Source organism: Pseudomonas sp. NBB (assembly GCF_032701105.1).
Classification (GTDB): domain Bacteria; phylum Pseudomonadota; class Gammaproteobacteria; order Pseudomonadales; family Pseudomonadaceae; genus Aquipseudomonas; species Aquipseudomonas asiatica.
The window spans coordinates 2,105,192-2,161,445 of the sequence record NZ_CP103994.1 but is presented as its reverse complement, the minus strand read 5'-3'; the positions used below and the strand labels follow the sequence as shown (position 1 = coordinate 2,161,445).

Sequence of the window (56,254 nt, the reverse complement as noted above, 5' to 3'; positions counted from 1 at the left end):
ATGCCCCACCACACATCGCCGGCCTGCATGCCGTAGATATGGCGCATGGCGAAGCACAGCGCGACGGCATTGCCGCCGTTTTCCCGCACGATGCCCTTGGGTTTGCCGGTGGTGCCAGAGGTGTACATGATGTAAAGCGGATCACCCGCATCCAGTTCCACCGGTGGCACCGGCTCGGCTTTGGCCAATGCCGCCTGCCAGTCCAGGTCGCGGCCTGGCTGCAGCTGGGCACGCGCCTGCGGGCGCTGCAGCACCAGCACGTTGCGCGGCTGGTGGCGGGCCAGTTGCAGGGCACGATCGACCAGCGGCTTGTATTCGATTACCCGGTCGAACTCCAGCCCGCAGGACGCCGTCAGCAGCAGCGTCGGCCGGGCATCGTCGATGCGCAAGGCCAGCTCGTTGGCGGCAAAGCCACCGAACACCACCGAGTGCACTGCGCCAATCCGCGCACAGGCCAGCATGGCCATGGCCGCCTGCGGCACCATGGGCATGTAGATGATCACGCCATCGCCCTTGTTCACCCCCAACTGGCGTAACAAACCGGCCAGGCGCGCCACCTCGTCACGCAGTTGGTGGTAGGTGTAGGCCTGTTGCACACCGGTCACCGGCGAGTCGTAAATCAGCGCCAGCTGCTCGCCACGGCCCTGCTCGATCTGGTGATCGAGGGCCAGGTAGCAGCTGTTCAGGCGGCCATCGGCAAACCAGCGGTGGGTACCGTCGGCATTTTCTTGCAGCGTGAGGGCCGGCTTGCGGTGCCAGGCCAGGTGCGCGGCCTGCTCCGCCCAGAAAGCGGCAGGGTCGGAAATGGAATGGGCGTAGCTGTGCTGGTAGCTCATATCGAAAGAAACCCGGTACTTGTTGTTATTGAAGGGCGAAACTTGAGTATGGACCGCTACACCCGCGCCGCCATGGGACTAAAGTCACAACCGACCTGCAAATTTGCAGACAACGCAGAAACGCCCCATAACGGTGCAAAGCCTCTAGAATAGGCCACCCCTTCAGCCACCGAGCAGCTCATGGACATCGATCAGGCCCGTACCTTTCTGGAAATCGTGCGTTGCGGCAGCCTGGTCGCCGCCGCCGAACGCCTGTTCGTGTCACAGACGGCGATCACCGCGCGGGTGCAGCGCCTGGAGCAGCAACTGGGCTGCCAGCTGTTCGTGCGCAGCCGCAACGGCGCCAGCCTGACCAGCGACGGCGAGGCATTCGTCAGTTATGCCAACCAGATGGTGCAAACCTGGGAAGCGGCGCGCCGCGACCTCCCGCTGCCCCAAGGCTGCCAGCAAGTGCTGCACGTGGGCGCTGAGGTGAGCCTGGGCAACCCGATGCTGCTCGACTGGGTCAGTGCCCTGCACCGCGAGCTGCCCAGCCATGCCATCCGCAGCGAGGTGAGCGACGGCGAATCGCTGCTGCGCAAGGTCGAGATGGGCCTGCTGGATGCCGCGCTGGTCTACCAGCCGACCTACGGCCCGGGCCTGCAGGTGGAGCAGTTGATGGAGGAGAAGCTGATCCGTGTGCGCCGGGTCGCCCAGCCAGACCCGTACATCTATATCGACTGGGGAGAAGCCTTCCGTCGCCAGCACGATGCCGCCCTGCCCGACTGCGCGCGCCCGGCGCTGAGCTTCAACCTGGGCCCGCTGGCCTTGCAGTTCATACTCGACCAGGGCGGCAGTGGTTACTTCCGCACGCGGGTAGTGCAGGCCTATCTGGACAGCGGGGTGTTCGAGCGGGTACCGCAGGCGCCGGAATTCACCTACCCGACCTTCCTGGTGTACCCGCGCAAACGCGACAGCGAAGCCCTGCAACAGGCCTTCGCCATCCTGCGCCGGCTGGTGGCCGCCGGCGCCAGCGACTGGTCACAACGCTGGGACCCGCTTATCTGAAGCCTCGGCCTCGCTAAGCAACTGGCGCTTGAGGCCGGCGATCAGGTCGGTCTGGGTGATCACCCCCACCAACTGGTCGGCATCGAGCACCGGCAGGCAATGCAGGCCCTGTTCGCACAGCAGTGGCAGCAAGCGCTCCAGAGGGTGCTGGCTGCTGACACTGATTACCCGGCGGCTCATCACCTGCTCCATGCGCACCGTCTTGCGGCCGAACAACCCACGCCAACTGAAGCGGCCACGCTGCATGGCCGGGCCGACCAGATCGCTGAGGCTGACTACTCCCACCAGCTTGCCCTGCTGCAGCACCGGCAGGGTTTTGAGGTGGTGGCTGGCCAGCAGTTTCCAGGCCTGCTCCAGGGTGGTGTCGGGCGTGGCGAACTGCACGTCGCGGGACATCACCGAGGCCGCGGTGATGCCGCCGAGGCTGCGCTGCAGGGCGTGTTGCTCGGTGGCCAGGATGATGCGCTCCAGTTCGTCACGGGTGACATCGACGAACTCGCCCAGTTCTTCCAGAGCCTGGTCCAGGTCTTCCCCACGGATGCCGACCCGCTCGCTGGGCAGCGGGTCATGGGTGTGGTGCAGGTCCTTGCGCGGCACCGCGCCTTTCGGGTAGCGCACGCCGGTGACGCGGTTGTAGAGGATCGCCACCGCTACCAGGATCAGCGCGTTGAGCAGCACCGGCTCCAGCAGGTGGTCGCCCATGGCGGTAAGCCCTGGATCGGCCAGCACCGCGCTCACCGCCACCCCGCCGCCTGGCGGGTGCAGGCAGCGCAGCAGGCACATCACCAGAATCGAGATACCCAGGGCGGCAGCGGCAACCCACAGCTGCGGGCCGAAGCCCTGGCGCATGGCCAGGCCGACCGCGCCGGCCAGGGCGTAGCTGCCCAGCACCGGCCAGGGCTGGGCCAACGGGCCGGAGTGCACGGCGAACACCAGCACGGCCGAAGCCGCCAGCGGGCCGAGCAGGTGCAAGGCAATGCTGGGGCCGTACGCCATGCTGGTCAGCCAGCCGGCGAGGAAAAGGCCGAACAACGCGCCGATACCGGCACGCAACCATTCTTTGGGGGGAATATTCAGGGGCGCTGGCAACAGCCGCTGCAAACGACTTTCGAAACGCGAGGCAGGCATGTAGGTAATCGGAATCTGTAGTTTTTCTGGTTAAAAAGAAAGCCCAGCCGAGGTGGCCTGGGCCTCGTATTGCGGTTGCAATAGCACAAGGGGCTCCGTCCGTGGAGAGATGGAAACCACAGGGTTTCGTGGGGGAATTTTGCCGGGTGGGGTGAGATTGGGCTAATTCAAAAAAATGCGGCTGTACTGCAATTTTTTTGCAGTGGTGATATGGCCAGCAAATTCCCCAAGCGCGCCGCGCAACTTGTGGGAGCGGGTTCACCCGCGAAGAATGCGACACGGTGCATGGCACCGGCTTCGCCGGTGTTCGCGGGTAAACCCGCTCCCACAGGGCCCTGGTATTACCGAGCCTTGCGCGGCAAGTCTATGCTCACCCGCAGCCCGCCCAACGGGCTATCCAGCAGCGCCAGGCGCCCGCCCCAGGCCTCGACGATATCGCGCACGATGCCCAACCCCAGCCCGTGCCCGTCTACCTGCTCGTCCAGCCGCGAACCGCGCTCCAGCACCTGCTGCCGCTGGCCCTCGGGGATACCGGGGCCATCATCATCGACCCACACCTGGTAGCCATCGGCACTCGGCGCGATACCCAGCCGCACCTCGCTGTCGGCCCACTTGCAGGCGTTGTCCAGCAGGTTGCCGAGCAGTTCCAGGAAGTCCTCGCGGTCCCACGGCAGCAGCAGCCCGGGCGGCACATCCCTGGCCAGCAGCAGGCCCTCGCCATGGATCATGCCCAGCGTCCCCAGCAACCCCGGCAGTTCGACGTCGCAGTCGAACTGCGCGCCAGGCAGCGCATCCCCCGCCAGGCGCGCACGGTTCAGCTCACGCGCCAGGCGCTGCTGAATCTGCTCCAGTTGCTCGCGCATCTGCGCGCGAACATCCGGCAGGTCTTTCAGGCGCTCGCTGGAGGCCAGGCTCAGCAACACCGCCAGCGGCGTCTTCAATGCATGGCCCAGGTTGCCCAGGGCATTGCGCGAGCGGCGCAGGCTGTCTTCGGTATGGCTCAGCAGGTGGTTGATCTGCCCCACCAGCGGCGCCAGTTCGCTGGGCACTTCGGCATCCAGCTGCGAGCGCTGGCCCTGCTGCAACTGGGCGATCTGCTGGCGCGCCCGCTCCAGTGGCCGCAGCGAGCGGGTCACGGTGATGCGCTGCAACACCAGCACCAGGATCAGCGCCACCAGGCCCATGCCCAGGCCGATCTGCTGCAGGCGCCGGAAACCTTCGCGTACCGGTGAATAATCCTGTGCCACGCTGATCGAGATGTCCTGGCCCAGGCGCCGGTAGTCAGCACGCAGGGCAAGCAGTTGCTGGCCTTCCGGGCCGAGTTCGTGGCTGTCGGAAAGGCCCGGCGCGGCGGGCTTGGGCATGTCCAGATCCCACAGCGACCGGGAACGCCAGGTGCCTTTATCGAAATCGATGCGGAAGTAATAGCCGGAAAACGGCCGCTGGTAGGCGGCCGAGATACGCCGCTCATCCAGCTGCAGACCCGAAGGCCCGCGCACCAGGGCCACCAACAGGTTTTCGCTTTCCTTGCGCAGGCCATTCTCCAGGTAGCGCTGCAGGCCGACCTCGAACAACCACAGGGTCAGCTGCGCCAGCACCAGGCCGACCACCACCAGCACCGCCACCAGGCCCAGGCTCAGGCGCGCCTGGATCGACTTCACGCGGCGCTCCCGGCGTAGATGTAGCCCTGCCCGCGGCGGGTCTCGATGACGCTGCGGCCCAGCTTGCGTCGCAAGTGGTTGACGTGCACTTCCAGCACGTTGGAGTCGCGCTCGGTTTCACCGTCGTAGAGGTGCTCGGCCAGGTGGCTCTTGGACAGGATCTGCTGCGGATGCAGCATGAAGTAGCGCAGCAGGCGGAACTCGGCGGCGGTCAGCTGGATATCCACGCCGTCACGGTTCACGCACTGCCGGCTTTCGTCCAGGTGCAGGCCGGCCGCTTCCAGCGTTGGCTGGTTGGCCAGGCCACGGGCACGGCGCAACAACGCCTGGATGCGCAGCTGCAGTTCTTCGGGGTGGAAGGGTTTGCTCAGGTAGTCATCCGCCCCGGCCTTCAGCCCTTCGATACGCTCGGCCCACGAGCCACGGGCAGTAAGGATCAACACCGGCGTGGCCAGGCCGGCGGCACGCCACTGGGCCAGCACTTCCAGGCCCGGCAGGCCCGGCAGGCCAAGGTCCAGGATGATCAGGTCGTAGGGTTCGCTCTGGCCCTGATACACCGCGTCGCGGCCATCGGCCAGCCAATCCACGGCGTAGCCCTGGCGCTGCAGGCCTGCGGTAAGTTCATCGGCCAACGGTACATTGTCCTCGACAAGCAACAGGCGCATTCAGTCGTCTTCCTCGTCTTTTAGCAGGGCACCGCTGCTGGCATCGAGTTTGATCTCGCGCACCACGCCTTCAGCTGTCAGCAACTCGACTTCGTATTCGTAGCGATTGTCGTCTTCTTCCAGCTCGGCCTCCAGCAGGCGCGCCCCGGGGTGACGCCCCAGGGCGGTCTCCAACAGATGCTCGAGCGGCAGGATGATGCCCTTCTGGCGCAGTTCCAGGGCTTCGTCCTGATCAAGGTCACGGGCAACGGCCAGGGAACAGACGGCCAGCAGCGCCAGCGCGAAGTAGCGCGCCGGCCGCAGTAGGTGGATCATCAGTTGTCCCGCTCGTCCTTCAGCACTTCACCGGTCTTGGCGTCCAGCGCCACGTCCCATTCGACGTTCTGCGTGTCGCGCAGCTCGACCTTGTAGACGTAGCGACCGTACTCATCTTCAAGTTCCGAGTCGGTGACGGTGGCACCCGGGTGCTTGGCCACGGCGGCGGCCTTGAGTTCGTCCAGCGACTTGACGGTCTTGGCATTGACCAGCTTGACCACTTCGTCGGGCTGCACATCCTTGGCGATGGCGGAATGGGCGCCCAGGGCAAGGGCGGCGGCTACGGTGAACAGGGCAGTCATGCGTTTCATCGTTCTTCTCTCCTGAGAACTGTGCAAGTTGTCTACGGGGTTAAGATTAACCACCGGTCCTTAATTCAACCTGAAAACAACTGGCGCCATGATAGCGCAGGTCAGGCTGCTGTCTCGCGATCACCGAATCCTGCGCGGTCCCTGTGGGAGCGGGCTTGCCCGCGAACACCGGCGCAGCCGGTGCCATACACCATGTTGCATGCTTCGCGGGTGAACCCGCTCCCACAGGGTATTCGCATGAAGCCTTATAATGACCGCCTGCTGCCCAAGAGATCCGCCATGAACGCCATTCACATCAAATACCCCGCCCTCACCTTCAAGGCCGGCCAACGCGCCCTGCGGCAGGTCCGCGAGCGCGGCCTGCAGGCGGCCGATGTCGGTGTGCTGCCGGGTGCGGCTGGCGGGCCGAAGCCGCTGGGCATCCAGGGCCTGGACCTGGCGCTGTTCGGTGAGTGGCTGCCGTCGGCACCACGCCAACGTGCGCTGATCGGCGCCTCGATCGGCGCCTGGCGCTTTGCCAGTGCCTGCCTCGACGACCCGGTCGCAGGCATCCGTCGCCTGGGCGAACTGTACACCGAGCAGGATTTCGCCAAGGGCGTCACCCCGGCCGAAATCAGCCGCAGCTGCCAACACATGCTCGATGACCTGCTGCAAGGCCGCGACAGCCAGCTGCTGGCCAACCCGCACTATCGCCTGAACATCCTGGTGGTGAAGAGCCATGGCCAGCTCGCCCACGACCATCGGGGCCGCCTGGGCCTCGGCCTGGGTTCGGTGATCGCCAGCAACCTGCTCGGCCGCTCGCACCTGGCACGGCACTTCGAGCGCGTCATCCTGCACGACGGCCGCGCCACGCCGCCGCTCGACGCACTGACCGACTTCCCCTCGCGCTGCCTGCCGCTGGACCTGGCCAACCTGCGCCATGCCCTGCTTGCCTCGGGCTCCATCCCCATGGTCATGGAAGGCGTGAAAGACATCCCCGGTGCAGGTGCAGGCACCTACCGCGACGGCGGCCTGCTCGACTACCACCTCGACCTGCCCTACCGCGGCGACGACCTGGTGCTGTACCCGCACTTCACCGACAAGGTCGTACCCGGCTGGTTCGACAAGGCCCTGCCCTGGCGCAAGGGCGATGCCACGCGCCTGCAGAACGTGCTGCTGATGACGCCCTCGCCGCAGTACCTGGCGGCCCTGCCCTACGGCAAGCTGCCCGACCGCAATGACTTCAAGCGTTTCATGGGCGATGCGCCTGGCCGCAAGCGCTACTGGTACAAGGCCATTGCCGAGAGCCAGCGGCTGGGCGACGAGCTGCTGGAACTGATTGCCACCGGGCGGTTGCATGAACGCCTGCAAGCCTTGTAGCGGCCATGCTGGTAGACTGCGCGCATTCTTGATTCACATAGAGTTATGACAGCGTGGAAATCTTCAAGGAATTCACATTCGAATCGGCCCACCGCCTGCCGCACGTCCCTGCCGGGCACAAATGCGGTCGCCTGCACGGCCACTCGTTCAAGGTCGGCCTGCACCTGACCGGCCCGCTCGACCCGCACACCGGCTGGATCCGCGACTTCGCCGAGATCAAGGCGATCTTCAAGCCGATCTACGAGCAACTGGACCATAACTACCTGAACGACATCCCGGGCCTGGAAAACCCCACCAGCGAAGTGATCGCCAAGTGGATCTGGGACCAGGTCAAGCCGCTGCTGCCGGAACTGTCGAAGGTGCGCATCCACGAAACCTGCACCAGCGGTTGCGAATATACCGGCGACTGATTTGGTAAACGCACCAGCCCATTCGCGGGCATGCCCGCTCCCACAGGATGCCCACCGTTCTCGAGGTCTGTGATACACCTGTGGGAGCGGGCGTGCCCGCGAAGAGGCCGGCAGCTTCACCAATAAAGCTTCAGCCCTGCCCCGCCTCCAAGGCATCGCGCAGGAAACCGGGGGCGATGTAGCGCTGGTAATGCGCCTCGGACAGCAGGAAGAACTCGCGGTCGATGGCGTCGCGCAACTGCGGCAGCTCCCAGTCGCGAAATTCCGGCAACAGCACCATGCCGTAGGCTTCCAGGTCACGGATCATCCGCGCCCCGCGGGCAATCAGCTGGTACGCCCAGCAATATTCCGACTGCTGCTCGACAAAGCGGATGGAACGCTGCTCCAGTTGCTGGCGCAGCAGGCCTTTGTCGAACACCTCCAGCTTGGCCATCATCACCTGCACCAGCAGCTGCTCCAGGCGCAGCCACACGGCGCGCTTCTGCGCATCGTCGTAGCCGTTCCAGCTGATCACTTCGTGGTGAAACCGCTTGCAGCCACGGCAAACCGTGTCTCCGTAAACCGTGGAGCACAGGCCGACACAAGGGGTCTTGATGGACTTGTTGGACATGAAAAACAACAGCTTGGCGATGGAACACGAACCCATGTTAGCCCTTTGTCTAACCAGGGTCACTCGTTAAAGTCATCTTCGCCGCCTTACCTTCGGGCTTTTTTTGCCGTAGAATCATCCCGCCTTTTCAAAGGCAACAATGTCCGTTGGAAGCTGTTTTCAAAGCGTCACGAGCACAGTTCATCCGGTAGAACGGTGTTGGCCCGGGCCATGCATCCCTCGCATGCCCGTGCCAGCCCTCATCAGCTCCCCGTTCTGCAGGCGTAAAACTTTGAAAGCAGCTTCTGTAAGGATTCTTTGCGACTCTGGCTGGGCGGCCCACAAAGCCGTGGCAGCGCATGGGTGCATTGAATGCTGGATGAGCGTCCCGGACCCCCTTTAGGGACCACTGATGAGGGAAATAACTGTGCTTGAAGCCTACCGCAAACACATCGAAGAGCGTGCCGCCCTGGGTATCGTGCCCCAGCCGCTGAACGCCGAACAAACTGCAGGCCTGGTCGAGCTGCTGAAAAACCCGCCGGCCGGCGAAGAAGCCTTCCTCGTAGACCTGATCACCCACCGCGTACCGCCAGGGGTCGACGAAGCTGCCTATGTCAAGGCCGCTTTCCTCTCCGCCGTCGCCAAAGGCGAAGCCAAGTCGCCTCTGATCGACCGCAAGCACGCCACCGAACTGCTGGGCACCATGCAGGGCGGCTACAACATCGAAACGCTGGTCGCACTGCTGGATGACGCCGAACTGGGCGCCGTCGCGGCCGAACAGCTCAAGCACACCCTGCTGATGTTCGATGCCTTCCACGACGTGGCCGAAAAAGCCAAGGCCGGCAACGTTCACGCCAAGGCCGTGCTGGAATCCTGGGCTGCCGGCGAGTGGTTCACCTCGCGTCCGGCCATCGCCGACAAGTACACCCTGACCGTGTTCAAGGTCCCTGGCGAAACCAACACCGACGACCTGTCCCCTGCCCCGGACGCCTGGTCGCGCCCTGACATCCCGCTGCACGCACTGGCCATGCTGAAGATGGCCCGCGACGGCATCGAGCCGCAGCAGCCTGGTTCGGTCGGCCCGCTGGCCCAGATCGAAGCGGTCAAGGCCAAGGGTTACCCGGTTGCCTACGTCGGTGACGTGGTCGGTACCGGTTCTTCGCGCAAATCCGCCACCAACTCGGTGCTGTGGTTCTTCGGCGACGACATTCCGTACGTACCGAACAAGCGCGCCGGTGGTTTCTGCTTCGGTACCAAGATCGCCCCGATCTTTTACAACACCATGGAAGACGCCGGCGCCCTGCCGATCGAATTCGACTGCACCAACCTGGCCATGGGCGACGTCATCGACGTTTACCCGTTCAAGGGCGAAGTGCGCCGTAACGGCAGCGACGAACTGGTCACCACCTTCGAGCTGAAAACCGAAGTGCTGCTGGATGAAGTCCGCGCTGGCGGCCGTATCCCGCTGATCGTCGGCCGTGGCCTGACCGAGAAGGCCCGTGCCGAACTGGGCCTGGGCGCCTCCGACCTGTTCAAGAAGCCGGAGCAGCCTGCCGATTCGGGCAAGGGCTTCACCCTGGCACAGAAAATGGTCGGCCGTGCCTGCGGCCTGCCGGAAGGCCAGGGCGTGCGCCCAGGTGCCTACTGCGAGCCGAAGATGACCACCGTCGGTTCCCAGGACACCACTGGCCCGATGACCCGCGACGAGCTGAAGGACCTGGCGTGCCTGGGCTTCTCCGCTGACCTGGTGATGCAGTCGTTCTGCCACACCGCGGCCTATCCGAAGCCGATCGACGTCACCACCCACCACACCCTGCCAGACTTCATCCGCACCCGTGGCGGCGTGTCGCTGCGCCCGGGCGACGGCATCATCCACAGCTGGCTGAACCGCATGCTGATGCCTGACACCGTGGGTACCGGTGGCGACTCGCACACCCGCTTCCCGATCGGCATCTCGTTCCCGGCCGGTTCCGGCCTGGTGGCCTTCGCCGCCGCCACCGGCGTCATGCCGCTGGACATGCCAGAATCCGTGCTGGTGCGCTTCAAGGGCAAACTGCAGCCAGGCATCACCCTGCGTGACCTGGTCCACGCCATCCCTTACTACGCCATCCAGAAGGGCCTGCTGACCGTCGAGAAGAAGGGCAAGAAGAACATCTTCTCCGGCCGCATCCTCGAGATCGAAGGCCTGAACGAGCTGACCGTCGAGCAAGCCTTCGAGCTGTCCGACGCCTCGGCCGAGCGTTCCGCTGCCGGTTGCACCATCAAGCTGCCAGAGAAGGCCATCGCCGAGTACCTGCAGTCCAACATCACCCTGCTGCGCTGGATGATCGGCGAAGGCTACGGCGATGCCCGCACCCTGGAGCGCCGCGCCCAGGCCATGGAAGCCTGGCTGGCCAAGCCTGAGCTGCTGTCGGCCGACGCTGATGCCGAGTACGCCGAGATCATCGAAATCGACCTGGCCGAAGTGAAAGAGCCTGTGCTCTGTGCACCGAACGACCCGGACGATGCCCGCCTGCTGTCTTCGGTACAGGGCGAGAAGATCGACGAAGTGTTCATCGGCTCGTGCATGACCAACATCGGCCACTTCCGCGCTGCCGGCAAGCTGCTGGACAAGGTCAAGGGCGGTATCCCGACCCGTCTGTGGCTGGCTCCGCCAACCAAGATGGACGCTCACCAGCTGACCGAAGAAGGCTACTACGGCATCTACGGCAAGGCTGGCGCGCGCATGGAAATGCCAGGCTGCTCGCTGTGCATGGGTAACCAGGCACGTGTGCAGACCGGTTCGACCGTGGTCTCCACCTCGACCCGTAACTTCCCGAACCGTCTGGGCGACGCCACCAACGTGTACCTGGCATCGGCCGAGCTGGCTGCTGTCGCTTCGATCATCGGCAAGCTGCCGACCGTCGAAGAGTACATGCAGTACGCGAAGGACATCGACAGCATGGCTGCCGACGTTTACCGCTACCTGAGCTTCGACCAGATCGCCGAGTTCCGCGAAGCGGCAGCCAACGCCAAGATCCCGGTGGTTCAGGCATAAGCTGAGTTGTAAGACGTAAAAGAAAGCCCCGGCAGAAATGTCGGGGCTTTCTTGTTTCCACCTGTACCGGCCTCTTCGCGGCTAAAGCCGCTCCCACATGGCCCCCACAGTTTTCGAGGGCTGCGCAAGACCTTGTGGGAGCGGCTTTAGCCGCGAAGAGGCCAGCACAGGCAACCTCAGATCACGAACAGGTCGACAAACCTGTGCACCGCCATCTGCTCCAGCTTCTGCTGGTCCTTGCACACATCCACGATCTCCCCACACCGCTGCCGCGCAAAGCGCGTCGCCAGGTTGTCCCTGAACTTGGCCTCCAGCAACGGTATGCCCTCCCCTCGCCGCCGGCGATGCCCGATCGGGTACTCCACCACCACCTGCTCGGTACTGCTGCCATCCTTGAAGAACACTTGCAGCGCATTGGCGATCGAGCGCTTGTCCGGCTCCAGGTACTCACGGCTGAAGCGCGGGTCTTCCACCACCTCCATCTTTTCACGCAGGCGGTCGATGCTTGGGTGGTTGGCATGGAAGGCGTCTTCGTAATGCTCGGCCACCAGATGCCCGAAAATCAGTGGCACTGCCACCATGTACTGCAGGCAGTGGTCGCGGTCGGCGGCATTGGCCAGCGAGCCGCTCTTGGAAATGATGCGGATCGCCGACTCCTGAGTGGTAATGACGATACGGTCGATCTCGTGCAGGCGGTTACGTACCAGCGGATGCAATGTTACCGCAGCCTCACAGGCGGTCTGGGCGTGGAACTCGGCAGGGAAACTGACCTTGAACAGCACGTTTTCCATCACGTAGCTACCCAGGGCTTGCGGCAGGCGCAGCTCTTGCTGCTCGGACGGCTTGAGCGCCAGGTCCTTGTTGGTGTGGCTGAACAGCACATCGTAGAAGCCCCACTGCGGCGCGGTGAGCACGCCAGGCACGCCCATCTCGCCACGCAGGGCAATGTCGGCCAAGCGCACGCCACGGCTGGAAGCATCCCCGGCGGCCCACGATTTGCGCGAACCAGCGTTGGGCGCATGGCGGTAGGTACGCAGCGCCTGGCCATCGACGAACGCGTGGGACAAGGCGCTCAGCATCTGCTCACGGTTGGCCCCCATCAGCCTGGCGCACACGGCGGTGGAGGCTACCTTGACCAGAATCACATGGTCGAGGCCAACGCGGTTGAAGGCGTTTTCCAGCGCCAGCACGCCCTGGATCTCGTGAGCCATGACCATGGCTTCGAGCACATCGCGCATCAGCAGTGGCGCTTCACCTGCGGCCACGCGCTTCTGCGACAGGTGATCGGCAACGGCCAGGATGCCGCCGAGGTTGTCCGACGGGTGGGCCCATTCGGCGGCCAGCCAGGTATCGTTATAGTCCAGCCAGCGAACCGTGCAGCCGATGTCCCAGGCAGCCTTGACCGGGTCGAGGCGGTAGGCGGTGCCGGGCACGCGGGCGCCGTTGGGCACCAGGGTGCCTTCCACCTGGGGGCCTAGCAACTTGGTGCATTCGGGGAAGCGCAGAGCCAGCAGGCCGCAGCCGAGGGTATCCATCAGGCAGTTGCGCGCGGTATCCAGGGCTTCGGCGGATTCGACCCGATACGTGAGGGCGTAATCGGCGAGGGTTTGCAGCACCCGGTCGTAGTCCGGGCGGGCGTTGAGGTCTACGTTGGCGCTCATATCCAGCTCCCTTCAGAATTGCCGGGGCTGCTTTGCAGCCCTTCGCGACACAAGGCCGCTCCTACAGGTACCGCGCAAACCGTGTAGGAGCGGGCTTGCCCGCGAAGGGGCGCAAAGCGGCCCCAACGAACTAAAGCCGAGCGCCAGTGGTGCGTTAGAAGCTATCGCCAGGCACGCGAACCCAGCCCTCCATCAGCACGCGAGCACTGCGGCTCATGATTGCCTTGGTCACTGTCCATTCACCATTCACCTGGCGCGCCTCGGCCCCCACCCGCAGGGTGCCCGAGGGGTGGCCGAAACGCACGGCGCTGCGCTCGCCCCCGCCTGCGGCGAGGTTGACCAACGTGCCCGGAATGGCCGCCGCGGTACCGATGGCCACCGCGGCCGTCCCCATCATTGCATGGTGCAGCTTGCCCATCGACAAGGCCCGTACCAGCAGGTCGATATCACCTGCCTGCACCGCTTTGCCACTGGACGCAGTGTAGGTGCTCGGCGGCGCGACGAAAGCCACTTTCGGCGTGTGCTGACGCCCGGCAGCCTGGTCGACGTTGTCGATCAGGCCCATTCGCACGGCGCCATGGGCGCGAATCGTCTCGAAGCGCAGCAGCGCCTGCGAGTCACCGTTGATGGCGTCCTGCAGTTCGGTGCCGGTGTAGCCGATATCCGCCGCATTGACGAAGATGGTCGGGATGCCGGCATTGATCAGGGTCGCCTTGAACGTACCGACACCCGGCACCTCGAGGTCATCGACCAGGTTGCCGGTGGGGAACATCGCCCCGCCGTCGCCATCTTCGTCGGCCGCCGGATCGAGGAATTCCAGCTGCACCTCGGCGGCCGGGAAGGTCACCCCGTCCAGCTCGAAGTCGCCGGTTTCCTGTACTTCACCTTCGGTGATCGGCACATGGGCGATGATGGTCTTGCCGATGTTGGCCTGCCAGATGCGCACGGTGGCGATGCCATTGCGCGGAATGCGTGCCGGGTCGACCAGGCCGCTGCTGATGGCGAACGAACCGACCGCGGCGGAGAGGTTGCCGCAGTTACCGCTCCAGTCGACGAAGGCCTTGTCGATGCTGACCTGGCCGAACAGATAGTCGACGTCGTGCTCAGGCTTGATGCTCTGCGACAGAATCACGGTCTTGCTGGTGCTCGAAGTGGCACCGCCCATGCCGTCGATCTGCTTGCCGTAAGGGTCGGGGCTGCCGATCACCCGCAGCAGCAGTGCGTCGCGGGCCGGGCCGGGGATCTGCGCCTGCTCGGGCAGGTCTTGCAGGCGGAAGAACACGCCTTTGCTGGTGCCGCCACGGATGTAGGTGGCGGGGATTTTTACTTGCGGTACATGAGCCATGTTCAATTCCTGTCTTGCGCACCCCCTGTGGGAGCGGGCTCACCCGCGAAAGCGTCCGATCAGAAAACAATGTTGTATCTGCTGACGCATTCGCGGGTAAACCCGCTCCCACAGAGGACCGCGCTGCTCTTGATTAGGCGGTCGCTTCGAGGAAGTCCTGGGCGAAGCGCTGCAGCACCCCGCCGGCCTCGTAGATCGACACTTCCTCGGCGGTGTCCAGGCGGCAGGTCACCGGTACCTCCAGACGCTCGCCGTTGGCGCGGGTAACCACCAGGGTCAGCGTCGCCCGCGGCGTGCGCGCGCCCAGCACGTCATAGGTTTCGCTGCCATCCAGGCCGAGGGTCTTGCGGTCGGTGCCCGGCTTGAACTCCAGCGGCAGTACGCCCATGCCCACCAGGTTGGTACGGTGAATACGCTCGAAGCCTTCAGCGACGATCGCCTCGACACCGGCCAGGCGCACACCCTTGGCCGCCCAGTCACGGGACGAACCCTGGCCGTAGTCGGCACCGGCGACGATGATCAGCGGCTGCTTGCGCTCCATGTAGGTCTCGATCGCCTCCCACATGCGGGTGACCTTGCCTTCCGGCTCGATACGCGCCAGCGAGCCCTGCTTCACGCTGCCGTCTTCCTTGCGCACCATTTCGTTGAACAGCTTGGGGTTGGCAAAGGTGGCGCGCTGGGCGGTCAGGTGGTCGCCACGGTGGGTAGCGTAAGAGTTGAAGTCCTCCTCCGGCAGGCCCATCTTCGCCAGGTACTCGCCGGCAGCGCTGTCGAGCATGATGGCGTTGGACGGCGACAGGTGGTCGGTGGTGATGTTGTCCGGCAGCACTGCCAGCGGGCGCATGCCGCGCAGGGTCCGTTCACCGGCCAAGGCCCCCTCCCAGTACGGTGGGCGGCGGATGTAGGTGCTCATCGGGCGCCAGTCATACAACGGCGCCACCTTCGGCCCACGGTCTTCCTCGATGGCGAACATCGGGATGTACACCTTGCGGAACTGCTCCGGCTTGACCGCGGCACGTACCACGGCGTCGATTTCTTCGTCGCTGGGCCAGATATCCTTGAGGCGGATTTCCTTGCCATCGACCACGCCCAGCACATCTTTCTCGATGTCGAAGCGGATGGTACCGGCGATGGCGTAAGCCACCACCAGTGGCGGCGAAGCGAGGAACGCCTGCTTGGCATACGGGTGGATGCGCCCGTCGAAGTTGCGGTTGCCCGACAGCACGGCGGTGGCGTACAGGTCACGGTCGATGATTTCTTGCTGGATCACCGGGTCCAGGGCACCGGACATGCCGTTGCAGGTGGTGCAGGCGAAGGCGACGATACCAAAGCCGAGCTGTTCCAGCTCCTTCTCCAGCCCGGCCTCTTCCAGGTACAGCTGCACGGCCTTGGAACCAGGCGCCAGCGACGACTTGACCCACGGCTTGCGGGCCAGCCCCAGTTTGTTGGCATTGCGCGCCAGCAGGCCTGCGGCAATCACGTTGCGCGGGTTGCTGGTGTTGGTGCAGCTGGTGATGGCGGCAATGATCACCGCGCCATCTGGCATCTGCCCTGGCACTTCTTCCCAGCTGCCGGCGATGCCTTTGGCCGCCAGGTCGCTGGTGGCGACGCGGGCATGCGGGTTGGACGGGCCGGCCATGTTGCGCACCACGCTCGACAGGTCGAAGCTCAGGGTGCGCTCGTAGACTGCACCGCCCAGGCTGTCGGCCCACAGGCCGGTGGCCTTGGCATAGGTTTCCACCAGTTTGACCTGTTGCTCTTCGCGGCCGGTCAGGCGCAGGTAGTCGATGGTCTGCTGGTCGATGGCGAACATCGCCGCAGTGGCGCCATATTCCGGGGCCATGTTGGAAATGGTGGCGCGGTCGCCCAGGGTCAGGGCACGTGCACCCTCGCCGTGGAACTCCAGGTAGGCGCCGACGACTTTCTGCTTGCGCAGGAATTCGGTCAGGGCCAGCACCAGGTCGGTGGCGGTGATGTTCGGCGCCAGCTTGCCGGTCAGCTCGACGCCGACGATTTCCGGCAGGCGCATCCACGAGGCACGGCCGAGCATCACGTTCTCGGCCTCCAGGCCACCCACGCCGATGGCGATCACGCCCAGGGCGTCGACATGCGGGGTGTGGCTGTCGGTGCCGACGCAGGTGTCCGGGTAGGCCACGCCACGGTCGTTGTGGATCACCGGCGACATCTTCTCCAGGTTGATCTGGTGCATGATGCCGTTGCCCGGCTGGATCACGTCGACGTTCTTGAACGCCTTCTTGGTCCAGTTGATGAAGTGGAAGCGGTCTTCGTTGCGGCGGTCTTCGATGGCGCGGTTCTTTTCGAAGGCCTGCGGGTCGAAACCACCGCACTCGACGGCCAGCGAGTGGTCGACGATCAGCTGCACCGGCACCACAGGGTTGACCTGGGCCGGGTCGCCGCCTTTGTCGGCAATGGCGTCACGCAGGCCGGCGAGGTCGACCAGTGCAGTCTGGCCGAGAATGTCGTGGCACACCACGCGGGCCGGGAACCACGGGAAGTCGAGGTCGCGCTTGCGCTCGATCAGCTGGCCCAGCGAGGCGTCGAGAGTAGCCGGGTCGCAGCGGCGCACCAGGTTCTCGGCGAGTACGCGAGAGGTGTAAGGCAGGCCATCGTAGGCGCCGGGCTTGATGGCCTCGACCGCCGCGCGGGCATCGAAGTAGTCCAGGTCGGTGCCTGGCAGGTGCTTGCGGAATGCAGTGTTCATATCGTTATCAGGCTCGGTCACGGTATTCGGGGGCAGGTGCGGCTCAGGCCTTGGGGGCGCTACGCGCCCCTTTCGCGACACAAGGCCGCTCCCACAGGTACTGCGCCGTCCCTGTGGGAGCGGCCTTGTGTCGCGAAAGGGCTGCGCAGCAGCCCCAGCGATCTATGACTCAGCGCTGCTCGATCGGCACGAACTGGCGCTGCTCGACGCCTACATACTCGGCGCTCGGGCGGATGATGCGGTTGTTGGCGCGCTGTTCGAAGACGTGCGCCGCCCAGCCGGTCAGGCGCGAGCAGACGAAGATCGGGGTGAACAGCTTGGTCGGGATGCCCATGAAGTGGTACGCCGAGGCGTGGTAGAAGTCGGCGTTGGGGAACAGGCGCTTCTGCTCCCACATGGTCTTGTCGATGGCTTCGGAGACCGGGTACAGCACCTTGTCACCGACTTCGTCGGCGAGCTGTTTCGACCAGCCCTTGATCACCTCGTTGCGCGGGTCGGACTCTTTGTAGATGGCATGGCCAAAGCCCATGATCTTGTCCTTGCGCTCGAGCATGCGCAGCAGCTCGGCAGTGGCTTCCTGCGGGCTCTGGAAGCGCTCGATCAATTCCATCGCCGCCTCGTTGGCACCGCCGTGCAGCGGGCCGCGCAGCGAGCCGATGGCAGCGGTGACGCAGGAGTACAGGTCGGACAGGGTCGAGGCACAGACGCGAGCGGTGAAGGTCGAGGCGTTGAACTCGTGCTCGGCGTAGAGGATCAGAGACACGTTCATGACCTTGACGTGCAGCTCGCTCGGCTTCTTGCCGTGCAGCAGGTGCAGGAAGTGGCCACCGAGGGTGTCTTCGTCGCTGGTGCAGTCGATACGCACGCCATCGTGGGTGAAGCGATACCAGTAGCACATCACCGCAGGGAACAGTGCCAGCAGGCGGTCGGTCTTGTCACGCTGGGCCTCGAAGGTCAGTTCGGGCTCCAGGGTACCCAGCACCGAGCAACCTGTGCGCATCACGTCCATCGGGTGGGCGTCACGCGGGATGCGCTCGAGCACTTCCTTCAGGGCTTGCGGCAGGTCACGCAGGCCCTTGAGCTTGCGCTTGTAGTCGGCCAGTTCGGCTTTGCTCGGCAGCTCGCCGTACAGCAGCAGGTAGGCGACTTCCTCGAATTCGGCACCGGCTGCCAGGTCACGCACATCGTAACCGCGGTAGGTCAGCCCGGCACCGGCCTGGCCCACGGTCGACAGCGCGGTCTGGCCGGCCACCTGGCCGCGCAGGCCTGCGCCACTGAGTACTTTTGCTTCGGCCATGGTGTTTCTCCTTTCTTGAACTTGTTATGGAAATCTAGCTGGCTAGTCAGTTTTGCCTGTGCCGGCCTCTTCGCGGGCAAGCCCGCTCCTACAGGGACGGTGTGGCACTCTATGCCTGTGGAGTCCCTGTGGGAGCGGGTGCCCCGCGAAGAGGCCAGCCGCTCTAACGCAAATCTTTGACCTTCAGCCCTTCTTCTGGGCAAACAGCGCATCGAGGCTCTGCTCGAAGGCGTGGTAACCAATGGCATCGTAGAGCTCCATGCGGGTCTGCATGGTGTCGATCACGTTCTTCTGCGTGCCGTCGCGGCGCAGCGCGGTGTACACGTTCTCGGCTGCCTTGTTCATGGCGCGGAACGCCGACAGCGGGTACAGCACCAGCGACACGTCGACCGAGGCCAGCTCCTCGGTGGTGTACAGCGGCGTGGCGCCAAACTCGGTGATATTGGCCAGGATCGGTGCCTTCACCCGGTCGGCGAAGGTCTTGTACATCTGCAGTTCGGTGATGGCTTCCGGGAAGATCATGTCGGCACCGGCCTCGACGCAGGCGGCGGCGCGGTCCAGGGCGGCGTTCAGGCCCTCGACGGCCAGGGCGTCGGTACGCGCCATGATCACGAAGCTGTCATCGGTACGGGCATCGACTGCGGCCTTGATGCGGTCGACCATTTCCTGCTGGCTGACGATTTCCTTGTTCGGGCGGTGGCCGCAGCGCTTGGCGCCAACCTGGTCCTCGATATGGATGGCGGCAGCGCCGAACTTGCTCATCGAGCGCACGGTACGGGCGACGTTGAAGGCAGAGGCACCGAAACCGGTGTCGACATCCACCAGCAGCGGCAGGTCGCACACGTCGGTGATGCGGCGCACATCGGTGAGTACATCGTCCAGGCCGCTGATGCCCAGGTCCGGCAGGCCCAGCGAACCGGCGGCGACGCCGCCACCGGACAGGTAGATGGCCTTGAAGCCGGCGCGCTTGGCCAGCAGGGCATGGTTGGCGTTGATGGCGCCAACCACCTGCAGCGGATGTTCAGCGGCAACGGCGTCGCGGAAACGCTGACCGGGGGTGCTCTTCACAGTCATTTCTCACCTCGTGGGCTGTTGTTGTGGGCGTCCAGATAGTGACGCTCGATATTGCGCTTGGACGCGCCGATGTGGCGGCGCATCAGGAGTTCGGCCAGCTCGCCGTCACGGTCGGCGATGGCATCGAGAATGCGGTGGTGTTCGGCAAAGGCCTGGCGCGGCCGGTTGGGCGTGGCGGAGAACTGGATGCGGTACATGCGCACCAGCTGGTACAGCTCGCCGCAGAGCATCTTGACCAGGGTCTGGTTACCGCTGCCCTGGATGATCCGGTAATGAAAGTCGTAGTCGCCTTCCTGCTGGTAATAGCCCAGGCCGGCCTGGAACGCGGCATCGCGCTCGTGGGTGTCGAGCACCCGGCGCAGTTCGTCGATGTCGGCCTGGCTCATGCGTTCGGCGGCCAGGCGGCAAGCCATGCCTTCCAGCGATTCGCGAATTTCGTACAGCTCGATCAGTTCGGCATGATTGAGCGACACCACCCGCGCCCCCACATGCGGCACGCGCACCAGCAGGCGCTGGCCTTCGAGGCGGTGGATGGCCTCGCGCAGCGGCCCGCGGCTGATGCCATAGGTACGCGCCAGCTCCGGCTCGGAAATCTTGCTGCCGGGGGCGATATCGCCCTTGACGATGGCCGCCTGGATGCGCCGGAAGACGTTTTCGGACAAGGTTTCCGTTTCGTCTGTCAGCACCGGGCTGGGGGTGGATAGGTCCTGCATATTGTCGACACCTTGAAAATCTCTTTGCCAGAAATTAGCGAATTAGACCGAAGCAGTCAAAGACAAAATCAATATTGTCGACAATCGTCTAAGAACGAACTAATGCCAACCCGGTGCTGTCAGATCGCGCACCGCTGGCGTCAAGGCGCCGGCGTGATAGAATGCCGCGCCTCCGATGGAGTATGGATAGCCTGTCTGTCATCCATTCATGCTGTTGACAGATTAACGAGGAAGCTTGCGCAGTCGCTGCCAGTCGCCTTGCCCTGAACACGGCTCTGAACATGGCTTTGAAAACAGCCCCGAACCTTGCACTGCACCGCGCCAGGAATATGAGACTTACACCCGCATCATTGCTGCTCTGCCTCACCCTGCTGCCGGCCCTTGGCCAGGCCGCAGGCAAGACCGTGTACGGTCTCAACGAATATGCACGCCTGGGCGACCTGGACCTGGAAGTGGCCGCCAAGCTCGACACCGGCGCCAAGACCGCGTCGCTCAGCGCCCGCGATATCAAGCGCTTCAAGCGCAACGGCGAAAGCTGGGTGCGCTTCTACCTGGCCATCGACGCCGCCCATTCGCACCCCATCGAACGCCCGCTGGCACGCGTAAGCAAGATCAAGCGCCGGGCCGGTGACTATGATGCCGAATCGGGCAAGGCCTACACCGCGCGCCCGGTCATCGAACTTGAAATCTGCATGGGCCAGGCCATGCGCACCATCGAAGTCAACCTCACCGACCGCAGCGCCTTCCAGTTCCCGCTGCTGATCGGCTCCGAGGCGCTCAAGCACTTCGACGCGCTGGTCGACCCAAGCCTTAAATACGCGGCCGGCAAACCTGCCTGTGCCACCGACGCTCCCAAAGCAGAGTAATCCCGATGCGCTCTCTTACCCTCCATCTGAAAGTCCTGATCACCGTGCTGGTGCTGTTGGGCGTGGCGGTCACGGCTTATCAGATCTTCGTACTCGGCATCCCGGTAACCGAGGATGAAACCGACGACCTGTGGAATATCGACGCCAAGGTCGAGTTCGTGGCCAGCACCAAGGACCCGGTCAAGGTGCAGATGTTCGTGCCACCGCTGAACCGCGACTACGTCAGCCTCAACGAGAGCTTCATCTCCAACAACTATGGGGTGAGCGTCAACCGTGCCGACGGCAACCGCAAGGTCACCTGGTCGGCCCGCCGCGCCAGCGGCAACCAGACCCTCTACTACCGCCTGGTGCTGACCAAGCGCTACAGCAACGAGAAGACCACGGTCAAAGGCCCGACCTTCCGTGACAGCCTGGCAGTGGAAGGCCCCGAGAAGATCGCCGCCGAGGCCCTGATGGCGCCGATCCGCCAGCACTCGGCCGACGTCGAGACCTTCGTCAGCGAGACCATCAAGCGGGTCAACAACCTCAACGACGACAACGTCAAGCTGCTGCTGGCCGGCGACACCTCGGCCATGAAGAAGGCCCAGGTCATCGACCTGCTGCTGTCGATCGCCCACGTACCGATGGAGAAGGTGCACACCATCCGCCTGGTGGCCGACACCCCGCAAACGCCGGAACTGTGGCTGCGCAGCTTCAACGGTACCGACTGGCTGTACTTCAACCCCGACACCGGCGAGCAAGGCCTGCCCAGCGATCGCCTGCTGTGGTGGACCGGTGACGACAACCTGATCACCGTCGATGGCGGCAAGAAGGCCAACGTTACCTTCAGCATGAACAACAGCGAGATGAACGCCATCCGCCTGGCCAAGCTGACCGACGAGAATACCGACGCCGATTTCCTCGAATATTCGCTGTACGGCCTGCCGCTGCAGACCCAGCAAACCTTCATGATCATGGTGATGATCCCGATCGGTGTGCTGGTGATCCTGGTGCTGCGCAACCTGGTCGGCCTGCAGACCCTGGGTACCTTCACCCCGGTACTGATCGCACTGGCCTTCCGCGAGACCCAGCTGGGCTTCGGTATCGTGCTGTTCACGGTAATCACCGCCCTGGGCCTGTCGCTGCGTTCGTACCTGGAACACCTGAAGCTGCAGATGCTGCCACGCCTGTCGGTGGTACTGACCTTCGTCGTGGTGCTGATTGCCGCCATCAGCCTGTTCAGCCACAAGCTGGGCCTGGAGCGCGGGCTGTCGGTAGCGCTGTTCCCGATGGTGATCCTGACCATGACCATCGAGCGCCTGTCCATCACCTGGGAAGAGCGTGGCGGCGGTCATGCCATGAAAGTGGCCATCGGCACCCTGTTCGCCGCTTCCCTGGCGCACCTGTTGATGATGGTGCCGGAGCTGGTGTACTTCGTGTTCACCTTCCCGGCCGTGCTGTTGATCCTGGTGGGCTTCATGCTGGCAATGGGTCGCTACCGCGGCTACCGCCTGACCGAGCTCGTGCGCTTCAAGGCATTCCTGAAGAAGGCTGACGCCTGATGTTTGGCCTGATCAAGACGTGGAAAGCCCTGGAGGCCCGGGGCATCATGGGTATCAACCGGCGCAACGCGGACTACGTGCTGAAGTACAACAAGCGCCACTTGTACCCGATCGTCGACGACAAGATCATCACCAAGGAGCGCGCCCTGGCGGCCGGCATCCATGTGCCGGAAATGTACGGCATCATCGAGACCGAGAAAGAGATCGAGAAGCTCGACCAGATCATCGGCGGGCGCAACGATTTCGTCATCAAGCCGGCGCAGGGCGCTGGCGGTGACGGCATCCTGGTGATCGCCGACCGCTTCGAGGACCGCTACCGCACGGTGTCCGGCAAGATCATCAGCCACGAGGAGATCGAGCACCAGATCTCGAGCATCCTCACCGGCCTGTACTCGCTGGGCGGGCACCGCGACCGTGCGCTGATCGAGTACCGGGTCACCCCCGACCAGATCTTCAAGAGCATCAGCTACGAGGGCGTGCCGGACATCCGCATCATCGTGCTGATGGGCTACCCGGTGATGGCCATGCTGCGCCTGCCGACCCGCCAGTCCGGCGGCAAGGCCAACCTGCACCAGGGCGCCATCGGCGTGGGTGTCGACCTGGCTACCGGCGTGACCTTGCGCGGCACCTGGCTGAACAACATCATCAGCAAGCACCCGGACACCACCAACGCGGTGGATGGCGTGCAACTGCCGAACTGGGATGGCTTCATGAAGCTGGCCGCCGGCTGCTACGAGCTGTGCGGCCTGGGCTACATCGGTGTCGACATGGTGCTGGACCAGGACAAGGGGCCGCTGATTCTCGAGCTCAACGCTCGCCCCGGCCTGAACATCCAGATCGCCAACGACTGCGGCCTGACCCAGCGCACCCACGCCATCGAGGCGCACTTGGAAGCGCTGGCCAAGGATGGCATCAGCGAAGATGCCGAACAGCGCGTGCGGGTATCGCAAGGTTTGTTCGGGCACGTGCATCCGCGCTGAAATCGCCGGGGCTGCTGCGCAGCCCATCGCGACACAAGGCCGCTCCGATCTCCTTTAGGAGCGGCCTTGTGTCGCGATAGGGCCCCAAGGGCGAAACCCAGTGCTTGAATGTCGCCACAAAGCTAGGCGCATTTCCTGCACAGGTCTACAATCGCCCTCCTCGCTTTTACATCGCCGTCCACACTGATGCCGACCTGTACGCTCCACCCCCTGCCCTACCAGCCCGACCCTGCCGCCTATTTCGCCCGCCTGCGCCAGGCCCCCGGTGCCATCCTGCTGGATAGCGCCCGACCCGGCGCCGAACGCGGGCGCTTCGACCTGCTCAGCGCCTGGCCGCTGCAACACCTGCAAGCGCAGCCCGACGAAGATGGCCGCACCTTCCTCCAGCGCCTGCGCGCCGGCCTGGCACGACTGGGCCATGCGCAGTTGCCCGCAGGCAGCGAGCAGCTGCCGTTTGCTGGCGGCCTGATCGGCTACCTGAGCTATGACTTCGGCCGCCGCCTGGAACACCTGCCCAGCCTGGCCGTGGACGACCTTGGCCTGCCAGACGCGCAACTGGGCCTATATGCCTGGGCGCTGGTGACCGACCACCAGTGCGCGACCAGCCAACTGGTGTTCCACCCGAGCCTGCCGGGCAGCGAACGGGAACGCCTGATCGCCCTGTTCGAAGGTGTCGACAACGCGCAAAGCGGCAGCTTCCAGCTACTCGCGCCGATGGCCGGCGACCTGCAGCCCGATCAGTACAAGGCCGCCTTTGACCAGGTGCAGCGCTACATCCAGGCCGGCGACTGCTACCAGATCAACCTTACCCAGCGCTTCCGCGCGCCCTGCCAGGGCGACCCGTGGCACGCTTACCAGGCCCTGCGCAAAGCCTGCCCCACCCCCTTCTCCGGCTACCAGCAACTGGCCGACGGCAGCGCCCTGCTGAGCTTTTCGCCCGAACGCTTCATCCGCGTCAGCCAGCGCCAGGTGGAAACCCGGCCGATCAAGGGCACCCGCCCGCGCGCCAGCAACCCGGCAGAAGACATGCGCAATGCCGAGGAGCTGCTGCACAGCCCCAAGGATCGCTCGGAAAACCTGATGATCGTCGACCTGCTGCGCAACGACCTGGGGCGTACCTGCGAGATCGGCTCGGTGAAGGTACCGGAGCTGTTCAGCCTGGAGAGCTACCCCAACGTGCACCATCTGGTCAGCAGCATCACCGGCCAGTTGGCCAGCGACAAGGACGCCCTGGACCTGATTGGCGACAGCTTCCCCGGCGGCTCGATCACCGGCGCGCCGAAGATCCGCGCCATGCAGATCATCGACGAACTGGAGCCGGCACGCCGGGCGCTGTACTGCGGCTCACTGCTCTACGTGGATGTGCGCGGCGAGATGGACAGCTCGATTGCCATTCGCAGCCTGCTGGTCAAGGGCGGACAAGTCAGTTGCTGGGGCGGCGGCGCGGTGGTGGCCGACTCCGAGTGGCAGGCCGAATATGAAGAGTCGATTGCCAAGGTGCGGGTGTTGATGGAGACCTTGCAGGGCTTGTGATCGGCGGCGCCTGCTTCGGGGGCTCGCCCGCTCCCACAACTGGCAGATGTGCGCTGTACCTGTGGGAGCAGGCGCCACCGACTGCAAGCCCGCCTAACCCGGCATTTTTTGTTACCATCACCTCACTACGAGCGCACAGCGCCACAGCCAAGATGGAAACCGCCTGATGAGCCAACCCTTCGACGTCGCCGCCCTGGCCGCGACCTATGCCAACAAGTCCCCGCAGGACATCCTCAAGCTTGCCTTCGAGCACTTCGGTGATGACCTGTGGATCTCCTTCAGCGGCGCCGAGGACGTGGTGCTGGTGGACATGGCCTGGAAGCTGAACAAGCAGGTCAAGGTGTTCAGCCTCGATACCGGCCGCCTGCACCCGGAGACTTACCGGTTCATCGATCAGGTCCGCGAGCAGTACAACCTGCCGATCGAAATCCTCAGCCCCGACCGCGCCAAGCTCGACCCGTTGGTCAAGGAAAAGGGCCTGTTCAGCTTCTACAAGGACGGCCACGGCGAGTGCTGCGGTATCCGCAAGATCGAGCCGCTGCGCCGCAAGCTGGCCACCGTGAGCGCCTGGGCCACCGGCCAGCGCCGCGACCAGAGCCCGGGTACCCGCAGCCAGGTGGCGGCAGTGGAAATCGACAGCGCCTTCTCCACGCCCGAACGCACCCTGTACAAGTTCAACCCACTTGCGCAGATGACCAGCGAGGAGGTGTGGGGTTATATCCGCATGCTGGAGCTGCCGTACAACAGCCTGCACGAGCGCGGCTTCATCAGCATCGGCTGCGAGCCCTGCACCCGCCCGGTACTGCCAAACCAGCATGAGCGCGAAGGGCGCTGGTGGTGGGAAGAGTCGACGCAGAAGGAATGCGGGTTGCACGCGGGCAACCTGATCAGCAAGGCATAAACAGCTGGGCCGTTGTGGGAGCGGGTTCATCGAGGCGTCGAACCGCCGCGAACACCGGCGAAGCCGGTGCCATACACCGCGTCGCCTTCTTCGCGGGTAAACCCGCTCCCACAGGGGCCGTGAGGCCCCTGCAATTCCGGATCAGTGCACCGGCAGCTCGACGCCTTCGAACAGGTCTTCCAGCTCCTGCTTGTTGTGGCACTGGATGGCCTTGGCCATCACTTCACGGGTCAGGTGCGGGGCGAACTTCTCGATGAAGTCGCACATGAAACCACGCAGGAAAGTGCCGCGGCGGAAGCCGATCTTGGTAATGCTGGCTTCGAACAGCTCGCTGGCATCCAGGGCCACCAGGTCGCTGTCGAGTTTGGTGTCCACCGCCATCTTGGCGACGATCCCCACGCCCAGCCCCAGGCGCACATAGGTTTTGATCACGTCGGCGTCAGCCGCGGTAAACACCACTTTCGGCGTGAGGCCGCGGTGGTTGAACGCTTCGTCCAGCTTCGAACGCCCGGTGAAACCGAACACGTAGGTAACGATCGGGTATTCGGCGACCGCTTCCAGGGTAAGCTTTGGCAGCTTGGTCAACGGATGGCCCTGCGGCACTACCACGCAGCGATTCCACTTGTAGCACGGCATCATGATCAGGTCGCCGAACAGCTCCAGCGCCTCGGTGGCGATGGCAAAGTCGACCGTACCGTCCGCGGCCATTTCGGCAATCTGCATGGGCGAACCCTGGTGCATGTGCAAGGACACTTCCGGGTACTGCTTGATGAAGTTGCTGATCACCGGCGGCAAGGCATAACGCGCCTGGGTGTGGGTGGTGGCGATGGACAGCGTGCCTTTCTTCTCGTTGGAGAACTCCTGGGCAATCTGCTTGATGCTTTCGACCTTGCGCAGGATTTCGCCGGCGGTATTGATGATGCGCTCACCCGCCGGGGTAACGCGGGTCAGGTGCTTGCCGCTGCGGGCAAAGACTTCAACACCCAGCTCATCCTCGAGCAGGCGGATCTGCTTGCTGATACCTGGCTGGGAGGTATACAGGCTCTGCGCCGTCGCGGAGACGTTGAGGTCATGATGCGCCACTTCCCAGATGTAGCGCAGTTGTTGAAGCTTCATAGGTTTCCCTCGGTTCAGCGATGAGTCCGCGGCAGCAGGCGGCGACGATATATAACTATATTAGTGGTTCTGGAAATAAATCTAGAACTATTTTGTTACATACCACCCCGAAATGGCCTACGGCCATCTTCATGCTTTCCTACGCCCCAAATGCTGCGCCAGCGGCACCATGTATACCGGTACCGGCGACAGCTGCAGCAGCCGTACCGCCGTGCGCCCCAATGGCACATCCACGCCGGCGCCGGTACTGTGGCTACCGAAAATCAGCAGATCGACGCTCAGCCGCTGTGCCTGGTCGAGGATCACCTGCGCTGGGTCGCCCTGACGTACCCGCACTGCCTTGATCACTGCCAGGTCAGCCTCCTCGCCAAGTTCGTCGCGAAAGTTTTCCAGCACACGCTGCTCGATATTGGCCATCACCGTATTCACCCCCTGGCTGTGCAACTGGTCGAGCGTCTGTTCATCGAGGTAGCTCTGCAGGAGAGATTCAGCGAACTGGCCCATGGGCTCCACCGCATGGATCACATACAACTCGGCGCCAAATGTGCGCGCCAGCGCCAGCGCGTGTTGCATGACAAAAGGGGCGTAGACACCGAGGTCGGTGGCATACAGCATGGAGTGGATCATTCGACCTCCTCGACTGCCGCTGCGGCAGAGCAAGCTTCAGCTTAGCAGCGCGCCGGACGCACGCTTTGCCGTCCGGCGCGCTGCCAATGCGGGCTGGAGCGCCCCGACGGGGCCAGAGCCACCCTCAGCGGGGCTGTTCGCCCCGGTCTATGAAAGCCAGCGCCTGATACAGCATCTCCATGCGCGGCAAGTGGCAGCCTGCCGCACGCGCCTGTGCCAACGGCTCGGCATAGATGGCCTGCAGCTCCAGCGGGCGCTTGTGGACATGGTCGTGGTACATGCTGGGCCAGTAGTCGGGCATGCGCTCGGTCACCTGGAACAGGTGCTCGGCATATCCCTCGGGCAACACATGGCCACATGCCGCCGCGCCTTGTACTACCTCCGCCATCAAGGCCTGGATCAGGGCACGGCCATTACTGTCGGCCATCAACGGCGTGGTGCTGGCACCGAGCAGCACCGACAGGCCGTTATAGGGCACGTTCCATACCAGCTTCTGCCAGCGTGCCTGGGCCAGGTCGGGCATGGCCTGCGAGTCGATGCCCGCAGCCCGGAACAGCTCAGCCCCCTCATTGACCAGCGCGGCACCGCCATCGTTGGCCGGCCCGCTGTGGTAGCCAAGGTTGACCGCGCCCAGGGCCTGGTGGCGGATCACGCCGGGTGCCTGGCGGTTGACGCAGATGAAACACAGGCCGCCGAGCAGGTGCATGTCGCTGCGCAAGGCCGGACGCAACTGCTCCTCCACGCCCAGACCGTTCTGCAACAGCACCACCTTGGCGCCCGGTGCAGCCGCCTGCACGATCAGCGGCGCCAACTGGTCATTGCTGGTGGCCTTGGTCCCCACCAGCAGCCAGTCGCAGGGCGGCATGTCGGTGGCACTGGCATAGGCCTGCACCTTCATCTGCAAGTTGCCATGCACGGCACTGTCCAGGGCCAGCCCCTGCTCGCGGACAACCTCGTACTCGCTGCGCAAAAGAAAATGCACATCGAAGCCGGCCCGGGCCAGCATCAACCCATAGAAGCCGCCGATGGCGCCACTGCCGATGATGCCGATACGTGGTGTGTGCGGATGCATGCCGATCTCCTGGTAAAAGTCAGCCCTCTTTTTACACAGGTTGCGCGGCGCTGGGCAGCCCATGCTCGGCAAACACCTGCCATCTCGGAAAAACCCCACACGGACTGGGCCCAGCCCATTGTCGCGCCACCTGTAACGCGCTAAGGTTCGGCTCCCCGCTGCGATTATTCTTGCTGCTGGGCCGCACGGGGATAGTTGGCGGCCGGCACCCGTGACCTGACGAGTAACACGATGGCTGATTTACCGATCGATGACTTGAACGTTGCCTCCAACGAGACCCTGATCACACCCGATCAGCTCAAGAAGGAAATCCCCCTCAGCGCCAAGGCCCTGCAGACCGTGACTGCCGGCCGTGAAGTGGTGCGCAATATTCTCGACGGCAAGGACCATCGCCTGTTCGTCGTGGTCGGCCCTTGCTCGATCCACGACATCAAGGCCGCCCACGAGTACGCCGAGCGCCTGAAAGTGCTGGCCGAGGAAGTGTCCGACACGCTGTACCTGGTCATGCGCGTGTATTTCGAAAAACCGCGTACCACCGTCGGCTGGAAAGGCCTGATCAACGACCCGTACCTGGATGACTCGTTCAAGATCCAGGATGGCCTGCACATCGGCCGCAAGCTGCTGCTGGACCTGGCCGAAATGGGCCTGCCGACCGCCACCGAAGCGCTCGATCCTATTTCTCCGCAGTACCTGCAGGACCTGATCAGCTGGTCGGCCATCGGCGCCCGTACCACCGAATCGCAGACCCACCGCGAGATGGCTTCGGGCCTCTCCTCGGCAGTCGGTTTCAAGAACGGCACAGACGGCGGCCTGACCGTTGCCATCAACGCCCTGCAGTCGGTATCCAAGCCACACCGCTTCCTCGGCATCAACCAGGAAGGCGGCGTGTCGATCGTCACCACCAAGGGCAACCCGTACGGCCACGTGGTACTGCGCGGCGGCAACGGCAAGCCGAACTACGACTCGGTCAGCGTCGCCCTCTGCGAACAGGACCTGGCCAAGGCCAAGATCAAGGCCAATATCATGGTCGACTGCAGCCACGCCAACTCCAACAAGGACCCGGCCCTGCAACCACTGGTGATGGAGAACGTCGCCAACCAGATCCTCGAAGGTAACCAGTCGATCATCGGCCTGATGGTCGAGAGCCACCTGAACTGGGGCTGCCAGTCGATTCCGAAGAACCTGGACGAGCTGCAGTATGGCGTGTCGATTACCGATGCCTGCATCGACTGGTCGGCTACCGAGAAGACCCTGCGCAGCATGCGTGCCAAGCTTAAGGATGTGCTGCCGCAGCGTAAGCGCGGCTGATGCAATAAAAGAGCGGGGCCGCTTCGCGCCCCATTCGCGGCACAAGGCCGCTCCTACAGGGTTATGCGATTTCCTGTAGGAGCGGCCTTGTGCCGCGAATGGGGCGCGAAGCGGCCCCGCTTTTTTTACAGAATCAGACCTTGCTCGAATGCCGCTGCTGGCGCTCCATGTAGCGTTCCACGTACGAGCAGGACGGAATCACCGTGTAGCCCATCTGCTCAGCATACTCCAGGGCCCGCTCGGTCAGGGCGGCAGCAATCCCGCGGCCGCGCAGGGCGTTGGGTACGAAGGTGCGATAGATGTCCAGCGTCTGTTTGCCCAGATCCATGTACGTCAGATAGGCACGATGACCGTCCACGCTGGTCTCGAACTGATGACCGGCCTGGTCATGATGGATGGTCAGCGCTTCGCTCATCACTACTCCTCGCAGGTCTTCTCGGCAGACCCATACCTTAACCGATGGTGGTTTATCCGGCACAGAATCCTCTACGCCACCTGTTGCCCACTTCGACCACTGGACGATTGCAATCGTTCGGATCTTCTGGCACTCACAAGATAGTAGGCGTCGCAGGCGGGATTGCTCAAGGTGGTGGCGGTTAAAAATGGCGAAAATGCGGCCAAATGCCATTCTTGACGGCGCGCCCTGCTGCAACCGGATGTACTAGGGCTTAAGACGCTGGCAGACAGTTAGAGTCACCCTTAGTTCAACAAAAAAGTTCCTGTACCACAGTCGCTTGCGAAGCCTGCACGTTTTTTTCACGGGCGTGTCGCAAATCTTGTCGGAAAGGCGTCAAGCAACATTTTTTTTGCAGTTCTTGCGCTTAGTCAGTTTACTTACTACAAGTAATGGGTACTATGTACGCCGGCCAGTTTCTCTTTTCCGAGAGATGGCTATTTAATAGAAAGTCCTTGAAGGGGAACACGATGAACAACGTTCTGAAATTCTCTGCTCTGGCTCTGGCCGCAGTTCTGGCTACCGGTTGCAGCAGCGTATCCAAAGAAACCGAAGCTCGTCTGACTGCGACTGAAGACGCAGCAGCTCGCGCTCAAGCTCGTGCTGACGAAGCCTACCGTAAGGCTGACGACGCACTGGCAGCCGCTCAGAAGGCTCAGCAGACCGCTGACGAAGCCAACGAGCGCGCTCTGCGTATGCTGGACAAAGCCAGCCGCAAGTAATAATCCTCACGGATTGTTATGAAGCCGACCCACTTGTGGGTCGGCTTTTTTATTGCCTGCGCACAAGGCAAACGCGCCAGGCAGAAACGAAAAGGCCTGCACTAAGGCAGGCCCGGGTGTGTCGCAATTACCTTACTGCAGTTCGGGCGGAATGCTCGAAACCATCGGCGCACCACCCTGGTTTTCGGTCGGTACGGCAATTTCCACCGGCATGCCATCTTCCGCGGCCACCACATCACGCACCATGTCCCAGTTCATGCGTAGGTTATTGGCCAGATCTTCTCGCTTGAGCAAGGCATTGATAACAGCAGTGTGTTTATCGACCACCGACGGATTACCCTGGTCGTCCAGCGGCGTGTGCGCCTCCAGATAGACCTTGCCACCACTGATACCGAACTTGTAGGGCTCGTTGATGATGCGCACCGGCGTACCCACCGGCACCATCTTCGACAGTTCCAGCACGTTGTTGTTGAGCATGCGGAAGCAACCGTGGCTGGTACGCATGCCAATGCCGAACTTCTTGTTCGAACCGTGGATCAGGTAGCCCGGCACGCCGAGGGTGAACTTGAACGGCCCCAGCGGGTTGTCCGGGCCGGCCGGCACCACGCTCGGCAGGATGTCGCCGTCAGCCGCGTGCTCGGCACGGATGGACGCTGGCGGGGTCCAGGTCGGGTTTGGCGTCTTGGCGGTGATCTTGGTATTGGCGATCGGCGAACCCCAGCCTTCACGACCGATGCCCAGCGGGAATGTATGCACCACGTTCTGCCCTTTCGGGAAGTAGTACATACGGTATTCGGCCAGGTTGATGACGATGCCCTCACGCGGGCCAGGCGGCAGGATGTAGCGGGTCGGCAGGATGATCTCGGTGCCGGCACCTGGCAGCCATGGGTCCACGCCCGGGTTGGCGGCGATCATTTCCAGATAGCCGAGGTCGTTGGCAGTGCCGATATCGGCAAACGTGTCCTCGTACTTTGCCTTGATCACATGCACCTGGCCGATGATGTCTTCACCGGGTGGTGGCAGGGGCAGCTCCAGCGCAGCAGCGGGGCCTGCTACCAGCAGGGCGGCCAGGGACAGGCTACGGGTGACGGCAGGAAAGCGCGGCAACATCCGGTAAATCCTTCGAAAGGTGGGTCAAGAGAATCGATTGTACACCCGCGCCGATGCAAGCGGGAGGCATTGGCGCCATGCAAGCGTTTCAGATGATGAAAGGTGCGGCGTTCAGCCGCCCTGCAGCTCCGGCCACACCGGGCGCATGCCGCGCCGCTGGGCATCGAGGATGGCGCGGCACAGGTCGCACAGGCGACCGTCGCGGTAGATCGAGCGCGGCACCCCCGACCAGCGCGGTTGCGCCGGCAGCAGGCCACCGCACAAGGTGCGGTCGGCCGGTACGCCCAGCTCCAGCTGGCGGGCCACGAGGTGGACGCGGATTTCCTGGCAGGCGAACAGGTCGAGCTGCTCATCAGGCTCGATCAGTTGGTAGGCATACAGGGACCAGGCAGGGCGCGGCATCGGTGGCACTCGAAACGGGGGGCGCAACATTAGCCGAAAGCCGGCGCCGTTTAAAGCGTCACAGCAAGGGTTTTATCGCCGGCCAGGCATTTTCCAGCAGGCGCTGCTGGGCAGCCTGGGCCGGGTGAATGCCATCCGCCTGCATCAACTCAGGCACGCCCCCTACCCCCTCGAGGAAAAACGGCACCAGCGGGACCTGTTTTTCTGCCGCCAGCTGTTCATACACCTGGGCGAAGGCGGTGGTGTAGCGCACGCCATAATTGGGTGGCAGGCGCATGCCCAGCAGCACCACCTTGGCACCGGCATTGCGCGAGCTCTCGATCATCGAGGCAAGATTTTGTTGCAATTGCGCTGGCGGCTGCCCACGCAGGCCATCATTGCCGCCCAGTTCCAGTACCACCAGGCTCGGCTTGTGCGCTGCAAGCAGCGCCGGCAGCCGCGCCTGGCCACCTGCACTGGTGTCGCCGCTGATCGATGCATTGACCACCTTGTCGTCGAAACCTTCGTCCCGCAGGCGGGTCTGCAACAGGGAAACCCAGCCCTGGCGGGTATCCAGGCCAAAACCGGCGCTGATACTATCGCCGACAACCAGCAGTGTTCCCGCCGCCGCGCTCTGGGCCAGGCAATACAGGGCCAGACCGGCACTCAACCACCACACTCGCATCGGATTCTCCATGGGCCCCAGCATTCTCGTTGCGCAGAACCTTAGCAAAGTGGTCCCCAGCGCGGAAGGTGACCTGACCATCCTGCACGCCCTGTCCCTCGACCTGGCCCAAGGCGACAGCCTGGCAATCGTCGGCGCCTCGGGTTCGGGCAAGTCGACCCTGCTTGGCCTGCTCGCCGGCCTCGACCAGCCCAGTGCCGGCAAGGTCATCCTTGCTGGCCACGACCTGGGGCCGCTGGATGAAGACCAGCGCGCGCGGGTGCGCGCCGAACATGTGGGTTTCGTGTTCCAGTCGTTCCAGTTGCTCGACAGCCTCAATGCCCTGGAGAACGTCATGCTGCCGCTGGAGCTGGATGGCCGCCGCGATGCCCGCGAACACGCGCGCACCCTGCTCGAACGGGTCGGTCTGGGCAAGCGCCTGAGCCACACTCCGCGCCAGCTTTCGGGCGGCGAACAACAACGGGTGGCCATCGCCCGCGCCTTCGCCGCGCAACCGGCAGTGCTGTTTGCCGACGAACCCACCGGCAATCTCGACAGCCACACCGGCGAGCGCATCAGCGACTTGCTGTTCGAACTGAACAAGGAGCGCGGCACCACCCTGGTGCTGGTTACCCATGACGAACGCCTGGCCCGGCGCTGCCGCCGCCAGATTCGCCTGGATGCGGGCCGCCTGGTGGCCCCGGCGGAGGCCTGATGACCCACATGCCGCTGTCCCGCCTGTGCGGCCTGGCCCTGCGCCAGCTGCTGCGCGACATTCGCGCAAGCGAAGTGCGCGTGCTGTTCTTCGCCCTGCTGGTGGCGGTCGCGGCCAGCACTGCCATCGGCTATTTCGGTGCCCGCCTCAACGGCGCCATGCAACTGCGCGCCAGCGAGTTCCTTGGTGCCGACCTGGTGCTGCAGGGCAGCGCCCCGGCCCGCGACCAGCAGATCGAGGCCGGCAAGGCACTGGGCCTGCGCCACGCCCAGGTCGTCGAGTTCACCAGCGTGGTCGGCGGCGACAACGGCATCCAGCTGTCCAGCGTCAAGGCTGCCGACGGTGCCTACCCATTGCGCGGGCAAGTGCGCAGTGCTGCGCAGCCCTATGCCACAGAAACCCCGGGCGGCGGCCCGGCACCTGGCGAAGCATGGGTCGAACCACGCCTTTTGGCGGCATTGGGGCTGAAGGTTGGCGACAGCATCGACGTGGGCATGAAGACGCTGCGCATGAGCCGCGTACTGACCTACGAACCGGACCGCGCCAACAACTTCTACAGCCTTACCCCACGGGTAATGATGAACCTGGCCGACCTGCAAGCCACCGGCGTGATCCAGCCGGGCAGCCGGGTCACCTACCGCGACCTGTGGCGCGGCGATGCCGAAGCGCTGGCCCAGTACCGCGGGGCACTGAAAAAGGACCTGGCCGCCAACCAGCGCCTGCGCGACACCCGCGATGGCAACCAGCAGGTCGGCGGCGCGCTGGGCAAGGCCGAGCGCTACCTGAACATGGCCAGCCTGGTGGCGGTGCTGCTGGCAGGCGTTGCCGTGGCCCTGTCGGCCAGCCGCTATGCCGCACGCCGCCTGGACGCCAGCGCCCTGCTGCGCTGCCTGGGCCTTTCGCGCCGCCAGGCACTGGGCCTGTACTGCCTGCAGTTGGCCATGCTCGGCCTGGTCGCCGCGCTGGCCGGCGCCCTGCTCGGCTGGCTGGCGCAACTGGGCCTGTTCCGCCTGCTGCATGGCCTGTTGCCAAGCGTGGTGCCTGCAGGCGGCATCGTCCCAGCCCTGGCCGGCATCGCTACCGGGCTGGTAGCCCTGGCCGGTTTCGCCCTGCCGCCAATTGCCGCGCTGGGCCAGGTACCGCCGCTTCGCGTGCTGCGCCGCGACCTGCTGCCGATACCGCCCAGCAGCTGGCTGGTGTACGGTGCGGCCCTGTTCGCCCTGGGCCTGATCATGTGGCGCCTGAGCCTCGACCTGCTGCTCACCTTCGCCCTGCTCGGTGGCGGCCTGGTCGCCGCGCTGCTGCTCGGCGGCCTGCTGCTGCTCGGTTTGCGCAGCCTGCGCCAATTGCTGGCCGGGGCACCACTGACCTGGCGACTGGGGCTGGGCCAACTGCTGCGCCACCCCATGGCCGCTGCCGGCCAGGCCCTGGCCTTCGGCCTGATCCTGCTGGCCATGGCCCTGGTCGCGCTGCTGCGCGCGGAACTGCTCGACACCTGGCAAGCGCAGTTGCCCAAGGATGCACCCAACCATTTCGCCCTGAACATCCTGCCGGATGATCGTGAGCCCTTCGCCCAACACCTGCAGCAGGTCAATGCCACCTCGGCGCCGCTGTACCCGGTGACACCCGGCCGCCTGGTAAAAATCAACGAGCAACCGGTGCAGCAGGTGGTCAGCAAGGACTCGGCAGGTGAGCGCGCCGTTCAGCGCGACCTCAGCCTGACGTGGGCGGCCGAGCTGCCCGAAGGCAACGCACTGACAGGCGGCAACTGGTGGCAGGCGTTGCCCGCCGAAGATGAAATCCCCGGTGTGTCGGTGGAGGCGGAACTGGCCAACAGCCTGAAGCTGCAACTGGGTGACCTGCTAACCTTCGACATCGGCGGCCAGCAACGCCAGGCACGGGTCAGCAGCCTGCGCAGCGTGCACTGGGACAGCTTCCAGCCGAACTTCTACATGATCTTCCAACCCGGCACGCTGCAGGGGCTTCCGACCACCTACCTGACCAGCTTCTATCTGGCACCGGGCCATGACCTGGATGTGGTGGCGCTGTCACGGGCATTCCCGGCAGTGACCATCCTGCAGGTGGACGCCTTGCTCGATCAGCTGCGCAGCATCCTCGCCCAGGTGACCCTGGCGGTCGAGTATGTGTTGCTGTTCGTGCTGGCAGCTGGGTTGGCGGTGCTGTTCGCTGGCTTGCAGGCGACGCTGGACGAGCGTATCCGCCAGGGCGCCTTGCTGCGTGCGCTGGGCGCGGCGCGGCCATTGCTGGTCAAGGCGCGGCGGATCGAGTTCGGCTTGCTGGGTGCGGCCAGCGGCTTGCTGGCGGCGGTCGGGTGTGAGCTGATTACCTTGGTGCTGTACCGCTATGCCTTCGACCTGCAATGGAGCCCGCATGTGTGGTTGCTGCTGTTGCCGCTGGCAGGGGCGCTGCTGGTAGGTGGTGCAGGGGTGCTGGGGACGCGGCGGGCGTTGAATGCCAGCCCGCTGGCGGTTTTACGCGAGAGTTGATGACAGCCTGTGCCGGCCTCTTCGCGGGTAAACCCGCTCCCACAGGTCCGACACAACGGTCAAATGCTGTGGTAACCCTGTGGGAGCGGGCAAGCCCGCGAAGAGGCCGGCACAGTCAAAATCGACTCATTGCCCGTAGCTGATGCTGTTTACATACCAGGTCGCTTCACCGGTAGGCGTGTGCACCACCACCTCATCACCCTCCTCCTTCTTCAGCAAGGCGCGAGCCATGGGCGAGTCGATCGAGATGTAGTCATTGCGCCCATAGATCTCGTCATACCCGACAATGCGAAACTTCATGGTCTCGCCCTCGTCGTTCTCAATCTCCACCCAGGCACCGAAAAACACCTTGCCCTCCTGCTGCGGCGAGTAGGCCACCACCTTCACATCTTCAAGACGCTTGCGCAGATAACGCACCCGACGGTCGATCTCGCGCAGCAGCTTCTTGTTGTACTGGTAGTCGGCATTCTCGCTGCGGTCGCCCAGCGAGGCCGCCCAGGTAACCTTCTGGGTAATCTCGGGGCGGTACACCCGCCACAGGTGGTCCAGTTCTTTCTTCAGCGCCTCATGGCCTTCCGTGGTGATGATATTGGTACTCAACAGCGCGCTCCTCAGCGGCGGGTAATCAGGCCTTGGCGCGCGATACGGGTGAGGTGGCCGATGATATCGGCGGCCTCGTCCGGCGCCGGGGCCTGGATCACGGCCAGGTCGAAACGGTCATTGCCATACTGCGCGAGGTGGCAGCCGGTGTCGGCGAACTGGATCAGAAAGGCACGCGCCTGGCCCTTGCGCCTGGACAGGCCTTCAAGGTGACGCAAAAGAGTGGGTTGATGCTGGCCGCCGAGCAGGATGCGCGGTGTGCGGGACGCCTGGCTGGCAGGCAAGGGGCTCAAACAGACACTGGTACGTGGGCAACTCATGGAGCTTCTCTCCGCCTCGCGAATCCCGCTGGGCAGCGGTGGGAGGCGTCACCGAACCAGCGCTTTAGCGGTATTTCGGATGACCCGGAGAGGGGCTTTCCTGCGCCCCGCAAGTAGCTGTTTAAATCGGCGCAGACGGTATGCTAGAGCTACAAGCGGCAAGATACAAGCCTCAAGCCGAAAGTGATCGGCCTGAGGCTTGTATCTTGGCATTTGCGGTGTATCAGCGGGCGATCAGGCGGTCCAGCGAGAAGCGGCCAGCGCCTTCGATCAGCACCGCAACGGTGCCAGCCAGCAGGGCCAGGCCGAACTCATAGCCGTTGTTGGACATGAACAGGCCGTTGCCGATGTGCACCGAGAGGATCGCCACCACCAGGGTCACCGCCAGCACCAGGGCCGCCGGGCGGGCCAGCAGGCCGATCACCAGGGCCAGGCCGCCGAAGAACTCGGCACTACCGGACAGCAGGGCCATCAGGTAACCCGGGGCCAGGCCGATGCTCTCCATCCACTGGCCGGTGCCTTCCAGGCCATAGCCGCCGAACATGCCGAACAGTTTCTGCGCACCATGCGCAATGAAGATGATGCCGACCAGGATACGGATGACGCTCAGGCCAGTGCCGGCGCGGGTGGAGAACAGAGCGTTGAGGGTAGCGTTGTTCATGTCGAAGACTCCTTGAAGCGGGAAAGTTGTGTTGGGATGGGCGCCATCATAATCGATTCGACAGATATGAAAATCGCAAAAACCCCGACATAACAATCGACAATATCGATTTGTCAGCGTTTAGCCACACGCTCCAGCGCAGCACGTTCCCGATTGAACGCTACAAAGTACTTGTTGACGCTGTTGACGAAGTTGACTGGCCCCATGCCCACCTGCTCCATGGCAATGCGTTCGGTCTGGAAGAACCACTGGTCGCCATTCAGCCCGCGACGCCGCGCCTCCGCACGCATGGCCTGGACCCGCTCGGGCCCCAGGTTGTAGGCCGCCAGGACGAAGGCCATGCGCTCGCGCTCGTTGATCTTGGCGCTGGCAAAGAACTTGCGCCGGATCAGCGCCAGGTAACGGGCGCTGGCCTGGACATTGCCATCCACCGAGGCGGTGTTGCTCACCCCCACGCGCTGCGCCGCCGAAGGGGTAATCTGCATCAGGCCATGGGCCCCTCCGGTGCCGCGCGCTGCCGGGTTGAGCGTCGACTCCTTGAAGGCCAGCGCGGCCAGGTTGAGCCAGTCGATCTGCTGCGCCTCGCCGTGTTTCTGCAGCACCCCCCGCAGCGCGGTCAGTCGCTGGCGATTCTTGCTGGCCAATGGGTCGTGCACCCGGTACTGGCGGCGGTAGATGCGCTCGAACGCGGCGTCCTGGTTGTCCGGCGCCCGGTAGCCCTGCAGAAAGCGATCGACTGTGGCCAGCAACTGCGGCGCATCGCGCCCCACATACCAACGCATGGCTTGCGGCGCCCCCAGTTTTACGCGGCTGTCCAGCCTCAGGCGCGGCATCACCCGGGCCCAGCGCCGGGCGATCGGCTGCTCGACCACGGTCAGGTGATAGATGCCGGCCTGGACCATTTCCAGCACATCCTCCACCGCCAGGGTCGAGTCGACCCACTCCACCTTGATCGGCGCGCGCTTGCGCAGCGCCAGCTGCTGGTTGACCTGCTGGATCAACGGGCCGGCCGCGCTAGCGCTGGTCAGGGCCACGGTACGCCCGGACAACTGCTCGACATGGCTGAAACTGCGCTCGCCCTTGCGCCCCACCAGCAGCAGCGGCACCTGGTCGAGCACTGGTGCGCTGCTGCTGACCCCGCGCACCACGGCGGGGTCGAGCAGTTCACCTGGCGCGGCCAGGTCACCCTCGCCACGGGCCAGGGCCCCCAGCAACTGCTCCTTGGCCCGCGGTATCAGCTTGAGCTGGATCTCCTGGCCGTCGGCGGCGCGGGCATTGAGATAATGTTCCAGGGCACGCAGGCGATAGTATTCGATGCCGACCGGCTCGCCCTTGACCTCACCGGAGCTGTTGCGGCTCTGGTTGACCAGCACCCGCAGCACCTGGCTGGTGCGAATCTGTTGCAGGTCACGGACCTTGGCAGGCGCGATGTTCTGCTGCGGCCCCGGCGCGCGCGCATGGGCAGGCCCGGTCAGGGTCAGCCCAAGCGTCAGCAGGAAAATGAGCCAGCATCGCTGCATGCGAAAACGTGTCCGTTGTCGGTGGGCGGCATCCGTGGGTTGTGCCGCCAAGAGAAATGACGGCAAAAGACCACGGCAACAGCATGAAGTTCTTGGCTTTTTCAGAAAAACAAGGTTTTTGCTATGCTGGCCGCCCCGCGGCACGAGGTAGCACCATGCAACTGATCGATATCGGCGTCAACCTGACCAACAGCAGTTTCCACGACCAGCAGGCGGCAATCGTCGAGCGCGCCCTTGAGGCCAGGGTCACGCAGATGGTGCTGACGGGCACCAGCCTGGCGGTCAGCGAACAGGCGCTGGAACTGTGCCAGCAACTGGATGCGAGCGGCGCGCACCTGTTCGCCACGGCAGGCGTACACCCTCATGATGCCAAAACCTGGGATGCCGGCAGCGAGCGCCAGTTGCGCCAACTGTTGAGTGAACCACGTGTACGCGCCGTGGGTGAATGCGGCTTGGACTTCAACCGCGACTTCTCCCCTCGCCCGCTGCAGGAAAAAGCCCTTGAGGCACAACTGGCACTGGCTGCCGAGCTGCGTCTGCCGGTGTTCCTGCACGAACGCGACGCCAGCGAACGCCTGCTGGCGATCCTCAAGGATTACCGCGACCACCTGGCCGGCGCAGTAGTGCACTGTTTTACCGGCGAGCGCGACGCGCTGTTCGCCTACCTGGACATGGACCTGCACATCGGCATTACCGGCTGGATCTGCGACGAACGCCGTGGCACCCACCTGCACCCGCTGGTGGGCAACATTGCCGAGGGGCGGCTGATGCTGGAGAGCGATGCGCCTTACCTGCTGCCCCGCAGCCTGCGGCCCAAGCCGAAGAACGGGCGCAACGAACCAGCGTTCCTGCTGGAGGTGTTGCGTGAAGTGGCCTTGCACCGGGGCGAGTCGACCGAACACACGGCGGCACATACCACGGCAACGGCGCGGGCGTTTTTCCAACTCCCCTGAACCCGACGCGTTCTCCTGTAGGAGCGGCCTTGTGTCGCGAAAGGGCCGCAACGCGGCCCCGGCAATCTATCCGCTGAAGCTGAAAACCTGGGGGCGCTTCGCACCCCTATCGCGACACAAGGCCGCTCCTACAAAAGCGCGGCAGAACTTGCGGCGGAATTTTCTTGATACACATCAAGAAAGGCCCTGGCTTGCGCAGGCACAATGATGGCACCTTGCCAATATTGTTCCCGCTCAACTCAGAGAAGACCTGCCCATGGGTGCCTGGCTTAGCAATGTTTCCCTGAAGTACAAGTTCTGGGCCGTCAACGCGGTGGCCTTTGTCACGACCTTGCTGCTGGTGCTCTATGCCGTGCACCTGGAGCAGCGCGCCCGCGCCGAGGCCGCGCAGGCCCAGGCGGCCGCGCAGGCGCAACTGCTTGCTGCCTGGCCGGCCGGCCAGCCGCTACCCCGCCCGGCCAATGTCATCAGCTGGTCGCCCGGGCAAACGCCCACCTTCGCGGGCGAACCCCTGGAGGCCCTGCGCAATGCCCAAGGCTGGGTCGAACTGCCTGCCGCCCGGCTCTTGGGCAACAACCCGCTACAGGGCGCGCAGGTACTGCGCAACGGTGATCAGCAAATGGCCGTGCTGGCCCAGTCGCCAAGCCTGCGCCAGGTGTTCTTCGACCGATTCAGCAACTACGCGGTATGCGTACTGATCCTGATGCTGGCCATGCTCGGCGCCTCGCAGTTGCTGATCCGCTTCCTGCTCAGCCAGCTCAACACCCTCAAGGATGTGATGCTGCACGTGGAAAAGACCGGCGACCTGTCGGCCCGCGTACCGTTGGCCTGTGGTGACGAGGTCGGCCAGATGGCCGGGGCCTTCAATGCCATGCAGGCGACCTACCACCGCGTGGTCAGTACTGTCGCCCACACCGCTGCGCAACTGGACTCCGGTGCCGCGCGCCTGGCCGCGAGCATGAGCGACGTGCGCCACGGCATGCTCGGCCAGCAGAGCGAGACCGACCAGGCCGCTACCGCCATCAACGAAATGTCGGCAACGGTGCACCACATCGCCCAGCATGCCGGCGCCACCCGTGACCTGTCACAAACAGCCGACGCCCTGGCCGGTAGCGGCCAGGAGGTGGTCAGCCGGGTACAGGACTCGATCTCCGGGCTGTCCAGCGGCGTGCAGCAAACTGCCGAGATGATTCGTCAACTGGCCGAAGACAGTCAGAAGATCAATGGCGTGGTCAGTGTGATCCACAGCATCGCCGAGCAGACCAACCTGCTGGCGCTCAATGCCGCCATCGAAGCAGCACGCGCCGGCGACCTGGGCCGCGGCTTTGCCGTGGTGGCCGATGAAGTGCGCAACCTGGCCAAGCGCGTACAAAACTCCACCGACGAGATCACCACCATGGTTTCGGCTCTGCAGTCGGGCACCCGGGATGCAGTGGAATTCATGCAGGAGAGCTCGTACAAGGCCGACGACTGCGTCCGCCAGGCCCAGGAGGCCGGCGAGGCACTGGCCGAAATTACCGGTGCCGTGGCGCAGATGCGCGAAAGCAACACCCAGATTGCCGTGGCAGCCGAGCAGCAAAGCCAGGTGGCCGAGGAAATGAACCGCGCCGTGGTGAGTATCCGCGATGTCACCGAACAGACCGTGCAACAGACCGTGGGCTCGGCAACCACCAGCAGCGAACTGGCAACCCTGGCCGGTGAACTGAACAAGGCCATTGGCCAGCTCAAGCTATAGTCACCATAGCCAGCCTCGATTGGCCCCCGCCTGGGGGGCGCACTAAGCTTTGGGCATGACCGAGAGGAAATGCCCATGAGCAAACGCCTGCCCAACCTGCCCGCCTGGCAATGGCGCGGCTACCACCACAACCACCGCCACCCGACCAACCTGGTGCTGCACCTGATCGCCGTGCCTTTGTTCATCCTTGGCACGTTGCTGATTCTGTCCGGCCTGTTCGGCCTGGACCTGGGCCAGATTGCCGTTGGCATCATTGCCTTGATCGCCGGCCTGGGCCTGCAGCGCCAGGGCCATCGACTGGAAGCAGAGCAACCCGAACCCTTCGCCAACCGCAAGGATGCCGTGCAACGCCTGCTGACCGAGCAGTTCATCACCTTTCCGCGCTTCTTGCTGAGCGGGGCCTGGTGGAAGGCCTGGCGGGAACGACACAAGCATCGTCGCTGATGCCATTGGGGCTGCTCTGCAGCCCAATCGCGACGCAAGGCCGCTCGCACAAGAACCGCACATGTCCTGAAATTTACGCGATCCTGTGGGAGCGGCCCTGTGTCGCGATCGGAGCGCAACGCGCTCCCAGGCTCGGTCAGGCAAACACGGTAACCGTCTGCCGGCTCAAGGCCAGCAACTCGCCCTGCGCCGTCCTCAACGCGGCGGCGGCATGCCCATAACCATCCCGCGCATGCTCGGTTTCCACGCAATAACGGCACCAGTCCAGGGTCGACAGCTGCGCCCTGGGCTGCATGAATTCGATGGTCCAGGTCAACGTGCTGCCGGCAGCCGGCTGCTTGAGAAACGGCATCAGGCTTGGTGGCCAGGCATCGACCAGCGCCAGCAGGTGCGCCTCGTTGACCGGTTCTTCGGCCACCCCGCGCAAACGTACCCAGCCGCCCATTTGCCGCGACTGATTGCCACTGAACGGCAATCCACCCACCGCCCAGCGCAAGGCCACATGCTGCATGAACTCAGGAGTAACGCCTTTGATATGGGGTAGCTCGGGAGCTGCATCGTCGAGCGCTTTCATTTCCTCGGCCGGCAAGGCTGGCACATCGACCACCGACGGCCGCCCTGCACCGAAATTGCCCTGCACCAGCGTCACTACCTGGCCGTCTTGAACGGCACGGCCCAGCAAGGTGCTGACAGCCTTGCCTTCACGCAGCACCTCTACATCGAAGCGGATTGGCACATCTGCCGCGGCTGGCGCCACAAAGCTGATGGCCAAAGAACGCACGGGGCGGTCATCGGAGATTTTCTGGCGCATGGCTTCATACACCATGGCCGCCATCAGCCCGCCAAAGGCGGCGCGCCCCTGGGCCCAGCTTGGCGGGACACATACAGCTTCGGGATTGGCCCGCACGGCGTCGAGCAGTTGGTTGAAATTCATTGGCCGGCTCCTGCCTGCTGCGAATAAGGTCTGCCCATCCTAGCCAGCAAACCCATGCCGATCAGCCCGCATTTCGGTCATTTTTCGGGCTTTCGCCGCGCCAACGCCTGCTGCAGTGCATCCAGCGTCGCATCCGAATGGCGCTCGGCCTCATGCAACTCCTGCTCCCAGGCGACCCTGCACGGCGCCAGGTCGGCATGCTCGCGCGCCTGCAGCAGCCATTGCAGGCGATCATGCCAGTCACCCAAATCGCCCTGGGCCTGCTTCAGCAAGCGCCGCAACTGCTTGCCCGCATGGTCGAGCTGCGGATAGGCCTCATCGCCATAGCGCGCACGCTTGATCAGCAAACGCAGGCGGTGGCGGTCGTGGGCCGGGTCCTGCAGCGCCTGGTACAACTTGCGCCACTGCTTGCCCAGGCGTTTGTCGATGCGCTTTTCCAGCGCCTTGACCAGGCCCTCGCGACCGGCTGCACGCATGAACAGCGGAAACGCGTCGACAATCGCCAGCACCCGCGTCAGCTCGGGGCTGGCGGCAACACTGGCGAATGTCCTGGCACGCCCTTCCAGGCGCCGCTGCCCGGCCTCGGCAAAACCATGCCCAATCAGTTCGGCCGCCAGCACCTCACGGTCGCGCAACGGCGTGGTGAGGGCACCCAACGACCTGGCGGCCTCCTCCAGCTGCTCCACCCCCGGCAGCCCTCGCAGCGGCCGCAGCAGGCTGCGCAGGCGCCGCAGGGTGGTGCGCAGATCATGCAAGGCCTCGCTGTCGGTATCGGCAGCCAGGCGCTCGCGGCAGGCCAGCAGGCGCACCTGCAAGGCCACTATCTGGGCAACCACATGATCGAGCATGGCAGACATTGAAAGACGCTCCTTGGTCAGCGCCCGGCGCGAGACTCACGAATGTAGAAACGGGCCTTTTCGGCTTTTCTGGTACAACTTTCGTAACCTTCGAACTGCTGTTGGGTCTTGGCACCGGTCAGCAGCGACAAGGCCTTGGAGTAGCTCACGGCACCGGCAAAGCCTTCGGCCTTGGCCAGGTCCAGCTCCTTCCAGGCGGCATCCAGTTGGGTTGCGCAACTCTCGCGGTAGGCCGTCTTGCCCGCGCAGCCAGCAAGGGCCAAGGCGATCAGTGGAAGGCAGATCCAGGCTTTCATCGGTAATACCTCAATGGAAAAAACATTGGCTGTTCGACGCCCCGGCAGCTGAAAAGTGCCCTGCCCAGCCAGCTTGGCCCAGCCAGTTTTATTACAGTAGCTCAGCACGATGCACATTGAAGCACAGGTGGCGATGGGTGCATTGTAGGACCATGGTTGCACTGGCCGGGGAATGTTCATGAGCAAACGCGTGGCACTGGTACTGGGATCGGGTGGAGCCCGGGGGTATGCACACATCGGCGTGATCGAGGAAATCGAGCGCCGCGGCTACGACATTGCCTGTATCGCCGGCTGCTCGATGGGTGCGGTAATCGGCGGCATCTACGCCGCGGGCAAGCTGGAAGACTACCGCAACTGGATCGAGAGCCTGGACTACCTGGATGTGTTGCGCCTGGTCGATGTCAGCTTTCGCCTCGGCGCAATTCGCGGCGACAAGGTGTTCGGGCAAATCCGCAAGATCGTCGGCGAGATCAACATCGAGCAATTGCGCATCCCCTACACCGCGGTTGCAGCCGACCTCACCAACCAGCAGGAAATCTGGTTCCAGGAGGGCTGCCTGCACCAGGCCATGCGCGCCTCGGCAGCCATCCCCAGTCTGTTCACCCCGGTGATGCAAGGCAACCGCATGCTGGTCGACGGCGGCATCCTCAACCCGCTGCCGATCGTGCCGGTGGTGTCCAGCCACTGCGACCTGATCATCGCGGTCAACCTCAATGCCACCAACCAGAAGCAGTACCAGCTACCGGTGATCGAACGCCCAGCGGCGTTCAAGATGCGTTTCGATGCGCTACTCAGTTCGCTGGGTTCGCGCTTGCCGTTCCGGCGCAAGCCGGCGGAGGAGCTGATACGTATCGAGCAGGAAATCGTCGCCGAAGGGCTGGCGCCGCCTAACCCGTGGCTGGCCGATGCCGCCAACCCGGAAGGCCAGCAACCGGCGGCGGCACCGGAGCGCGAGGGTGCGCCAAAGTCTGCGACCGGCTCGTTCATCATCGACAACGTGGGGCCCGCTTCGCTGCTGGACTTGATCAACCAGAGCTTCGAGGTCATGCAGACCTCGTTGGCACAGTACAAGATCGCAGGCTATCCACCGGATGTGCTGATCAACGTGCCCAAACGAGTGTGCCGGTTTTTCGAGTTCTACAAGGCGCCGGAGCTGATTGCCCTGGGGCGGGAGATTGCGCGGGATACGCTGGATATCCATGAAGGGGTGAAACGCTAGACCCTGCGCTGCTGGTGCCGGCCTCTTCGCGGGTAAACCCGCTCCCACAGGTTCACCACAGTACTTGAAACCTGTGTTGGACCTGTGGGAGCGGGTTTACCCGCGAAGAGGCCGGCACAGACAACAGAAACGAAACAGGCCGCACTGGGCGGCCTGTTCGTTCATGCATCCATCACCTTAGTAACGGGTGATATCCGCCTTGGCTTCCAGCTGCTTGCGGTATGCCGCGAAGTCCTGCTGGCCAGCACGCGACGCGAGGTAGCGGCGGATCTGCTGCTTCTCTTCATCGGTGGCAGCAGCGCCTTCGTTGACACCCTTGAGCTGCAGTACCACCAGGCTACCGTCACGCAGCACGACGCTGCCATAAACCGGCTTGTCCTTGGCCTGTGGCTTGCCCAGGCGGAACAGCGCCTGCAGCTCGGCCGGGTCGATACCGTCCTCGCCGCGGGTAACTGCTTCATAGGCCTTCCAGCCCTGCCCTTCGTGCACACTGCCCGCTGCGATGGAACCGTCACGCAGGCCGGCAATCAGCTTGTCCGCCTTGGCCTTGAGCTCGGCAGTTGCCTTCTCCTTGGCCAGGTGCTCGCTGATGTTCTTGGCCACGGCTTCCAGCGGCAGCTGCTCAGGCTTGCGGTGCTCCTTGACGCGCAGCACCACGGTGGTTTCCGGGTCGAGCTCGATGGCGGTGCTGTTGGCACCCTCCTCCAGCACTTCTTCGGAGAATGCGGCCTGCACTACCGAACGGTTGGCAGTGATGCCTTCGCCACCCTCGCGGCCGAAGGCTGCGGAGGTTTGCACCTTCAGGTTCAGGTCCTGGGCCGGCTGGGCCAGGTCCGAAGCTTCGTAGGCAGCATCCTGCAGCTGCTTGCTGGCATCTACGTAACGCTGCTCGACCAGAGGGATCTTCAGGTCACGGGTCAGCTTGTCCTTCAGGCTGGCGAAGCTCGGCACTTCCGGCGCCTGCACGCCCAGCAGCTTGATCAGGTGGTAGCCGAACTCGGTGCGAACCGGCGCCGAGACCTGGCCGTCCTGCAGCTTGTACAGCGCATCCTCGAACGCCGGGTCGTAAACACCCGGGCCGGCGAAGCCAAGGTCACCGCCGCTATTGGCCGAACCCGGGTCCTGGGAGAACTCCTTGGCCAGCGCGGCAAAGTCTTCGCCCTTGGCCAGGCGTTGCTCGATCTCTTCGGCGCGGGCCTTGGCCTGGGCGTCGGTGACCTTGTCGTTGACCTCGATGAGGATGTGCGCGGCATGACGCTGCTCGGCGAGGTTGGCGATTTCCTTCTCGTACTGGGCCTTGAGCTCTTCGTCGGTCACCTTGACCTGATCGAAGAACGCCGACTTCTTCAGCTCGATGTAGTCGATCACCACCTGGTCTGGCGACATGAACTCCTTGGCGTGCTGGTCGTAGTGCGCCTTGACCTCTTCATCGCTGACCTTGACCGCGGCCGGGTCGGCCTTGAAGGTCAGGGAAGCGAAGTCACGGGTCTGCTTCTCGAGGCGGGCAAAGGCATCGACCTGCTGGTCGGTCACGAAGCTGCTGCCGGCCAAGCCGGTGCGCAGTTGGCCGATGAGCATTTCCTCGGCGAGCATGTCGCGGAACTGCATGCGGCCATAGCCCATCTGGCGAATGACCTGGTCGAAACGGTCGGCACTGAATTTGCCGTCCACCTGAAACTCCGGCGTCTGCAGGATCACCTGATCCAGTGCGGCCTCGGAGAAGGCGAATTTGGCATCTTCGGCGCCTTGCAGCAGCAGCTTGCGGCTGATCAGCCCCTTCAGTGCCTCTTCGCGCAGCAATTTGTCATCCAGCAGCGCCGGGTCGAAATCCTTGCCCAACTGTTGCATCAGCTGACGGCGCTGCATGTCGGCCGCCTGGCTCAGCTCGTTCTGGCTGATGGTCTGGCCGTTCACCTTGGCGGCGTCCTGGCTATGGGTGGCGGCCTGGAAAATGGCTTCGAAACCGGTCAACGCCATCAACACGACGATAAGGCCGATGATGGTCTTGGCAATCCAACCTTGTGAATTGTCCCTGATATTTTGCAGCATGCGTCCCCCAGAAACGGTTGTACCACTGCGTCGACAACCGCGGAGCGTGGGTAGAAACCTGATAAAAGAAAGGCGCATCCGAGGATGCGCCTTTTCTTAGCAAACGTGTCAGGCGGGAACGTTTGCGCCCCGCCATCACCGTGCTCGGACCTGGCCAAGCCGGGTCCGGCTGAAAGAGACGACTTAGTTGACGGCGTCTTTCAGGCCTTTGCCAGCCTTGAAGCCTGGAACCTTGGCGGCAGCGATCTTGATCGCGTTACCGGTTTGCGGGTTGCGGCCGGTGCGCTCTGCACGCTCCTTGACCGAGAAGGTACCGAAGCCAACCAGTACCACATCGTCACCTTGCTTCAGGGCGCCGGTGACGGATTCGATGACTGCGTCCAGCGCACGGCCGGCTACAGCTTTCGGGATGTCAGCAGATGCGGCGATAGCGTCAATCAGTTCCGACTTGTTCACTCTAAGTCCCCTTATTTCTCTATTGAGTTTGTTTCTAAGTATGTAATGAAAAGCTTATGAAACCTGCGCTGGGTGGCCTGATGACAATAGCGTGCCGCTTTATAGCAAGGCCCCGAAAAAACTGTCAAGGAAAGCCCCCCAGCCAAAAACTACTAGTGCGTGCTAATTCTTTCCTTGGCATCGCCGTCGCGCTTTTCATCTTTCGCGACAATCTCCGGAGCCACATCTGGCAAGGGCTCCGGGGCGTATTGCAGCGCAATTTGCAGGACTTCGTCAATCCATTTGACTGGTTTGATCTGCAGATCCTGTTTGATATTTTCCGGAATCTCCTTCAGATCGCGAACATTCTCCTCGGGAATGATCACCGTCTTGATCCCGCCACGGTGTGCCGCCAGCAATTTTTCCTTCAACCCGCCAATGGCCAGCACCTGGCCACGCAGGGTGATTTCACCGGTCATGGCCACATCGGCACGTACCGGAATCTGCGTCAGCGCCGACACCAGCGCGGTGCACATGCCGATACCAGCACTTGGGCCATCCTTCGGCGTGGCGCCTTCAGGCATGTGGATATGCACGTCGTGCTTCTCGTGGAAGTCGGCGGCGATACCCAGGCTGCGGGCACGGCTGCGCACCACGGTCTGCGCGGCGGTGATCGACTCGACCATGACGTCGCCCAGCGAGCCGGTCTTGATCAGCTGGCCCTTGCCGGGAATGACCACGGCTTCGATGGTCAGCAGTTCGCCGCCCACCTGGGTCCAGGCCAGGCCGGTAACCTGGCCGATCTGGTCCTGCTGCTCGGCCAGGCCGTAGCGGAACTTGCGCACGCCCAGCAGGTGCTCCAGCTGCTCGCTGGCTACCTTGACCTTGACCTGCTTCTGCCCGGTATGTTCCTTGACCACCTTGCGGCAGACTTTGGCGATTTGCCGTTCCAGGCCGCGCACACCGGCTTCGCGGGTATAGAAGCGGATGATGTCGCGGATCGCCGAGACATCGACTTCCAGCTCGTCCTTCTTCAAGCCGTTGGCCTTGACCTGCTTGGGCACCAGGTACTTGACCGCGATGTTGATCTTCTCGTCCTCGGTGTAGCCCGGCAGGCGGATGACTTCCATCCGGTCGAGCAGCGCCGGCGGGATGTTCATCGAGTTCGAGGTGCACAGGAACATCACGTCCGAGAGGTCGTAATCGACCTCCAGGTAGTGGTCGTTGAAGTTGTGGTTCTGCTCCGGATCGAGCACTTCGAGCAGTGCCGAGGCCGGGTCGCCACGCATGTCGCTGCCCATCTTGTCGATTTCGTCCAGCAGGAACAGCGGGTTGCGCACCCCCACCTTGGTCATCTTCTGGATCAGGCGGCCAGGCATGGAACCGATGTAGGTACGGCGGTGACCACGGATTTCGGCCTCGTCACGCACACCACCCAGGGCCATGCGCACGAACTTGCGGTTGGTGGCAGCGGCGATCGACTCGGCCAGCGAGGTCTTGCCGACGCCGGGTGGGCCGACCAGGCACAGTACCGGCCCGCGGATCTTCTTGACGCGCTTTTGCACGGCAAGGTACTCGAGGATGCGTTCCTTGACCTCTTCCAGGCCGTAGTGGTCGGCATCGAGGATTTCCTCGGCCTTGGCCAGGTCCAGACGCACCTTGCTCTGGGCCTTCCACGGCACCTGCACCAGCCAGTCGAGATAGGAACGGACCACAGTGGCCTCGGCCGACATCGGCGACATCTGCTTGAGCTTGTTCAGCTCGGCCTGGGCCTTGGCCAGTGCATCCTTGGGCAGGCCAGCGGCTTCGATGCGCTTTTTCAGCTCTTCGACTTCGTTGTGGCCTTCGTCGCCATCACCGAGTTCCTTCTGAATGGCCTTCATCTGCTCATTCAGGTAGTACTCGCGCTGGCTGCGCTCCATCTGCTTCTTGACCCGACCGCGAATGCGCTTTTCGACCTGCAGCAGGTCGATTTCGGCATCCAGCAGCGCCAGTACGTGCTCGACACGGGTCGGCAGGTCGACGATTTCGAGAATTTCCTGTTTCTGCTCGATCTTCAGGGCCATGTGTGCGGCCATGGTGTCGACCAGGCGCCCTGGCTCTTCGATGCTGTTCAGCGACGACAGCACTTCGGCTGGGACTTTCTTGCCCAGTTGCACGTATTGCTCGAACTGCGACAGCAGCGTGCGCACGAACACTTCCGACTCGCGCTCGGCGGCGTCGGCTTCGTCGATCAGGGAAACTTCGGCACGGATGTGCCCTTCCACTTCACTGAAACGCTCCACAGCACCGCGCTGCTCGCCCTCGACCAGCACCTTGACGGTGCCATCGGGCAGTTTCAGCAATTGCAGCACGGTGGCAACGGTACCTACGCGGTACAGTGCATCCTCGCCCGGGTCATCGTCGGCCGGGTTTTTCTGGGCCAGCAGAAGAATCTGCTTTTCGCCCGTCATCGCCGCCTCAAGGGCTTCAATGGATTTTTCGCGCCCCACGAACAGCGGGATGACCATGTGCGGGTAAACAACGACATCGCGCAATGGCAAAAGAGGCAAGTCGAGGGTGGTCTTCATGATTTCGCCTCTACAGCGGCCTTATGGCCGGAAACCGGTGGAAATGATACTTGGACCTAATGTGGGGGCAGGCTTGGGAAATTACAAGCGCTAGCGCAGGAAAAGCAGAAAGGGGCCCGTAGGCCCCTTCTTGCTTGCAACCATCAACCGGCCATTACCTGGATCAGGCGTCCGGCGCGGCCTTGGCTTGCGGCTCGCTGTTTTCGTAGATCATCAGCGGCTGCGAAGTGCCATCGATGACGCTCTCGTCGATCACCACCTTGCTGACATCCTTCTTCGAAGGAATCTCGTACATGGTGTCGAGCAAAACGCCTTCGAGGATCGAACGCAGGCCACGGGCGCCGGTCTTGCGCTCCAGGGCCTTGCGCGCCACGGCCTTGAGCGCATCGCTTCGGAACTCGAGGTCGACGTTTTCCATCTCGAACAGCTTGGCATACTGCTTGGTCAGGGCGTTCTTCGGCTCGGTGAGGATCTGCATCAGCGCGGCCTCGTCCAGCTCGTCGAGGGTTGCCAGCACCGGCAGGCGGCCGACGAATTCCGGGATCAGGCCAAACTTGACCAGATCGTCCGGCTCGACCTCACGCAGGGACTCGCCAACCTTCTTGCCCTCTTCCTTGCTGCGTACTTCGGCGCCAAAACCGATGCCACCCTTGGTGGAGCGGTTCTGGATGACCTTTTCCAAGCCCGAGAAGGCACCACCGCAGATGAACAGGATGTTGCGGGTATCGACCTGCAGGAATTCCTGTTGCGGGTGCTTGCGGCCGCCTTGCGGCGGAACCGAGGCCACGGTGCCTTCGATCAGCTTCAGCAGTGCCTGCTGCACGCCCTCGCCCGATACGTCACGGGTGATGGACGGGTTGTCCGACTTGCGCGAAATCTTGTCGATCTCGTCGATGTAGACGATGCCCATCTGGGCCTTTTCCACGTCGTAGTCGCACTTCTGCAACAGCTTCTGGATGATGTTCTCGACGTCCTCACCCACGTAACCTGCTTCGGTCAGGGTGGTGGCGTCAGCAATGGTGAACGGTACGTTCAACAGGCGTGCAAGGGTTTCGGCGAGCAGGGTCTTGCCCGAGCCGGTTGGCCCGATGAGCAGGATGTTGCTCTTGCCGAGTTCGACTTCGTCACCCTTCTTGTCACGCTGGTTCAGGCGCTTGTAGTGGTTGTACACCGCTACGGCAAGCACCTTCTTCGCGCGTTCCTGACCAATGACGTACTGGTCCAGGATACCGCTGATTTCTTTCGGCGAAGGCAATTTGTGCGCGCTGCTCTCGGCCTGGGCTTCCTGCACCTCCTCACGGATGATGTCGTTGCACAGGTCGACGCACTCGTCGCAGATAAATACCGAGGGCCCGGCAATCAGTTTGCGCACTTCGTGCTGGCTTTTGCCGCAGAAGGAGCAATAAAGCAATTTGCCGCTGTCCTCGCCGTTACGGGTGTCAGTCATTCGATCGATCCAATCCGGTAGGCTTGCAACACAAGATGAAGGCAATTGCGGGCTTTTTCAAGTCCGCAGGTAGGCGCTTTCCGCGCCTACCTGCTCTGGCACCCCGGTTCAGGAGGCCAGTTGCCGCTTGTCGTAGACCGAGTCGATCAGGCCGTACTCGGCCGCGCGCGAGGCGCTCATGAAGTTGTCACGTTCAGTGTCGCGCTTGATGGTCTCGAGATCCTGGCCGGTGTGGTAGGCCAGCAGCTCGTTCAGGCGGGCCTTGATATTGAGGATTTCCTGGGCGTGGATCTCGATATCGGTGGCCTGACCCTGGAAGCCGCCCAGCGGCTGGTGGATCATCACGCGCGAGTTAGGCAGGCAGTGACGCTTGCCCTTGGCACCAGCAGCCAGCAGGAAGGCGCCCATGCTGCAGGCCTGGCCGATGCAGATGGTCGAGACGTCCGGCTTGATGAACTGCATGGTGTCGTAGATCGACATGCCGGCGGTGACGGAACCGCCCGGCGAGTTGATGTACAGATGGATATCCTTGTCCGGGTTTTCCGCTTCAAGGAACAGCAGTTGCGCAACGACGAGGTTGGCCATGTAGTCCTCTACCGGGCCAACCAGGAAGATCACACGCTCCTTCAACAGGCGCGAGTAGATGTCGTAAGCGCGTTCGCCACGGGCGGACTGCTCGATAACCATCGGGACCAGACCGCCTGCGGCCTGGATGTCAGAGCTCTGCTGAATATAAGAATTGCGGGACATGTCCTGCGCTCACTCCCAAATAGTCATGGCTTGAATACGCACAAGCCAGCTCGAAGGCTGGCTTGTGGGGGTTTCCTACGAGAGAAGCCTGTTACTCAGCGGCGGCTGGAGCCTGAGCTGGTTTAACGGCATCTTCGTACGAGACCGACTTGTCGGTCACAGTCGCTTTCTGCAGAACAGTATCTACAACTTGTTCTTCCAGCACAACCGAACGGACTTCGTTCAGTTGCTGGTCGTTCTTGTAGTACCAGGCGATGACCTGCTCAGGCTCTTGGTAAGCCGAAGCCATTTCTTCGATCATTTCGCGAACCTTGCCTTCGTCCGGCTTCAGCTCGAACTGCTTGACCACTTCGGCCACGATCAGGCCCAGGACCACACGGCGCTTGGCTTGTTCTTCGAACAGCTCGGCCGGCAGTTGCTCAGGCTTGATGTTGCCACCGAACTGCTGAACAGCCTGCACGCGCAGACGGTTGACTTCGTTTTCCAGCAGGGCTTTCGGCACTTCGATCGGGTTGGCAGCCAGCAGACCGTCCATGACCTGGTTCTTCACCTTGGCCTTGATGGCCTGGCGCAGTTCACGCTCCATGTTCTTGCGAACTTCGGTGCGGAAGCCTTCCAGGGTCGATTCCTTGATGCCGAACTGGGCGAAGAACTCTTCGTTCAGCTCTGGCAGCACAGGAGCGGCAACGCTGTTGACGGTGATGGTGAACTCGGCGGCTTTGCCAGCCAGGTCCAGGTTCTGGTAGTCCTCTGGGAAGGTCACGTTCACAACGCGCTCTTCGCCAGCCTTGGCGCCAACCAGGCCGTCTTCGAAGCCTGGGATCATGCGGCCGGAGCCCAGTACCAGCTGGGTGCCCTTGGCCGAACCACCGGCGAACACTTCACCGTCGACCTTGCCGACGAAGTCGATGTTGACCTGGTCGTCGTTCTGCGCGGCGCGCTCGACGGCCTCGAAGCGGGTGTTCTGCTTGCGCAGCACTTCCAGCATGTTGTCCAGGTCGGCATCAGCCACTTCGGCGCTCAGGCGCTCGACGTTGATCGACTCGAGGCCGCCAACGGTGAACTCCGGGAACACTTCGAAGATGGCGACGAACTCCAGGTCCTTGCCCTTTTCGAAGGACTTCGGCTCTACCGCAGGGGCGCCAGCCGGGTTCAGCTTCTGCTCGACGATGGCTTCGTAGAAGGAAGCCTGGACGAGGTCACCGAACGCCTCTTGACGGGCATCGGCTTCGAAACGCTGACGAATCACGCTCATCGGCACTTTGCCTGGGCGGAAGCCGGCAACCTTGGCGCGCTTGGCAGTCTGTTGCAGACGCTTGTTGACTTCGTTCTCGACGCGCTCGGCCGGAACGGCGATGGTCATGCGACGCTCGAGAGCGGAAGTGTTTTCAACAGAAACTTGCATGGATATTCCTCGTTGCACAGACGTTAGCCGGCGTTAGCCCGACTCCAGAATCAAGGGCAAGCATTCTAGTGAGTCGCGCAGCAGAAGTCACCCCACTCGGGACGACGGGAAACCACGCCGGTCGATTAACTTTCACGGCCCGCACGACATAGCGCCGGGCCTGCTTCAATGGGGCCGCACGACGCCACCAGGCGACCTGCAGCCGAAATACCTTGTCAAACAACTGCCACCAACGAATTCGCTTCCTTTATTCAGGTTCGATTTCGTTGAACTTGCAGTACTCCTCCCACTCCATCCCCAGCGCCTCGGCCACCTCACGGTGCGTCTCCAGGCGCATGGCCTGCAGTTGCTCGGGGGTTTCGGCGATCAGTTGCAGGGCCAACTCCCAAGGCTGGATACCCTGCTCCTCGGCCGCATCCTCGAACGCCCACTCGATCTGCTGGGCCTGCTCGCGCGCATCCAGCTCACGGATCTCTTCTAGCAGCTGCGGGTTGGCCTCGGCAAAGCGCTGTAGCGCCAGTGCCTGACGGGCTTCTTTTGCGATCATCGGGCTGTTCCTCTGCCGGCCAAATGGGCCGGCGTTTCAACCGGCTGAAATCTAACAGCTTTTATTGGGGTGTCACCAGAGGATTGCAAGGGCCGGGATGCGATTTGACCGAGAGGTGATTCGCCATGAAATTGTCAGCGCCGCTCGATCTCACAGGCGCTAGAACCTTCAAACCATACACACAGAGCAAAAACAAAAAGGCGCCCGATCTCACGATCAAGGCGCCTTCGAAGAAATATGGGGTGGACGATGGGAATCGAACCCACGACAACTGGAATCACAATCCAGCGCTCTACCAACTGAGCTACGCCCACCATATTGCGGTCTTGCGATGTTGCGGTACAACCTTACAGAAGCATGGTGCGGACGAAGAGACTCGAACTCTTACAGCTTGCGCCGCTGGAACCTAAATCCAGTGTGTCTACCAATTTCACCACGTCCGCGTAACGCTTAAAACAAAGGCGCCAGATGCTATCGAGGCGCCTTTGAAGAATATGGGGTGGACGATGGGAATCGAACCCACGACAACTGGAATCACAATCCAGCGCTCTACCAACTGAGCTACGCCCACCATATTGCATTACAGCCTACTTGCTTGCCAAAGCTGCCTAAATGGCGCACCCGGCAGGACTCGAACCTGCGACCATCCGCTTAGAAGGCGGATGCTCTATCCAGCTGAGCTACGGGCGCTTAAGCTTGAAGCCTAACCGAACGAGACCTTTAACAGCTAACTGCTAAACCACTCATTCTGCCCGACTTCGCCAACCAGTGCTAGGCTGTGCCCGACAAGTGCGGCGAATCTTATAGGCGAGCCTGAAAGTCGTCAACACCTTTCTCAAAAAAAT

At 63.3% G+C, this 56,254-nt stretch carries 51 protein-coding genes and 4 tRNA genes (1 of these 55 only partly in view); 17 read left to right on the top strand and 38 right to left on the bottom strand.

Annotation, left to right across the window (positions count from 1 at the left end; all coding sequences use genetic code 11):
* A protein-coding gene (locus NY023_RS10090; RefSeq protein WP_013971923.1) for a propionyl-CoA synthetase crosses the window boundary here: on the bottom strand, positions 1–836 show its beginning. It extends 1,054 nt beyond the left edge of the window; only the first 836 of its 1,890 coding nucleotides appear in the window; its start codon is at positions 834–836; the stop codon falls past the left edge of the window.
* A gap of 180 nt (positions 837–1,016) precedes the next feature.
* Here NY023_RS10090 and NY023_RS10085 point away from each other — a divergent pair, with 180 nt between their 5' ends.
* Positions 1,017–1,883, top strand: coding sequence for a LysR family transcriptional regulator (locus tag NY023_RS10085; protein WP_013971922.1), 867 nt, complete (start codon positions 1,017–1,019; stop codon positions 1,881–1,883).
* On the opposite strand, the gene NY023_RS10080 is transcribed toward NY023_RS10085, so the two are convergent.
* The 5 genes from NY023_RS10080 to NY023_RS10060 all read right to left on the bottom strand — a co-directional run bounded on the left by NY023_RS10080 (position 1,857) and on the right by NY023_RS10060 (position 5,963).
* Entirely contained in the window at positions 1,857–3,011 is a 1,155-nt protein-coding gene (locus NY023_RS10080) for an HPP family protein (RefSeq protein ID WP_013971921.1), read from the bottom strand. The two genes, NY023_RS10085 and NY023_RS10080, sit on opposite strands and share 27 nt — an antisense overlap.
* Positions 3,012–3,352: 341 nt before the next feature.
* A complete protein-coding gene (locus NY023_RS10075) occupies positions 3,353–4,672 on the bottom strand; it encodes a sensor histidine kinase (RefSeq protein WP_013971920.1) in 1,320 nt (439 codons plus the stop codon).
* The gene (locus NY023_RS10070; RefSeq protein ID WP_013971919.1) at positions 4,669–5,337 is read right to left on the bottom strand and encodes a response regulator transcription factor; all 669 of its coding nucleotides are present in this window, start codon (positions 5,335–5,337) and stop codon (positions 4,669–4,671) included. Before NY023_RS10070 ends, NY023_RS10075 begins: the two co-directional genes overlap by 4 nt.
* Positions 5,338–5,652 carry a PepSY domain-containing protein gene (locus tag NY023_RS10065; protein WP_013971918.1) on the bottom strand — a complete coding sequence of 105 codons (315 nt, stop codon included), beginning with the start codon at positions 5,650–5,652 and terminating at the stop codon, positions 5,338–5,340. It lies immediately after the preceding gene.
* A complete protein-coding gene (locus tag NY023_RS10060) occupies positions 5,652–5,963 on the bottom strand; it encodes a PepSY domain-containing protein (RefSeq protein WP_003256549.1) in 312 nt (103 codons plus the stop codon). Before NY023_RS10060 ends, NY023_RS10065 begins: the two co-directional genes overlap by 1 nt.
* 279 nt (positions 5,964–6,242) lie before the next feature.
* Here NY023_RS10060 and NY023_RS10055 point away from each other — a divergent pair, with 279 nt between their 5' ends.
* Together NY023_RS10055 and queD are read left to right on the top strand one after the other, a co-directional pair.
* Positions 6,243–7,322 carry a patatin-like phospholipase family protein gene (locus NY023_RS10055; protein ID WP_044046954.1) on the top strand — a complete coding sequence of 360 codons (1,080 nt, stop codon included), beginning with the start codon at positions 6,243–6,245 and terminating at the stop codon, positions 7,320–7,322.
* Between the two features lie 53 nt (positions 7,323–7,375).
* Positions 7,376–7,732 (top strand): 6-carboxytetrahydropterin synthase QueD, encoded by a 357-nt coding sequence (gene queD / locus NY023_RS10050; RefSeq protein WP_003256551.1) that lies wholly within the window; start codon positions 7,376–7,378, stop codon positions 7,730–7,732.
* A gap of 130 nt (positions 7,733–7,862) precedes the next feature.
* Here the strand turns inward: queD and NY023_RS10045 are convergent, their stop codons facing one another.
* Positions 7,863–8,342, bottom strand: coding sequence for a DUF1289 domain-containing protein (locus tag NY023_RS10045; protein ID WP_015269719.1), 480 nt, complete (start codon positions 8,340–8,342; stop codon positions 7,863–7,865).
* A 406-nt stretch (positions 8,343–8,748) separates the two neighbouring features.
* On the opposite strand from NY023_RS10045, the gene acnB reads away from it, so the two are divergent.
* Entirely contained in the window at positions 8,749–11,358 is a 2,610-nt protein-coding gene (acnB, locus tag NY023_RS10040) for a bifunctional aconitate hydratase 2/2-methylisocitrate dehydratase (RefSeq protein ID WP_023661205.1), read from the top strand.
* Positions 11,359–11,534: 176 nt separating this feature from the next.
* Here the strand turns inward: acnB and prpD are convergent, their stop codons facing one another.
* The 6 genes from prpD to NY023_RS10010 form a co-directional block, all read right to left on the bottom strand.
* Entirely contained in the window at positions 11,535–13,019 is a 1,485-nt protein-coding gene (gene prpD, locus NY023_RS10035; RefSeq protein ID WP_013971914.1) for a 2-methylcitrate dehydratase, read from the bottom strand.
* Between the two features lie 154 nt (positions 13,020–13,173).
* Positions 13,174–14,364 carry a 2-methylaconitate cis-trans isomerase PrpF gene (prpF, locus tag NY023_RS10030; protein ID WP_013971913.1) on the bottom strand — a complete coding sequence of 397 codons (1,191 nt, stop codon included), beginning with the start codon at positions 14,362–14,364 and terminating at the stop codon, positions 13,174–13,176.
* Positions 14,365–14,497: 133 nt separating this feature from the next.
* Complete coding sequence (gene acnD, locus NY023_RS10025) at positions 14,498–17,086, bottom strand: Fe/S-dependent 2-methylisocitrate dehydratase AcnD (RefSeq protein WP_015269715.1); 2,589 nt, start codon at positions 17,084–17,086, stop codon at positions 14,498–14,500.
* Positions 17,087–17,255: 169 nt separating this feature from the next.
* Positions 17,256–18,383 (bottom strand): 2-methylcitrate synthase, encoded by a 1,128-nt coding sequence (gene prpC / locus NY023_RS10020; protein ID WP_013971911.1) that lies wholly within the window; start codon positions 18,381–18,383, stop codon positions 17,256–17,258.
* 183 nt (positions 18,384–18,566) lie between these two features.
* Positions 18,567–19,457 (bottom strand): methylisocitrate lyase, encoded by an 891-nt coding sequence (prpB, locus tag NY023_RS10015; protein WP_003259689.1) that lies wholly within the window; start codon positions 19,455–19,457, stop codon positions 18,567–18,569.
* Complete coding sequence (locus NY023_RS10010) at positions 19,454–20,170, bottom strand: GntR family transcriptional regulator (protein WP_013971909.1); 717 nt, start codon at positions 20,168–20,170, stop codon at positions 19,454–19,456. The genes prpB and NY023_RS10010 overlap by 4 nt, the downstream gene beginning before the upstream one ends.
* 329 nt (positions 20,171–20,499) lie before the next feature.
* Between NY023_RS10010 and NY023_RS10005 the strand changes: the two genes are divergently transcribed.
* The 5 genes from NY023_RS10005 (at position 20,500) to NY023_RS09985 (ending at position 25,991) form a co-directional block, all read left to right on the top strand.
* Positions 20,500–21,036, top strand: a complete 537-nt coding sequence (locus tag NY023_RS10005) for an ATP-dependent zinc protease (RefSeq protein ID WP_023662146.1) — start codon at positions 20,500–20,502, stop codon at positions 21,034–21,036.
* Positions 21,037–21,041: 5 nt separating this feature from the next.
* Positions 21,042–22,577: an inactive transglutaminase family protein gene (locus NY023_RS10000; protein WP_013971908.1), complete on the top strand. Its 1,536-nt coding sequence runs from the start codon at positions 21,042–21,044 to the stop codon at positions 22,575–22,577.
* Complete coding sequence (locus NY023_RS09995) at positions 22,577–23,557, top strand: alpha-L-glutamate ligase-like protein (RefSeq protein ID WP_013971907.1); 981 nt, start codon at positions 22,577–22,579, stop codon at positions 23,555–23,557. The genes NY023_RS10000 and NY023_RS09995 overlap by 1 nt, the downstream gene beginning before the upstream one ends.
* 186 nt (positions 23,558–23,743) lie before the next feature.
* Positions 23,744–25,090 (top strand): aminodeoxychorismate synthase component I, encoded by a 1,347-nt coding sequence (gene pabB, locus NY023_RS09990; protein WP_013971906.1) that lies wholly within the window; start codon positions 23,744–23,746, stop codon positions 25,088–25,090.
* Positions 25,091–25,256: 166 nt separating this feature from the next.
* Positions 25,257–25,991, top strand: a complete 735-nt coding sequence (locus NY023_RS09985) for a phosphoadenylyl-sulfate reductase (RefSeq protein WP_013971905.1) — start codon at positions 25,257–25,259, stop codon at positions 25,989–25,991.
* Between the two features lie 141 nt (positions 25,992–26,132).
* Here the strand turns inward: NY023_RS09985 and cysB are convergent, their stop codons facing one another.
* From cysB to NY023_RS09970, 3 genes are all read right to left on the bottom strand, one after another.
* Positions 26,133–27,107, bottom strand: coding sequence for an HTH-type transcriptional regulator CysB (gene cysB / locus NY023_RS09980; protein WP_013971904.1), 975 nt, complete (start codon positions 27,105–27,107; stop codon positions 26,133–26,135).
* A 129-nt stretch (positions 27,108–27,236) separates the two neighbouring features.
* Positions 27,237–27,734: a universal stress protein gene (locus NY023_RS09975; protein WP_013971903.1), complete on the bottom strand. Its 498-nt coding sequence runs from the start codon at positions 27,732–27,734 to the stop codon at positions 27,237–27,239.
* A 124-nt stretch (positions 27,735–27,858) separates the two neighbouring features.
* Positions 27,859–28,806 carry a putative 2-dehydropantoate 2-reductase gene (locus tag NY023_RS09970; RefSeq protein ID WP_013971902.1) on the bottom strand — a complete coding sequence of 316 codons (948 nt, stop codon included), beginning with the start codon at positions 28,804–28,806 and terminating at the stop codon, positions 27,859–27,861.
* A gap of 231 nt (positions 28,807–29,037) precedes the next feature.
* On the opposite strand from NY023_RS09970, the gene NY023_RS09965 reads away from it, so the two are divergent.
* The gene (locus tag NY023_RS09965) at positions 29,038–30,114 is read left to right on the top strand and encodes a 3-deoxy-7-phosphoheptulonate synthase (RefSeq protein ID WP_013971901.1); all 1,077 of its coding nucleotides are present in this window, start codon (positions 29,038–29,040) and stop codon (positions 30,112–30,114) included.
* A 133-nt stretch (positions 30,115–30,247) separates the two neighbouring features.
* On the opposite strand, the gene NY023_RS09960 is transcribed toward NY023_RS09965, so the two are convergent.
* Positions 30,248–30,529, bottom strand: coding sequence for a GNAT family N-acetyltransferase (locus NY023_RS09960; RefSeq protein ID WP_003259781.1), 282 nt, complete (start codon positions 30,527–30,529; stop codon positions 30,248–30,250).
* A 509-nt stretch (positions 30,530–31,038) separates the two neighbouring features.
* Here NY023_RS09960 and oprI point away from each other — a divergent pair.
* A complete protein-coding gene (oprI, locus tag NY023_RS09955; RefSeq protein WP_003259780.1) occupies positions 31,039–31,290 on the top strand; it encodes an outer membrane lipoprotei OprI in 252 nt (83 codons plus the stop codon).
* Positions 31,291–31,422: 132 nt separating this feature from the next.
* Here oprI and NY023_RS09950 read toward each other — a convergent pair whose 3' ends face one another.
* From NY023_RS09950 to NY023_RS09940, 3 genes are all read right to left on the bottom strand, one after another.
* On the bottom strand, positions 31,423–32,400 hold the full coding sequence (locus NY023_RS09950) for a L,D-transpeptidase family protein (RefSeq protein ID WP_003259779.1): 978 nt from the start codon (positions 32,398–32,400) through the stop codon (positions 31,423–31,425).
* A gap of 111 nt (positions 32,401–32,511) precedes the next feature.
* The gene (locus NY023_RS09945; protein WP_013971899.1) at positions 32,512–32,802 is read right to left on the bottom strand and encodes a hypothetical protein; all 291 of its coding nucleotides are present in this window, start codon (positions 32,800–32,802) and stop codon (positions 32,512–32,514) included.
* A 58-nt stretch (positions 32,803–32,860) separates the two neighbouring features.
* Entirely contained in the window at positions 32,861–33,466 is a 606-nt protein-coding gene (locus NY023_RS09940) for an arylesterase (protein ID WP_023663107.1), read from the bottom strand.
* A gap of 10 nt (positions 33,467–33,476) precedes the next feature.
* Between NY023_RS09940 and NY023_RS09935 the strand changes: the two genes are divergently transcribed.
* A complete protein-coding gene (locus NY023_RS09935) occupies positions 33,477–34,160 on the top strand; it encodes an ABC transporter ATP-binding protein (RefSeq protein WP_003259775.1) in 684 nt (227 codons plus the stop codon).
* Positions 34,160–36,667 (top strand): ABC transporter permease, encoded by a 2,508-nt coding sequence (locus tag NY023_RS09930; protein WP_013971897.1) that lies wholly within the window; start codon positions 34,160–34,162, stop codon positions 36,665–36,667. The genes NY023_RS09935 and NY023_RS09930 overlap by 1 nt, the downstream gene beginning before the upstream one ends.
* Before the next feature lie 126 nt (positions 36,668–36,793).
* Here the strand turns inward: NY023_RS09930 and greB are convergent, their stop codons facing one another.
* From greB to NY023_RS09910, 4 genes are all read right to left on the bottom strand, one after another.
* Positions 36,794–37,267 (bottom strand): transcription elongation factor GreB, encoded by a 474-nt coding sequence (greB, locus tag NY023_RS09925; protein ID WP_013971895.1) that lies wholly within the window; start codon positions 37,265–37,267, stop codon positions 36,794–36,796.
* An 11-nt stretch (positions 37,268–37,278) separates the two neighbouring features.
* Positions 37,279–37,587 carry a hypothetical protein gene (locus NY023_RS09920; RefSeq protein WP_023661930.1) on the bottom strand — a complete coding sequence of 103 codons (309 nt, stop codon included), beginning with the start codon at positions 37,585–37,587 and terminating at the stop codon, positions 37,279–37,281.
* Between the two features lie 223 nt (positions 37,588–37,810).
* Entirely contained in the window at positions 37,811–38,248 is a 438-nt protein-coding gene (locus NY023_RS09915; protein ID WP_013971893.1) for a DoxX family protein, read from the bottom strand.
* A 113-nt stretch (positions 38,249–38,361) separates the two neighbouring features.
* The gene (locus NY023_RS09910) at positions 38,362–39,768 is read right to left on the bottom strand and encodes a transglycosylase SLT domain-containing protein (protein ID WP_013971892.1); all 1,407 of its coding nucleotides are present in this window, start codon (positions 39,766–39,768) and stop codon (positions 38,362–38,364) included.
* Positions 39,769–39,923: 155 nt separating this feature from the next.
* On the opposite strand from NY023_RS09910, the gene NY023_RS09905 reads away from it, so the two are divergent.
* From NY023_RS09905 to NY023_RS09895, 3 genes are all read left to right on the top strand, one after another.
* On the top strand, positions 39,924–40,721 hold the full coding sequence (locus tag NY023_RS09905; RefSeq protein ID WP_013971891.1) for a TatD family hydrolase: 798 nt from the start codon (positions 39,924–39,926) through the stop codon (positions 40,719–40,721).
* A 256-nt stretch (positions 40,722–40,977) separates the two neighbouring features.
* Positions 40,978–42,456, top strand: coding sequence for a methyl-accepting chemotaxis protein (locus tag NY023_RS09900; protein ID WP_013971890.1), 1,479 nt, complete (start codon positions 40,978–40,980; stop codon positions 42,454–42,456).
* A gap of 75 nt (positions 42,457–42,531) precedes the next feature.
* Positions 42,532–42,900, top strand: a complete 369-nt coding sequence (locus NY023_RS09895) for an Mpo1-like protein (RefSeq protein WP_023661057.1) — start codon at positions 42,532–42,534, stop codon at positions 42,898–42,900.
* Positions 42,901–43,036: 136 nt separating this feature from the next.
* Here NY023_RS09895 and NY023_RS09890 read toward each other — a convergent pair whose 3' ends face one another.
* The 3 genes from NY023_RS09890 to NY023_RS09880 all read right to left on the bottom strand — a co-directional run bounded on the left by NY023_RS09890 (position 43,037) and on the right by NY023_RS09880 (position 44,987).
* Positions 43,037–43,834: an acyl-CoA thioesterase gene (locus NY023_RS09890; RefSeq protein WP_013971888.1), complete on the bottom strand. Its 798-nt coding sequence runs from the start codon at positions 43,832–43,834 to the stop codon at positions 43,037–43,039.
* Between the two features lie 77 nt (positions 43,835–43,911).
* The gene (locus tag NY023_RS09885; protein WP_013971887.1) at positions 43,912–44,691 is read right to left on the bottom strand and encodes a CHAD domain-containing protein; all 780 of its coding nucleotides are present in this window, start codon (positions 44,689–44,691) and stop codon (positions 43,912–43,914) included.
* A gap of 17 nt (positions 44,692–44,708) precedes the next feature.
* Positions 44,709–44,987, bottom strand: coding sequence for a hypothetical protein (locus tag NY023_RS09880; protein WP_003259403.1), 279 nt, complete (start codon positions 44,985–44,987; stop codon positions 44,709–44,711).
* A 178-nt stretch (positions 44,988–45,165) separates the two neighbouring features.
* Between NY023_RS09880 and NY023_RS09875 the strand changes: the two genes are divergently transcribed.
* Positions 45,166–46,206 (top strand): patatin-like phospholipase family protein, encoded by a 1,041-nt coding sequence (locus NY023_RS09875; protein WP_024086621.1) that lies wholly within the window; start codon positions 45,166–45,168, stop codon positions 46,204–46,206.
* Between the two features lie 177 nt (positions 46,207–46,383).
* On the opposite strand, the gene NY023_RS09870 is transcribed toward NY023_RS09875, so the two are convergent.
* The 11 genes from NY023_RS09870 to NY023_RS09820 form a co-directional block, all read right to left on the bottom strand.
* Positions 46,384–48,255, bottom strand: a complete 1,872-nt coding sequence (locus tag NY023_RS09870; RefSeq protein WP_013971884.1) for a SurA N-terminal domain-containing protein — start codon at positions 48,253–48,255, stop codon at positions 46,384–46,386.
* Between the two features lie 183 nt (positions 48,256–48,438).
* Positions 48,439–48,711, bottom strand: a complete 273-nt coding sequence (locus tag NY023_RS09865; protein WP_003259401.1) for an HU family DNA-binding protein — start codon at positions 48,709–48,711, stop codon at positions 48,439–48,441.
* Between the two features lie 152 nt (positions 48,712–48,863).
* Positions 48,864–51,260 carry an endopeptidase La gene (gene lon / locus NY023_RS09860; RefSeq protein WP_013971883.1) on the bottom strand — a complete coding sequence of 799 codons (2,397 nt, stop codon included), beginning with the start codon at positions 51,258–51,260 and terminating at the stop codon, positions 48,864–48,866.
* A 163-nt stretch (positions 51,261–51,423) separates the two neighbouring features.
* A complete protein-coding gene (clpX, locus tag NY023_RS09855) occupies positions 51,424–52,707 on the bottom strand; it encodes an ATP-dependent Clp protease ATP-binding subunit ClpX (protein WP_013971882.1) in 1,284 nt (427 codons plus the stop codon).
* Between the two features lie 108 nt (positions 52,708–52,815).
* Positions 52,816–53,457, bottom strand: a complete 642-nt coding sequence (gene clpP / locus NY023_RS09850; protein WP_003259400.1) for an ATP-dependent Clp endopeptidase proteolytic subunit ClpP — start codon at positions 53,455–53,457, stop codon at positions 52,816–52,818.
* Positions 53,458–53,548: 91 nt separating this feature from the next.
* Positions 53,549–54,862, bottom strand: coding sequence for a trigger factor (gene tig, locus NY023_RS09845; protein WP_024086620.1), 1,314 nt, complete (start codon positions 54,860–54,862; stop codon positions 53,549–53,551).
* Positions 54,863–55,109: 247 nt separating this feature from the next.
* Positions 55,110–55,409 (bottom strand): DUF6388 family protein, encoded by a 300-nt coding sequence (locus tag NY023_RS09840; protein ID WP_013971880.1) that lies wholly within the window; start codon positions 55,407–55,409, stop codon positions 55,110–55,112.
* A 238-nt stretch (positions 55,410–55,647) separates the two neighbouring features.
* A tRNA-His gene (locus NY023_RS09835) sits at positions 55,648–55,723 on the bottom strand.
* Positions 55,724–55,767: 44 nt separating this feature from the next.
* A tRNA-Leu gene (locus NY023_RS09830) sits at positions 55,768–55,852 on the bottom strand.
* A gap of 52 nt (positions 55,853–55,904) precedes the next feature.
* A tRNA-His gene (locus NY023_RS09825) sits at positions 55,905–55,980 on the bottom strand.
* Between the two features lie 42 nt (positions 55,981–56,022).
* A tRNA-Arg gene (locus NY023_RS09820) sits at positions 56,023–56,099 on the bottom strand.
* Positions 56,100–56,254 lie beyond the last annotated feature (155 nt).

Coding starts and splice junctions, on each gene's coding strand:
- NY023_RS09930 (WP_013971897.1), top strand. CDS start 34,160: ATGACCCACATGCCGCTGTCCCGCCTGTGCGGCCTGGCCCTGCGCCAG.
- NY023_RS09970 (WP_013971902.1), bottom strand. CDS start 28,806: ATGCATCCGCACACACCACGTATCGGCATCATCGGCAGTGGCGCCATC.
- clpX (WP_013971882.1), bottom strand. CDS start 52,707: ATGACTGACACCCGTAACGGCGAGGACAGCGGCAAATTGCTTTATTGC.
- lon (WP_013971883.1), bottom strand. CDS start 51,260: ATGAAGACCACCCTCGACTTGCCTCTTTTGCCATTGCGCGATGTCGTT.
- NY023_RS09900 (WP_013971890.1), top strand. CDS start 40,978: ATGGGTGCCTGGCTTAGCAATGTTTCCCTGAAGTACAAGTTCTGGGCC.
- prpD (WP_013971914.1), bottom strand. CDS start 13,019: ATGAGCGCCAACGTAGACCTCAACGCCCGCCCGGACTACGACCGGGTG.
- oprI (WP_003259780.1), top strand. CDS start 31,039: ATGAACAACGTTCTGAAATTCTCTGCTCTGGCTCTGGCCGCAGTTCTG.
- prpF (WP_013971913.1), bottom strand. CDS start 14,364: ATGGCTCATGTACCGCAAGTAAAAATCCCCGCCACCTACATCCGTGGC.
- NY023_RS09885 (WP_013971887.1), bottom strand. CDS start 44,691: ATGTCTGCCATGCTCGATCATGTGGTTGCCCAGATAGTGGCCTTGCAG.
- prpC (WP_013971911.1), bottom strand. CDS start 18,383: ATGGCCGAAGCAAAAGTACTCAGTGGCGCAGGCCTGCGCGGCCAGGTG.
- tig (WP_024086620.1), bottom strand. CDS start 54,862: ATGCAAGTTTCTGTTGAAAACACTTCCGCTCTCGAGCGTCGCATGACC.
- NY023_RS10085 (WP_013971922.1), top strand. CDS start 1,017: ATGGACATCGATCAGGCCCGTACCTTTCTGGAAATCGTGCGTTGCGGC.
- NY023_RS09995 (WP_013971907.1), top strand. CDS start 22,577: ATGTTTGGCCTGATCAAGACGTGGAAAGCCCTGGAGGCCCGGGGCATC.
- NY023_RS09920 (WP_023661930.1), bottom strand. CDS start 37,587: ATGAGTTGCCCACGTACCAGTGTCTGTTTGAGCCCCTTGCCTGCCAGC.
- NY023_RS09910 (WP_013971892.1), bottom strand. CDS start 39,768: ATGCAGCGATGCTGGCTCATTTTCCTGCTGACGCTTGGGCTGACCCTG.
- clpP (WP_003259400.1), bottom strand. CDS start 53,457: ATGTCCCGCAATTCTTATATTCAGCAGAGCTCTGACATCCAGGCCGCA.
- NY023_RS09870 (WP_013971884.1), bottom strand. CDS start 48,255: ATGCTGCAAAATATCAGGGACAATTCACAAGGTTGGATTGCCAAGACC.
- NY023_RS10005 (WP_023662146.1), top strand. CDS start 20,500: ATGAGACTTACACCCGCATCATTGCTGCTCTGCCTCACCCTGCTGCCG.
- acnD (WP_015269715.1), bottom strand. CDS start 17,086: ATGAACACTGCATTCCGCAAGCACCTGCCAGGCACCGACCTGGACTAC.
- NY023_RS10080 (WP_013971921.1), bottom strand. CDS start 3,011: ATGCCTGCCTCGCGTTTCGAAAGTCGTTTGCAGCGGCTGTTGCCAGCG.
- NY023_RS10010 (WP_013971909.1), bottom strand. CDS start 20,170: ATGCAGGACCTATCCACCCCCAGCCCGGTGCTGACAGACGAAACGGAA.
- NY023_RS09965 (WP_013971901.1), top strand. CDS start 29,038: ATGGCTGATTTACCGATCGATGACTTGAACGTTGCCTCCAACGAGACC.
- NY023_RS09960 (WP_003259781.1), bottom strand. CDS start 30,529: ATGAGCGAAGCGCTGACCATCCATCATGACCAGGCCGGTCATCAGTTC.
- NY023_RS09935 (WP_003259775.1), top strand. CDS start 33,477: ATGGGCCCCAGCATTCTCGTTGCGCAGAACCTTAGCAAAGTGGTCCCC.
- NY023_RS09895 (WP_023661057.1), top strand. CDS start 42,532: ATGAGCAAACGCCTGCCCAACCTGCCCGCCTGGCAATGGCGCGGCTAC.
- NY023_RS09905 (WP_013971891.1), top strand. CDS start 39,924: ATGCAACTGATCGATATCGGCGTCAACCTGACCAACAGCAGTTTCCAC.
- NY023_RS09875 (WP_024086621.1), top strand. CDS start 45,166: ATGAGCAAACGCGTGGCACTGGTACTGGGATCGGGTGGAGCCCGGGGG.
- cysB (WP_013971904.1), bottom strand. CDS start 27,107: ATGAAGCTTCAACAACTGCGCTACATCTGGGAAGTGGCGCATCATGAC.
- prpB (WP_003259689.1), bottom strand. CDS start 19,457: ATGACTGTGAAGAGCACCCCCGGTCAGCGTTTCCGCGACGCCGTTGCC.
- NY023_RS09985 (WP_013971905.1), top strand. CDS start 25,257: ATGAGCCAACCCTTCGACGTCGCCGCCCTGGCCGCGACCTATGCCAAC.
- NY023_RS09840 (WP_013971880.1), bottom strand. CDS start 55,409: ATGATCGCAAAAGAAGCCCGTCAGGCACTGGCGCTACAGCGCTTTGCC.
- pabB (WP_013971906.1), top strand. CDS start 23,744: ATGCCGACCTGTACGCTCCACCCCCTGCCCTACCAGCCCGACCCTGCC.
- NY023_RS10065 (WP_013971918.1), bottom strand. CDS start 5,652: ATGATCCACCTACTGCGGCCGGCGCGCTACTTCGCGCTGGCGCTGCTG.
- NY023_RS10055 (WP_044046954.1), top strand. CDS start 6,243: ATGAACGCCATTCACATCAAATACCCCGCCCTCACCTTCAAGGCCGGC.
- NY023_RS10060 (WP_003256549.1), bottom strand. CDS start 5,963: ATGAAACGCATGACTGCCCTGTTCACCGTAGCCGCCGCCCTTGCCCTG.
- NY023_RS09945 (WP_013971899.1), bottom strand. CDS start 32,802: ATGCCGCGCCCTGCCTGGTCCCTGTATGCCTACCAACTGATCGAGCCT.
- NY023_RS10045 (WP_015269719.1), bottom strand. CDS start 8,342: ATGTCCAACAAGTCCATCAAGACCCCTTGTGTCGGCCTGTGCTCCACG.
- NY023_RS09915 (WP_013971893.1), bottom strand. CDS start 38,248: ATGAACAACGCTACCCTCAACGCTCTGTTCTCCACCCGCGCCGGCACT.
- NY023_RS10070 (WP_013971919.1), bottom strand. CDS start 5,337: ATGCGCCTGTTGCTTGTCGAGGACAATGTACCGTTGGCCGATGAACTT.
- NY023_RS09975 (WP_013971903.1), bottom strand. CDS start 27,734: ATGATCCACTCCATGCTGTATGCCACCGACCTCGGTGTCTACGCCCCT.
- NY023_RS09890 (WP_013971888.1), bottom strand. CDS start 43,834: ATGAATTTCAACCAACTGCTCGACGCCGTGCGGGCCAATCCCGAAGCT.
- NY023_RS09940 (WP_023663107.1), bottom strand. CDS start 33,466: ATGCGAGTGTGGTGGTTGAGTGCCGGTCTGGCCCTGTATTGCCTGGCC.
- NY023_RS09880 (WP_003259403.1), bottom strand. CDS start 44,987: ATGAAAGCCTGGATCTGCCTTCCACTGATCGCCTTGGCCCTTGCTGGC.
- NY023_RS09950 (WP_003259779.1), bottom strand. CDS start 32,400: ATGTTGCCGCGCTTTCCTGCCGTCACCCGTAGCCTGTCCCTGGCCGCC.
- NY023_RS10000 (WP_013971908.1), top strand. CDS start 21,042: ATGCGCTCTCTTACCCTCCATCTGAAAGTCCTGATCACCGTGCTGGTG.